Source organism: Chelativorans sp. M5D2P16 (genome assembly GCF_034427935.1).
Classification (GTDB): domain Bacteria; phylum Pseudomonadota; class Alphaproteobacteria; order Rhizobiales; family Rhizobiaceae; genus Chelativorans.
Map to the genome: position 1 here is coordinate 1 of NZ_JAXQNM010000008.1, position 55,716 is coordinate 55,716.

The following is a 55,716-nucleotide window of genomic DNA, read 5'->3' on the forward strand; positions in this document are numbered from 1 at the left end:
GGGGCCGTCTACTGACCGTCCGGTTCTGGCCAAAAACTGAGCAAGCCGCCGTTCGGCTGACGACCCCGTTGCAGACGTTCGCGCTTCGCCGCCCGAATGACGGCTTCGAAAGCTTTATAGCGGTCGCACAGGCGCCACGCAAACGACAGTCAACCTGCTTCTATGGTTTACAGTTGGCGGTGGCAGCAGTTCATCGTGGACCCCATAATAAGATAGCGCTAAAGAGCATCTGACCCGCACCAAACAGGAGCCTAGCCATGCTGATCTGGAGTCTTAAACGTGGGCTACGCTCCGGCACGATAGAGACGTGGATTGCAAGCCTTGTCGCTCTCATGGCTGTCACTTCGAGCGCGGCGGCCAAGATTGATGGCTTAGATTGTCACTTCACAAAAGTCTGCGTTGGAGAGACTTGTGAGGCTCTCGATAACGCGCCAATGCGCCTTCGTTTGATTGGCTTGGGTGACGACTCGGACCCCATAGCGGTCACCCTTGCCGACGCCCGTCTCCTTCGGGGGGCCTCCTATTGACGAAGGTGAGGACGTGTCGACTTTGTTCGGTGATTATGAACCGGGGTCGTACTCTACCGTTCAGGAAATGGGAACATGGATCAACTATGATGATAATCCCCGTCGTGAGATTATCATCACCTTTAGTGAGGCAGTTCATCTCGCTGTCACTCCGGGCGATGTAGACAATGCAGTACTGACAAAAGAAGGACGAGGGCTAATGGCCTTTCTTGGTACGTCCAGAACCATAGGCACGTGCGAGGGGGTGAACCTCGGCCGATGACGCCCTATTACGCGGGTGTAGCTATCGGATCTGCAACTGTCCGCTTGACCGCCATTCCCGATCGATCATGAGAACGTCCGCAATCCACCCCACATTGCCGTTTATGGCCAATTCAGGTTCGGGGCCGGTAGCGGTCTGTCCGATTCTGGCTGAATTTCGGGGAAAGCAGCCACTCTGCTTCTGACCCACTCGGTCGTAGCAGACTGAAAGGCACGTCCCTTAGCCGGACCAATGTGAGCAGCGCTTCCGATACTTGTACCTGCGGGGAGCGGGAGGGGAAACGGCGTCACAGTCGCAGAAGCAGCTATTGGAACACCGTCCTCAACTTATCGCGGCGACATGGGCAGCTGTCCTAGGTGCTGTTTCTTGAACCAGTTTGGCTATTTACTCGCGCATTCGCTTGCGCCCTGCAGCATCGACAACAGCGATGCTCTCGGCACAGCCGTAGCGATGCAACCCCTCGCTGATAGCGCTAGTTGTGGCATCATGATACTTTCTTGCTTGGAGTGCCGGCCACCGCAGCGATGTTTGACATTTCATCAAGGAGGCTTGCCGATGCCACCCAGTTACATCTCGTCGTGCGCCCTTCCGATACTTCTCGCCGCCACGATCCCGCTCCCCGCTCTCGCCGATACCTCCGCAGGGACGAAGTTTGGCGAACTTCGCCTTCAGTTCCTTTACGACGGGAAGGAAGTGCCCGGCAGCCTCATCGTGTCGGACGGCAAATTCCGCAAGGAATGGCGTAACGCGCCCCGCATAACGGCGCAGGTACCCACGCGCGCGACCTATATCATCGACTTGAAGCCACCCGGGGACACGGCGCCACAGCGCGTGACCTTCCGCGACGTGGTTCCGGAATTCGACGTGCCGGCCGGCGGCGTGCGCGACGTGATCGTCCATGTTCCGAAGCCTGGTGGACCGGATGCCTTTGATCCATTCATCTTCGTCGAGGATCGGCAGGCGAAGGCCACGATCGTGAGCCGGCTCGAAGTGAGCGGCGAAAACCGCGAGCGCGTGCGGATCATTTCCAACGTGCGCCAGGCTCCGGGCACCCGGGTCCTGATCGATGGGATTTACATGAAAGACGCCGATCGCCCCGAGGACGCGAGGGACTACACTTGCGGTGCGAACTGCCCCCACATGTTCAACGAGATCGATTGTTCAGTACATTGCTACACGTGCACGAGCACAGCAGTCTACGACGGCTACTGGAAGGGCAACTACAACATGTGCGAGGGGTTGACGTCTGAGCCTCCGCCAGGGTCCGATTTCGACGTCCTGCCCGAAGGGATCGGCGGCGTGCATCTCGCCGCGGCGACCCGGAACGACGGTATCGTGTTTCCGCTGCGCTCCAGCCTTCGCTCCGGTGAGACGGCGCAGGATCTCACCCCGCCGTTAAACGTTCGCAGCTTCCCGGATTTCACGGCGCCCGCGGGATATCATCTCTATTCCGTTACCCTGCCCGGCGGGGACGGCGGCGCTCCAGAGACCCTGAACCTCCCAGTTAACGTTGCGGACGGGCGAATCACGCAGCTCTATATTAAGCTTCCAGCCGCCGCCCCCGAGGCCGTGGTGCCTATGCTGATTGGAGACGACCGGCTCGGAATCCCGGAGCGGTCGCTTCGACACGAAGCAACAGGCAAGCGGGTGACGATCTACGTTAAGACTGACGATCCCGATCCCGGCCACGCCTGGGTCCTTGTGCCCGTGCCTGAAAGAAGCAAGGTGCGTGTGACAGATCCCTTTACGGGCAAGGCGTTGAGCGAGCATCGAGATTACGCCGTCACCCCTCTCGGTGTCGTTGTTCTCACAGCCGGATCCATGGCTGCGGTCACCGTCGCATTCTGACGCATCAATACTCGATAGCCAACTAGGTGCCGATTTCACGCCGTCCCGGCTATGAAAGCCCACACGAAAGTGGCGCTTGGTTGGTCGGCGAAGCAGCGCCCGCCAATGGTGCATCTCCGACCTCTAGCCAGCAGCATGATCCCGACGATGTCCGCTTCCGGCTGGAGGTGAGTTGCGCTTTATCGTCCGACTTGGGGCGCAGAGCTGCCGCTCAGCCACTTCCGGACGGACTCCGGACGTCTGCACGCGCGGTTTCGTTACCCGTGATGCGGCTCGCGTAGGATACGCTTGCTTTTCAGATTTCCCTCGACGACTACCACGCGAGGGTGGGAGTGCCTTCGCAGCGGTGATGCGGTCGCTGTTAAAACTTGGAGAGTTGCATCGCTAGGCACGAAAACGGCACAGCCTGCAGCGAAGTAACTGATTTTCGGGAGATCTCTCAACCCTTAGCAGGGGAGCGCCTTCGACCACTCGGCCACCTCTCCAAGACGGGCTGATAAAGAAAAGCGGCGGCACAATTAACACGCCATCTGCACCATCCGAAACAAGACGGGCGAATCGCGGACCGCGGTTCGGCGAGCGGCGCACCGGTGAACACCGCTCGGCTCCAGCCCGGCCTGAATCGACAGATGGGATGCCGGGCGATTCCCCGCAAGCCGGTGCATGATTCGCCCGGCCAGAGCGGCCGGCCGGGCCGAAGAGTGTGCGATCTCCGGCCGTATTTGCTTCAAAACCATACGGTATTGTTAACGGTTGGCTAACGCGGCGGCCGCAATCGTGGCTTTTGTGCAACAGGTCTGGTCGATAGCGCGGAACCGGCGGCTTTGGCGCGCCGAACGCGGTTGATCCCCATCGAACGGTGAGTAATGTCGGCTGCGGAGAAGGGGCGCTGCTGGCGCAACTTTTTCAACCAGTGGGGATGGGGCAGGGAACGCTGTCCTTCAGCAATTATACCCAGACCCGTTTTTTAGAACTTTGACTGGAGGTCAGAAAATGAAAATCAAGAGCCTTCTTATTGGCTCCGCGGCTGCCACGGTCGCCGCGACCGGCGCCGCCCAGGCGGCCGACGCCATCTTCGTTCCGGAGCCGGAGCCGATGGAGTATGTGCGCGTCTGTGACGTCTACGGCGCGGGCTTCTTCTACATCCCCGGCACCGAGACCTGCCTGCGCATCAGCGGCATGGTTCGTTACCAGATCGGCTTCTCCGACGGCGATCTCGGCGACAACGACGGCTGGCGCAAGTATGCGCGTGCCGAGGTGAACTTCGACGCGCGTTCGGAGACCGAGTACGGCACCCTCGGCGCCTACATCCGCTTCCGTGGCCAGTCCAGCCCCGGCGCCGGCGATCCTCGTTTCACCGCCGATGGTGACTCTCTCTTCGGCCTGAATGAAGGCGGTGCCTACTCCCGTAGCATGAACAGCTTCGCACGCCTCCAGCACGCCATCATCTCGCTGGGCGGCCTGTCGATGGGTGTGAAGGACTCGATCTGGGATACCGGCCTTTCCGGCGAGCAGGATGTCGGCTTCTTCCCGTATGACCGCGTCCACTTCATGCAGTACGACTTCGCGGGCGCCAATGGCTTCAACGCCTCGATCGTGCTCGAGGAGGCTGACGACGATTACGACTACACGCCGAACGTTGTCGGTAAGGTCGGCGTCACCCAGGGCTGGGGCAGCTTCGACCTGTACGGTGCCTATGACGCCACGGCCGAAGAGTTTGCCGTCAAGGGTATCCTGCAGGCCAACCTGACCGAGCGTCTGTTCGCCGGCCTGATGGGTCAGTACGAGAGCGGCATCAGCTACTACTCGGTCAACCCGTTCGACGGCATCGCCAGCACCGGTCTGCCGTTCCACCTCGGTGCCGAGTGGTCCGCCGCGGCCGAGATCGGCTACCACTTCACGCCGAAGCTGTCCGCTTCGCTCGGTGGCAGCTACTACAGCGAACTCGGCCATGGTATCGCCGCCACCGATGTCGACGCCTACAACATCGGCACGACGATCGACTACGAGATCGTTCAGGACTTCAACGCGAAGCTGTCGGTCAACTACGCCTCGTTCGACACGCCGACTGGCGACTTCGACCAGTGGCACGGCTTCCTGCGCTTCCAGCGCAACTTCTAATCTCGGTTAGAAGAGAGCTATCGGAACCCCGGCGGGCCTTGCCCGCCGGGTTTTCTTTTGAGTGAGGGACGGTTGGGTCGGTCCGGATGGCCGACAGCCATCCGCCTGTTTCCAGATGGGTTTCGGGCGGAAACACCATCTATCGCCCCGGAATTGTTTAAGCGGAACGCGCTCACATTCTCTCGCGATGCGCTTCATCTTTCCATCTTTGCCGAGTGCGTGACGGCAGTCGATACCAAGGCCTTCACCTTTGACCGTCGGTGCCGCGCCGGCGTTCAGGCATGGGTCCTCGGGTCAAGCCCGAGGATGACGACGGCAGGGGCGTTTGCGTCAGTCGCCAATGTCGGGGATTTGCGGAGACCTCTCCACTTCGTCATCCTCGGGCTTGACCCGAGGACCCATGCCGGAACTGTGCCATGGGCAAAACGGTCGGATCCAAGCAACCTCGGCACGATGCCGCTTGTCCGCAAAAAATGCTACCGTACGCCCCGACGCTCCGCCCGGGCGATGAAACCGGCGATGCGCCGGGGCAGGTCCGCGGTTTCCAGAAGCGGTGCGTGCCCCTGGCCGTCGACCTCGATCGCTTCCAGCGCGGGGTGCCGGCGCGCCATCTCCGCGAACGTCTCGCGCGACAGGAGCCCGGAATTGGCGCCGCGGATCGCCAGGAGGGGAATGCGCGCAAGCCCTACGAATTGCGGCCAGGCGGTCGCCATCGGGCGGCTGAAGTCGATCTTCTGCAGCGTCTTGACGAGCCGGCGGTCATAGTCAGGAACCGGCCTGCCGTTCTCGATGCGGTAAAGCGTGTGCGTGTGCCGCTCCCAGTCGGCATCCGTGAGTGCGGGAAAGGCCTGCCCATGGACGGATTTTTGCAACCGCACCGCCTCTTCGAAGCTCTCCGGGCGGGGCGCGTTTACGAGATAGCTGCGGATATGCGCGAGTCCCGCGCCCTCGATAACCGGACCGATATCGTTGAGCACCGCGGCCCTGAGTGCGGCTGGCCGCGACGCGGCGAGCGCCATGATGATCAGCCCGCCTCGCGAGGTGCCGATGAAGGCGGCGTGCGCAATGCCGAGCACGGTGAGCCCGGCGGCGATATCCTCCGCCTCGACCGTGACCGTGTAGTTGCGCCAGTCCGGATCGCGCTCCGACCGGCCCCGCCCGCGGTAATCGAAGGCCACCACCTTGCGCGGCCGTTTGGCATCCTGCGAGAGCGCGAGCGCTAGCTCGTGGAACTCCCGTGCGTTGCGCGAAAGGCCCGGCAGGCACACGACGGGCAGGGTATCCTCGTTCAGATCCCGGCCGTAAATGCGCGCGTGCAGCCTCAGCCCGTTGCCGGAGGTATAGAAGAAGTCCCTGAAGTCGTCCCCCACCGTTTCTCCCTCAGCGCCCGCGCGTCAGATCCTTCTCGATCTCCATATTGCCGGTGAGCCGCATTTTATAGAATTGATAGTTCTCCATCACCCGCTGGACATAATGGCGGGTCTCGGTGAAGGGAATGCGCTCGATCCAGTCCACAACCTCTTCGATCGGACGGTCGCGCGGATCGCCATAGCGCGCGACCCACTGTCGCGCGCGGCTCGGGCCGGCATTGTAGCCGATGAATGTGAGGATGTAGGAGCCGTCGAACCGGGCGAGTTGCTCGCCGAGATAGGCCGCGCCGAGCGTTGCGTTGTAGGCGGCGTCCGAGGTCAGCCGCGGGGCGGAGTAGGGCAGGCCGCTCTTCTTCGCCATCTCGCGGGCCGTTGCCGGCATGAGCTGCAGAAGGCCCCGCGCGCCGGCGCCGGAGACGGCACCGACGTTGAACTCGCTCTCCTGCCGGGCGATCGCGTAGGCAAGCGCCTTGCCGGCCGCCGAGATGGTGGCGGTGGCGGGAATCGCGCCCACCGGATGTGCCAGCGTTCCGATCTCCAGCCCGCGTGCGGCGGCGATCTTGCCGACGCGCAGGGCCATGTAGTGGTTGCCGCGGCGTTCCGCCATCGCCGCCAGGAGGGTGAGCTCGCCCGTGCTAGGAAGGGCCTCCGCCAGATCGCGATAAAGGATGTGGGCGCGCCATTCGTGGCCGGCCTGCTCCAGACGCCTGATCGCCTGCACCGCCTCGCGCGAGGCGAAGCGGGCGCGTTCCCTGAAGGAGGGCTCGGACTGGTCGGTGGCGATGGTCCTGCTGCCGAGCTTCGCCGCCGCAAGCTGGCCGTAGAAGGCCGTTCCGTGGGCCGCGGCGCGCTCATAATGGTCCCCCGCCTCGCCTGGCCCGCCCGCTTCCGCCGCCCGGCCGAGCCAGTAAAAGGCCCTGGCGCGCGAGATCGGCCCCTCGGCCACCTCGGCGATGTCGGCAAAATGCGCGGCCGCCCGCGCGGGATCGTCGAGACCGCGCAGGGCGTACCAGCCGGCGTGGAAGGCCGCGTCCGCCCGGCTGACCGGGCTTCCGCCGGCATGGCTTGCGGCAATGCGATAGGCGGTTTCGGGCTCGCCCACGTCCAGAAGCTCGCGCGACAGCACGCGGCGCTCGAACCACCACTCGTCCGGGTCGATCAGCGTTTCCGGATCCTCCGGCGCTGAAAGCATCGCCTCGGCGGCTTCCTGAAACTTGCCGCTACGCCGGAGAAAGCGCGCCTTTGCGAAGAGATAGCCCGCGCTGCGCTGGTCTTCCGGCACGGCATCGAGCAGCTTGCCGGCGTCGGACTCATTGCGGATCACGGCCGCCCAGGCCTTGGTGAGCGCCGCGCCGCCGGCAAGGCCGGCCACGCGCTCGGCCGAGCGCACCCGGTCCTCATAGAGCATGCGCTCCATGCGGTGGCGATGCACGGAGGCAGGCAGCAGGTGTCCGAATTCCTTCAGGAACGTCGACTCGTTCCTCGCTTCCAGCTTCTCCGTACGCCAGAACGGGGAGAGGAGATCGCGCGCGGCCTCCACCTCGCCACGCGCGACATGCGCCCGGGCAAGCGCCACCGTGCCCTCGAAGGTGGTGGGATCGGCCTCGCTGAAGGCAGCCAGTACGTCGCCCGGCGGTGGTTTTTCCCGATAGAGCGCGCGTTCGCTGTTGGCGCGCAGCCGTGCCATTCCGGGCCAGCCGGCAAGCATGTGTGTCGTCTTGGCGATTTCCGCACTGCCGACGGCAGCGCTGCCCGACAGCGCGATTGCCCAGGCCATGATGTGGCGGTCGAGCGAGCCGTCCTCGAGCGCATCGCGTGCCCGCAGCGCGGCGTCGATGTCGCCGTTCGAAACCGCATCCAGCCCTGATTTGAGAAGCGCCAGGCTGCCCGCCTCCCTCAGAACGCCGGCCGAAAAGGGGAAGGTGGCGGCCATGGCCGCCTTGTCCAAGGGCGCAAAGGGGCGTGGCTCAGGGACGGGCGCCTCGCCGGGCAGGCTGATCGTCTCCGCTCCCGCCCCGGGAGCGAACGTCGCCATGGCCAAGGTCGCCACCGCTGTCACTGTCTTCAAGAAACCGGTCATTCCCCAGCCATTATCGGATTGCGCAAACGCCTTCTTCCCCTCTTATTGAAAGGGAAGCGTCGCCGTCCGCTTGTACCAATACGCATCCGCCAAGCGGTTCTTGCGGCACCAGCATGGCAACACTATGGTGCCGCGCCTTATCTTCGGGTAGAAGCACCCGCTGGCGGTCGCCGCAAGGCGTCCAAAAAAGGAAAGCCGAGGAGTTCAATCATGTTCAGGGGTTCCATCACCGCGCTCGTAACGCCGTTCGCACCGGATGGAGGACTGGACAAAAAGGCTTTCCGCGCGTTTGTCGAATGGCAGATCGAGGAAGGCACCGCCGGTTTCGTGCCGGTCGGCACCACCGGCGAGTCGCCGACGCTCACCCACGAGGAGCATCGCGAGGTGGTCCGGCTCTGCGTCGAGGCGGCCGATGGCCGCGTGCCCGTCATCGCCGGCGCCGGGTCGAACTCGACGCGCGAGGCGATCGGCTTCGTCGAGCATGCCGAGAAGGTCGGGGCGAACGCCGTCCTCGTCGTCACCCCCTATTACAACAAGCCCAACCAGCGCGGGCTCTACGCGCATTTCGCCGCCGTGGCGCGCGCCACGAGCCTGCCCATCATCATCTACAACATCCCGCCACGCTCGGTCATCGACATGCTGCCGGAGACCATGGGCCGGCTTGCCGCCGACTTCTCCAACATCGTCGGCGTCAAGGACGCCACGGCCAGGGTCGATCGAGTCTCGGAGCAGCGGGCGGCCTGCGGGCCGGACTTCATCCAGCTTTCCGGCGAGGACGCCTCTGCATTGGGCTTCAACGCCCATGGCGGGGTAGGCTGCATTTCGGTCACGGCGAACGTGGCGCCGCGGCTCTGCGCCGAGTTTCAGGCTGCCTCGCTCAACGGCGACCGCGAGCGCGCCATCGTCCTTCAGGACCGCCTGATGCCGCTGCACAAGGCACTCTTCATCGAGCCAAACCCCGCCGGCGCCAAATACGCGCTTTCACGCCTCGGCCGTATGGAGAACACGTTGCGCACCCCGCTGGTGACGGTGGAGGCGGCGACCGCCGAGCACATCGACGCGGCGATGCAGCACGCCGGCCTGTTGAACTGACGGCCGGTCGGACGCATCTCTATTCGCATGGCAAAGGAAAAGAATCCGAACATCAGGACCATCGCCGACAACCGCAAGGCACGGTTTGCTTACGAGGTGATGGACAGTCTCGAGGCCGGCCTTGTGCTTACCGGGACGGAGGTGAAGTCGCTGCGCGAGGGCCACGCCAACATCCAGGAGTCCTACGCCTCGGTGGAGCACGGCGAGATCTGGCTGATCAACGCGCACATCCCCGAGTATTCGGCCGGCAACCGCTTCAACCACGAGCCGCGCCGCCGCCGCAAGCTCCTCTTGTCCAAGAGGGAGATGGCCCGGCTGGCGCAGGCGGTCGAGCGCGAGGGCATGACCATGGTGCCGCTCAAGCTCTACTTCAACGACCGCGGCATCGCCAAGCTGCAACTCGCCACCGCACGCGGCAAGAAGCTGCACGACAAGCGCGAGACGATGAAGCGGCGCGACTGGGATCGCGAGAAGGCCCGGCTGCTGAAGGAGAAGGGGTAGAGCAATTCCAGGAAAGTGGAAGCCGGTCTTCCGTCCGGAATTGCGTGGAATCAAAGGGTTAGAGCAGTTCGCCGTTTCGATGAAACGGCGAACTGCTCTAGAAAGAGGAGAGTAGGGACCTACTCACCTAAGAAATCCCTTGCCGCCCGGAATACTTCTACGAACATCGCCTCGGTCAGCACGCCCGTGTTCGTGTTGTAGCGCGAGCAATGATAGCTCGAGAAGACGCGGATGCTGTCGGCGTCCTGTGCCGCGCCGTGGGCGAAAGGCACATCCTTCAGCTTCTGCCCCAGGGCTCGGACGGTGGAATCGTGGGCGATGCGGCCGAGGGTGACGACGGCGCGCAGATTGGAAAAACGCGCGAGCGTCGGCACCAGGAAGGTTTCGCGGCAGGTCCTGATCTCCTGACCGACCGGCTTGTTTTCCGGCGGCACGCAGCGCACGGCGTTGGTGACGGCCGCGTCCACCAGTTCCAGTCCGTCGTCGGGACGCGCATCGAAGGTGCCCCGCGCGAAGCCGAAGCGGATCAGCGTCTCGTAGAGCAGCGTTCCGGCGAAATCCCCGGTGAAGGGTCTGCCGGTCCTGTTTGCGCCACGCAGGCCGGGAGCCAGTCCGACAACGAGCAGTCGGACGGCCTCCTCGCCGCTGGCGGGGATGAACGTCGGCACCGGGCCGTTGAACCAGTCCGGTTCGCGCGCCCGCCAATCGGCGATGAAGCCGTTCAGACGAGGACAGTGGGCGCAGTCTTTCGGGGGTTCGGCGGTCAGGCTCATTCCGGCTCGGCTGGATTGAATTCAGCCGGGTCGGTGCGGCGCACCGGGCGCTCCGAGGGATCACGTCCGACTTCTTCCTGAAGCGAGGCGAGGTCGATGAACGTATCGGCCTGGCGGCGCAGCTCGTCCGAGATCATGGGCGGCTGCGACTGGATCGTCGAGACGATGCTCACCTTGCGCCCCTTGCGCTGCAGCGCTTCGACCAGCGTACGGAAATCGCCGTCGCCGGAAAACAACACGTAGTGATCGACCACGTCTGTGAGTTCCAGGGCATCGATGGCCAGTTCGATGTCCATATTGCCCTTGATCTTTCGGCGGCCGGCCGAATCGGTGAACTCCTTGGCCGGCTTGGTCACCACCTTGTAGCCGTTGTAATCCAGCCAGTCGATGAGCGGGCGGATGGAGGAGTATTCTTGGTCCTCCACCAGCGCGGTGTAGTAGTAGGCGCGCAGCAGATAGGCGCGCTTATGGAAGCTCGCCAACAGCTTGCGGTAGTCGATGTCGAAACCGAGGGCGCGTGAGGTAGCGTAAAGATTTGCGCCATCGATAAACATGGCGATCTTTTCGCGAGGGTCGAACATGGTACAAATATCCTTCGTGGCAATCAGCCGGGCGGAAAATGTCAGTGGTGAAGACGCTCAGCTTTGCCGAAACGTGCCTTGAATCGTGACATAGTGCGCTATTGTTTTTATGCCAATGCTTATTAAGTTCTAACCAACAAAAACGTTCCGTTGTGCCGCGTCAAGCATCCGTGCACGCCGCGAGGGTCGAGGGGCAGGCCACGTGTCGCGCGCGGCCTTGTCTTTCGCGGCCGGAAAAGCTATGGACGCGGCAGGTTTCCCGCACGATTTATGCATGAAAGGGGCAAGCAATGGCCCGTGTCACCGTTGAAGACTGCATCGACAAGGTCGAAAACCGCTTCGATCTCGTGCTTCTCGCCAGTCATCGCGCCCGCCAGATCTCCCAGGGCGAGCAGATCACCATCGACCGCGACAACGACAAGAATCCGGTCGTGGCGCTGCGCGAGATCGCCGATGAAACTTTGTCTCCGGGCGATTTGAAGGAAGCGCTCATCCACTCGCTGCAGAAGCATGTGGAGGTGGACGAGCCCGAGGCGGATGTGCCGGCGATCCCCGAGCAGCCCGCCGCCCAGGAGGCCGTCGACGTCCAGCCACCGGAGGAGGAGGCCACATCCTTCGACCGCATGAGCGAGGAAGAACTGCTTGCCGGCATCGAGGGACTCGTTCCGCCGGAGAAGAGCGACGATTTCTGATCGGCTGAAGCTGCGCTCTTCCGTCGCGGCACGCTCCCGCTTATCTTTTCGCTGCACTGTCCGAAACGCGCCGCTTGGGGTGGCGCGTTCATGCGCGTAGGGAGAAGCCGCACATGATGCGTCAGTACGAGCTTGTGGAGCGCGTCCAGCGCTACAAGCCGGACGTCAATGAAGCGCTTCTCAACAAGGCCTATGTCTATGCCATGCAGAAGCATGGCCATCAGAAGCGGGCCTCCGGCGACCCGTATTTCTCCCATCCGCTCGAAGTCGCCGCCATCCTCACCGAACTGCATCTCGATGAGTCGACCATCGCGGTGGCTCTCCTGCACGACACCATCGAGGACACCACAGCAACTCGCGCCGAGATTGACGAGCTTTTCGGCCCGGACATCGGTAACCTGGTGGAAGGCCTCACAAAGCTGAAAAGGCTCGATCTGGTTTCCACCAAGGCCGCCCAGGCGGAGAACCTGCGCAAGCTCCTGCTCGCCATTTCCCAGGATGTCCGGGTTCTTCTCGTCAAATTGGCCGACCGCCTGCACAACATGCGCACGCTCGACCACGTACCCGTGCACAAGCGGCTGAGGATCGCCGAGGAGACGATGGAGATCTACGCGCCGCTGGCTGGCCGCATGGGCATGCAGGACATGCGCGAGGAGTTGGAGGAACTCGCCTTCCGCTACATCAATCCGGAGGCCTTCCACACCGTCACCGAGCGGCTTGCCGAGCTTCTGGAGCGCAACCGCGGCGTCATTGTCGAAATCGAACAGGCGCTCCAGCACCTGTTCGAGAAGAACGCCATCAGCGCGACAGTCAAGAGCCGCCAGAAGAAGCCCTGGTCCGTCTTCCGCAAGATGGAGACGAAGGCGCTGTCCTTCGAACAGCTTTCAGACATTTTCGGCTTCCGGGTGATCGTCGGCACGGTGGAGGACTGCTATCGCGCGCTGGGCGCGATCCATTCCGCCTGGTCGATGGTGCCCGGGCGCTTCAAGGACTACATCTCGACTCCGAAGCAGAACGACTACCGTTCGATCCACACCACCATCGTCGGCCCGTCGCGGCAGCGCGTGGAATTGCAGATCCGCACGCAGGAAATGGACAGCATCGCCGAATACGGCGTGGCCGCGCACTCGCTTTACAAGGATTTCGGCTCCAAGCCCAACGGATCGGGCAATCGGATCTCCAAGGACACCAACGCCTATGCCTGGCTGAGGCGCACCATCGAGGCGCTGTCGGAGGGCGACAATCCCGAGGATTTTCTGGAAAACACCAAGCTGGAGCTTTTCCAGGACCAGGTTTTCTGCTTCACGCCGAAGGGCCGGCTGATCGCGCTGCCGCGTGGCGCAACGCCGATCGATTTCGCCTATGCCGTCCATACCGAGGTGGGGGACACCTGCGTGGGCGCCAAGGTCAACGGCCGCATCATGCCCCTGATGACCGAGCTCAAGAACGGCGACGAGGTGGAGATCATCCGCTCCAAGGCGCAGGTGCCGCCCGCCGCCTGGGAGTCGGTCGTCGTGACCGGCAAGGCGCGCTCGGCAATCAGGCGGGCGACCAAGAACGCCATCCGCAAGCAGTACTCCGGACTTGGGAGCCGTATCCTCGAACGGGCCTTCGAGCGCGCCGGCAAGACCTATTCCAAGGACGCGCTGAAGCCGGTGCTCCATCGGCTGGCGCGCAAGGACGTGGAGGACGTTCTGGCGGCCGTCGGGCGCGGTGAGCTGTCCTCTCAGGATGTCGTGCATGCCGTCTTCCCCGACTACAAGGACGAACGCGTGACCCAGAGCCCCAAGCCGCGTGAGGAGGGCTGGTTCAATCTGCGCAACGCGGCCGGCATGCTGTTCCAGATTCCCGGGCGCTCGGCGCGCCGCAACCGCAAGAACAAGGGCGCGCAGGGCGATGGCGAGGCGAACGGCGCGCTGCCCATCCGCGGTGTATCCGGCGACCTGCCGGTGCGTTTTGCCCCGGAGGGCGCCGTGCCCGGCGACCGCATCGTCGGCATCTTGCAGCCCGGATCCGGCATCACGATCTATCCCATCCAGTCGCCGGCGCTCACCGCCTTCGATGATCAGCCCGAGCGCTGGATAGACGTTCGCTGGGATATAGACGAGAACATGAAGGAGCGCTTTCCCGCGCGCCTGTCCATCACGGCCATCAACGAGCCTGGCTCGCTGGCCGAAATCGCCCAGCTCATCGCCTCCAACGACGCCAATATCCACACGCTGTCGATGGCACGCACGGCACCCGATTTCACCGAGATGATCTTCGATCTCGAGGTGTGGGACCTGAAGCATCTCGGCCGTCTGATCTCACAGCTCAAGGAGACGGGCTGTGTGAGCGACGCGCACCGCGTCAATGGGTAGGCAACTCCGGCAAGGGTGGCGCCGGTTTTCCGTCCGGAATTGCGCAAGTTCGACGCATTGGATTATTTCACCGCCTTCGTGAAGCGCTGAAGTGATCCGGCGGCCGGCCGGACGGATCGGCCTCATTTCTGCCCATGTTCGGCCTATCGCGTGGTGTGGAGAAATCGTCGCGCAGAACCGCCTGAATATGCCGTATTTCTTTGCTCCCGACTGCTGGATGATTACATAGGTGGACAAACCCTCTGGATCGTCTGGGCGGAAGAGCTCGTTAAGGGCATGGGGGTATCGTGCGTTTTCGAGGCGCCGGTCGCCGGTGCAAGGTATAGTTCTGTCGAATGCTGTTCAAACGCAGGAAAAGCGCGGATTGGTGGGAGCGTGCGCGGACACTGGTGTGGCCCCGGCGCTCATTCTGGCGCTCGACGCAGTATTTCGCGAAACGCACGCTGAGGCTGCGTGCGACACCGCATGCGATCGCCGCAGGGATAGCCGCGGGTGCCTTCGCTTCCTTGACGCCTTTCCTCGGGTTCCACTTCCTGATTGCCGCCGGCCTTGCCTGGCTCATCGGTGGCAATCTGATCGCCTCGGCCATCGGCACGGCGGTCGGCAATCCGCTAACCTTCCCCTTCATCTGGGGCGCTACATACAAGCTGGGCCAGCTTATCCTCTACGGCCGACATCCGGGCGACGTGGCGCCTATGCATCTCGGACACTTTCTGTGGCACATGGAGTTCACCAAGCTCTGGCAACCGTTTCTCAAGCCCATGGCCATCGGAGCGCTCCCGCTGGGGCTGGTGGTGGCGCTGATCTTTTATGTCCTGACGCGCTGGTCGGTGATTGCCTTCCGAGAGCAGCGCAGAAAGCGCCTTGCGGAGAGGGCGCGCCGTCGCGCCTCGGCGCAATCCGTCAACGCCAACGTCACGGCAGGCTGATGATCATAGGACTGGGCAGCGACCTGATCGACATCAGGCGCATCGAGAAAACCCTTGCCCGCCACGGCGAGCGGTTCACCCTGCGCGTCTTCACCGAGGTCGAGCGCGTCAAGTCGGACCGTCGCCACGCGCGCGCGGCATCCTATGCAAAACGCTTCGCCGCCAAGGAAGCCTGTGCGAAAGCACTGGGCACGGGACTGTCGCGCGGTGTCTTCTGGCGCGATATGGGAGTGGTGAATTTGCCGGGCGGGAAGCCCACCATGGAACTCACCGGTGGCGCGGCCAGGCGGCTGGAGGCTCTCATGCCGCAAGGCTTCAAGGCGCATATCCATGTGACCATCACCGATGATTACCCCCTTGCGCAGGCTTTCGTCATCATCGAGGCGGTAGAGCATCTATGATGAAGCGAGGGGAGACGGCGCAGATCTGCCGCATTGCGACGCTCGGTGTGAGCCGATAAGACGAAGCGCGAGAATGGGTCGCCAACCTGCCGGCCCGCGACACGAACCGAGGACGACATGAGCGTGGCCGATAAATCTCAGAAGAAATCAGGCGGGCTTGGCGAGACGATCAGCGTCATCGTCCAGGCTTTGCTCCTGGCGCTTGTCATTCGCACACTTTTCTTTCAGCCCTTTTCCATTCCCTCGGGTTCGATGCGGCCGACGCTTCTGGAAGGCGACTATCTGTTCGTTACCAAATGGGCCTACGGTTACTCGCGCCACTCGCTGCCCTTCTCACCGCCGATCTTCTCCGGGCGCCTCTGGGGATCCGAGCCGGAGCGGGGCGATGTGGTGGTGTTCAAGTTCCCGCCCAATCCCTCGCTCGACTACATCAAGCGCGTCATCGGCCTACCGGGCGACCGGATTCAGGTGCGCGAGGGCCAGCTCTACATCAACGATGAGCCGGTTACGCGTGAACTCGTGGGCCAGATCGATAACCCCGATGTTACCGAGATGTCGCGGCCCGTCGACGTCTATCGCGAGACGCTTCCGAACGGCGTCTCCTACGATACGCTCGACCTGTCGCCCAATTCCATCGGCGACGACACGCGTGAATTCGTCGTCCCGGAAGGTCATTATTTCATGATGGGCGACAACCGCGACAATTCCACCGACAGCCGCTTCAATGTCGGCTTCGTGCCGGCGGAGAACCTCGTCGGCCGTGCCAACATCATCTTCTTCTCGATTGCCGGCGGCTACAGCCCGCTGGAGATCTGGGAATGGCCGTCGGAGCTGCGCCCGTCACGCTTCTTCACCTGGGTCGATTGACGGCAGCGTCATGGCAGGCAAGCGATTGACGGGAGAGCTACTGGCGCAAGCCGTGCATCAGCGTATCGGCATCGCCTTCGGGGACGTCGCTCTCCTGGAAAGCGCGCTGACCCACTCCAGCGCGCGGGCCGGGGCGGACTATCAGCGGCTCGAGTTTCTCGGCGATCGCGTCCTGGGCCTTGTGATCGCCGATCTGCTCTACGAGACCTTCCCCGAGGCGTCCGAGGGAGAGCTTTCGGTGCGCCTCAACGCACTCGTGAACGCAGAGACACTTGCCGAGATCACCGACGAGCTGGGGTTGTCGGATCTCATCCTCACCGGCAGCGACGTCCGTTCGCTGGCGGCACGGAAACAGGTCAACATGCGCGCCGACGTGATGGAGGCACTCATCGCCGTGGTATATCTCGAAGGCGGCCTCGATGCGGCGCGCGGCTTCATCCGCGCCCATTGGACCGAACGGTCGAAAGCGGCGGGTGCGGCGCGCAGCGATCCCAAGACGGCGCTGCAGGAATGGGCGCACCAGGTCTCCGGCGCGACGCCGGAATATCGGGTGGAGGGCAGGGACGGTCCTGACCACGATCCCGTCTTCACCGTCGCCGTACACATCGGCGGCTTCACGGAAGGCCGCGGGCGCGGACGTTCCAAGCGCGAGGCGGAACAGGCGGCCGCGACCGAGGTTCTGGTGCGCGAAGGCGTTTGGCAACCGCTGAACGAGACATCATCATGAGCAAGGCCGCCGAAGGGCCGGAAAACGGCAATGACCGCACGCATTCCGGCTTCGTCGCGCTGATCGGCGCCACCAACGCGGGTAAGTCGACCCTGCTCAACCGGCTGGTCGGCGCCAAGGTGTCCATCGTCACCCATAAGGTGCAGACCACTCGAGCACTCGTGCGGGGCATCGCCATTCATCGCAACGCGCAGATCGTCTTCGTCGATACGCCCGGCATCTTCCGCCCGCGCCGCCGCCTCGACCGCGCCATGGTGACGACGGCCTGGGGTGGTGCAAGGGATGCCGACATCATCGCCGTCATCATCGACGCCGAACGTGGCATCAAAGGCGATTCGGAGGCCATCCTGGAAGGTCTCGCCGGCGTGCGACAGCCAAAGGTGCTGATCCTGAACAAGATCGACCGCGTGAAGCGCGAGTCGCTTCTGGCCCTGGCCGACGAGGCCAACAAGCGCGCCACCTTCGAGCGCACCTTCATGATCTCCGCGCTGACCGGCTCAGGTTGTGACGATCTCCTCGACCATCTTGCCGGAAGCCTGCCGGAAGGGCCCTGGTACTATCCCGAGGATCAGATCTCCGACCTGCCCATGCGCCAGCTCGCGGCCGAGATCACGCGCGAAAAGCTCTATCTCAGGCTGCATCAGGAGCTTCCCTACTCCACCCATGTCGAGACCGAGAAATGGGAGGAGCGGAAGAACGGCTCGGTGCGCATCGAGCAGGTGATCTATGTCGAGCGCGAAAGCCAGAAGAAGATCGTGCTCGGCCGCAAGGGCGCGGCGATCCGCGCCATCGGCCAGGCGGCACGCGAGGATCTGGCGCAGATTCTTGAGCAGCCGGTGCACCTGTTCCTGTTCGTCAAGGTGCGCGAGAACTGGAGCGACGACCCAGAGCGCTACCGCGAGATGGGGCTTGAATTCCCGCATTGACAGGTCGAAAACCGTTCCATGGAATGGCGTGACGAAGGCATCATCCTCGGCACTCGCCGGCATGGCGAGACGAGCGTCATACTGGAGGTGATGACACGCGCCCACGGCAGACACCTGGGCTTGGTGCGCGGCGGGCGGGCGCGCCGCATGCAGCCGGTTCTCCAGCCCGGCAACCGGGCGGACCTCGTCTGGCGCGCCAGACTGGACGAGCATCTGGGCATGTTCCAGGTCGAGCCGCTCGAACTGAATGCCGCGCGTCTCTTCGCTTCAGGCATCGCCATTTACGGTATCCAGACGCTTGCCGCCCATCTGCGCCTTCTGCCCGAGCGCGATCCGCATCCGGGCCTGTTCGAGATGCTCTCCGTCGTCACTGGCCATCTGGAGGATCCGGCCATGGCCGGCCCGCTGCTGGCTCGCTATGAGCTGGCGGTGCTGGAGGAACTGGGCTTCGGACTCGATCTTGCGCAATGTGCGCTGACGGGAAACCGCCGGGATCTCGCCTATGTCTCGCCGAAGACGGGCAGGGCGGTCACGCGGGAAGCAGGCGAGCCGTGGGCCGACAGGCTTTTGCCCCTGCCGGCCTTTCTCCAACCCGAAGGCGGCGGGGCGGACGACACCGAGGCGCTTGCCCAGGCTTTTGCGCTCACCGGCTTTTTCCTGCACCGCCACGTCTACGAGCCGCGAGGGCTCACCGAGCCCGAGGCGCGGGGCGGGTTCGTTGCCGCGGTGAAGCGCGGCCTTTCCGGCAGGCAGACGCATGCCGGAGAAAGCGCCTGACGAGGACGAGAGACGCGGGGCTGTTGAGCCCCGCGACGAAAGCGCACCGTCGCGCCTCAGGACGTCGCGATCTTGCCGCCGCCCTGCTTGGTCACGACGACGACCGATGGCCGCACCGGGAGGGTTTCGTCGAAGTCCGGCCAGCGCGTGGCGGGATCTTCGAAGGTCGCCGCACCTTCCTCACCCGGATGCTGCACCGCCAGGAACAGCGTCTCGGCGTCCGGCGTGAAGTAGGGGCCGCACATCTCGGCACCGACCGGCACGCGGAAGAACAGCTTGGACGTGCCCCGTGCCTCGCCTTCCGTTTCCATGGCCCAAAGCCCGTCCGTGCGGCCGGTCTTGTCGCGGCTGTTGCCGTCGGTGGAGATCCAGAGCCGTCCATCCGCGTCGACGGCGGCATTGTCGGGCATGCCGAACCAGCCGTTTTCGCTGGTGGCCGGCGAGAATGTCGCGCCCACTTCCGCCACGGAAGGATCGCCGCACTTGACGAGAACCTCCCAACTCGACCTAGTGGAGGCGAAATCGCCGTCGGTCTCGGTGATCTCGATGATATGCCCGAACGCATTCTCCGCCCGCGGATTGGCCGCGCTCACATCGTCTTCCGTGCGCTTGGTGTTGTTGGTCAGCATCACGTAGACCTTGCCCGTCGTCGGATTGGGCTGAACGTCCTCGGGCCGGTCCATCTTGGTAGCGCCGAGAAGGTCGGCGGCGCGCCGGGTCTCGATCAGAACGTCGGCCTGGCTCTCGAACCCGTTTTCCGCCGTCAGCGGCCCCTCGCCATGGACGAGCGGCATCCATTCCACGGTGCCGTCCTCGTCGAAACGGGCCACGTAGAGCGTGCCATCGTCGAGGAGGTCCGCATTGGCTGCGCGGTCGTCCGGATTGAAGGTGCCGGCGGTGACGAATTTGTAGACATAGTCGAAGCGCTCGTCGTCGCCCGAATAGCCCACCACGCGTCCGTCACCGTTGACCACCGTTTCGCAGCCTTCGTGCTTGAAACGGCCGAGCGCGGTGCGCTTTTTCGGCACGGCGTTCGGATCCATCGGGTCGACCTCGACGATCCAGCCGAAGCGGTTGGCCTCGTTCGGCTCCTTGGAGATGTCAAAGCGGTCGTGGAAGGCGGCCCATTCATACCAGCCGCCGGGCACCCCGATGCGCTGATAGTTTTCCGTCTCGCGGTGACCTTCCGGCAATTCACTACCGAAATAGCCGTGGAAGTTCTCCTCCGCCAGCAGATAGGTGCCCCAGGGGGTGAGGCCGCCGGCGCAATTGTTGAGAGTGCCGAACACCTTGGTGCCGGAAGGATCGGCATTGGTCTTCACCCGGTCGTGGCCGGCCACCGGCCCGGAAAGACTGGTCTCCGTCTCGCCGGTGATGCGGCGGTTGTACTGGCTGTCGAGCGCCGGCTGCCACTTGCCGTCCACCTTGCGGATCTCGATGATGGTGCCGCCGTGGGCGGCGATCTCGATGTCGACCAGTTCCTTGGTGTATTCACCGAGTTTCACCTCGCCGTCCTCGACGGTGGCGAAGTTCGGGAACATCAGCTCCGCATTGGTGTACTCGTGATTGACCACAAGAATGCCGCGGTCGTCGGCGCCCTCGATCGGGATGAAGCCGATGTAGTCGTTGTTGTAGCCGAACTGACGAGCCTGTTTTTCCGCCGTCTGGTTCTGAGGATCGAACTCCGGCGAATCGGCGAAGACCTTGTCACCCCAGCGCAGGAGAACGTCCGCGTCGTAGCCTTCCGCGACGTGGTGCGTCTCGTCCACGCCGGCTTCCACCTCGGTGAAATTGAAGCTTGACGGGGTCGCGGCCTCGGCCTCGCGCGCGGCGAGAAGCGCCATCGGGCTGACCGTCGCGCCGATCGCCGCCACGGCGAGAGAACCGCCGAGGAAGCCGCGCCGGGAATAACGGCGGTTGATGATGTCGCCCATGGTTGGGTTGGCGCTGCGGTTGCGCCCGACATCTTCCGATTCTTCGCGGATATGCGCCGGCGATTTGATTCCCTTGGGATCGACGTGGTCGTTCATGCCTGCCTCCTGGTGGGTACTTGTACGAGGCAGGCTAAACCAAATCGCTGTTGCAGTCTGATGACAGAATTGCGGCGCCCGCTATTCCGCCGCCGCAAGGGCGGGTCTGTCCACGGGCTTCTCCTGAATCGGCCAATGGACGATCGCCGCGAAGATGCCGAGGGCCACTCCGAGCCACCATACCGCGTCGTAGGAGCCGAAGCGGTCATAGAGATAACCGCCGAGCCAGACTCCAAGGAACGAGCCGACCTGGTGCGAGAAAAACACGATGCCGCCCAGCATGCCGAGATAGCGGGTGCCGAACATGACGGCCACCAGTGCGTTGGTTGGCGGCACGGTCGACAGCCACAAGAGCCCCATCACGATGGCGAAGACGATCACGCTGGTCGGCGTCTGCGGCAGGAGGAGGAAGGCCGTGACGGCGATCGAACGCCCCACATAGATGAGCGCCAGAAACGTGGCCTTGGGATAGCGCTGTCCGATGAAGCCGGAAGCGAGCGAGCCGATGATGTTGAAGAAGCCGATCAGCGCCAGCGCGATCACCGCGTAGCGCGCGTCGATGCCGATATCGCCGAGATAGGCGGGGAAGTGTGCGGTGATGAAGGCCACCTGAAAGCCGCAGACGAAGAAGCCGGAGACGAGCAGCACGAAGCTGCGGTGGGCGAACGCCTCGCGCAGGGCCCCGCCGAAGGTCTGCTCGAATTCGGCCTGGCGCACCTTGCCGCTCTTGGCGTTGCCGACGAGCGGGATCGCCAGCACCGGCACGATCAGCATGGCGATGCCGAGATAGACCAGCGTGTCCGACCAGCCATAGGCGTCGATCAGCCCCTGGCTGATCGGCGCGAAAAGGAACATGCCGGCAGAACCCGCCGCCGTGCCGATGCCGAAGACGAGGCTGCGGCTTTCCTCCGGTACGTTGCGCGCGAAAGCCGCCAGCACGATCGAGAAGGAGCCCGCCGCCACGCCGAGCCCGACCAGCACGCCGCCGCCGATATGCAGCATCGCCGGGCTGTCGGCTGTAGCCATCAGGATGAGACCCGCCGCGTAGATGAGGCCGGAAAGAGCAAGCACGCGCCAGGTCCCGAACCGGTCGGCAATGGCGCCGAAGACCGGCTGGCCGACCCCCCATAGAAGGTTCTGGATGGCCATCGCCAGGCCGAAGGTCGTGCGGTCCCAGCCCGTTTCCTGCAGCATGGGAAGCTGGAAGAAGCCCATGGCCGAACGGGGGCCGAAGGTCATGGCGGCGATGATGCAGCCGCTGACGACGATGAGCCAGGGAAAGGGTGCGCTGGCGGCGCGGGCGGGCGCAGTTTCGGCCATGGGTATGTCCTCGCGATGATGGGAAGAAAATAGCCGAATCTTTGGATAATTGAAGCGAATTGGAATGCCTGTTTCATTCAATAATTTTGATGATTCAGCTTGGCGCCCTTATCCACTCTGCCTCGGGTAGGGGGCAGGGAAGGGTGTTGCCCTGGCAGGTCGAAGGTCTGCCCGGGTTCATTCGGACGCCACGGATGAAGCGTGGCCTTCATTGGGTTCGCCCGAAATGACGCGTTCGGCGCTGCGAATCCTCATGCCTTGCCGTCCAGGATGGATTTTGCCTGTCAGGACACAATCGTCGGATTGCCGCCGCGTCTTGCCGGCTCGGGCAGATCCGAGGGCAGAAAGTGGATGTCGCGCTGGGGGAAGGGGATGGAGATGCCCTTTGCATCGAACGCCTGCTTCGCAGCCTTGGTGAGATCGAACCGCGTCGGCCAGAAGTCCGTCGTCGCGGTCCAGTAACGCAGCGTCACCACGACGGCGCTGTCGCCGAGCCGCTCGACGAAGGTTTCCACTTCCGGCACCGCAAGGATCCGCTTGTCGTTCGTGGCCAGTTCCATCAGGGTCTGCTGCGCAAGTTCAATGTCGTCGCTGTAGCTGATGCCGATTTCCAGATCGTAGCGGCGGATCGCGTTGCGCGAATAGTTGGTGACCGCCTTGTTCCACAGCTCACTGTTCGGCGCCAGGACGTAAAGTCCGTCGACCGTCTTCATTTCCGTGGCGAAAAGCCCGATTTCCTCGATCGTTCCGGCGATCCCGCCGGCGTCCACATATTCTCCCACCCGGAAGGGCTTGAGGACCAGAAGCATGATGCCGGCCGCGATGTTCTGCAGCGTTCCTTGCAGCGCCAGTCCCACGGCAAGGCCCACCGCGCCGAGGGCGGCGATGATGCTGGCGGTTTGCACCCCGAACTGCGCCAGGACCGTGACACCCACCAGCACCAGGACGACATACCGAACGATCTTCGACAGAAAGCGCCGCAACGTCTCGTCGAAGGAGGGGAACCGGCCCAGTGCGCTGCTGGCCCAGCGCTCCAGTGCCCCGGCCACGATGTAGCCGGCCACGATGAGGATGACGGCACCCAGAATCGAGAAGGCATAGGTGACGGCGAACTGGCTGATTTCAAACAGTATTGCTTCCGCTGTCGTCATCATTTCCGCCGTCGTCGCCATTACCTATTCGCTTGTCAGTTCCATGTCGCGAGCATCTCCCTCGGCCATGGCACCTGCAGCCGAGATAGTCCCGCAGAGGCAGGCCATCAGCCCGCTCCGGCCGATTTCAGGCGGTTTGCATGCGCGTGAACGTCTGACGCCCGTAGGTCGGCCCAGCCCGCAAGCTTAGGTGAGAGAAACGAACAAAGTGTTGATCCCCCGGCGCGAATTTCCGCTGCACGCCGTCCACTGTAATGATATGAAATCGGCATGATATCGGGGTGAACTTTGTCCTCATGAGTGCCGACATTCGTCCGGCCCGCATCACTGATCTGGATGCGCTTTCGTCGATCGAGAACGCCGTTTTCGAGACCGACCGCCTGTCCCGTCGTTCCTTTCGCCGGCTGCTGAAAAGCGGCACGGTTTCGCTGATCGTCGCCACCCGGCAGGATGCGCCCGCCGGCTATGCGCTGGTGCTCTACCGCAAGGGCGGCAGGACGGCGCGCCTCTATTCGCTGGCGATTGCACCGGCGTACAGATCCTTCGGCTATGGCCGCCTGCTTCTCGATGCGGCGGAGAAGGCGGCATCGGCGCGCGGATATCGCGCTCTGCGCCTGGAGGTGCGGGAAGACAATGGGCGTGCGATCGAGCTTTACGATCGCGCCGGATATCGCCGCAGGGAGAGGGTTCCAGATTATTATCAGGACGGAGCGGCGGCGCTGCGTTTCGAAAAAAGCCTGGGAGAGCAGAGCGACACATGAGCTGGGTCATTCTCACCGGAAGGCAGGGCGATCTGGACCAGGCGGCCACCCCGCACAAGGTCATCACCAGCCGCGACTATCTCGCGCACCCGGCGCTGTTTCGCGGGCAGCGGCCGAAGGTCATCAACCTGTCCAACAGCTACGCCTATCAAAGCCGCGGCTATTATGCCTCGCTGCTTGCCAGCTCGCGCGGGCACAAGGTGATCCCGTCCGTGGAGACCATGATCGATCTGTCGGCGCGAAAGCTTTACGAGAATGCGCTTCCCGAACTCGAGCAGGCGCTCAACCGCTGCCGCAAGGAGATCGGCGGCGCATTTCCGCCCGTCGTGTCGATCTTCTTCGGCATCGGCCCGAACAAGGCCTGGGACCGCTTCGCCCGGCTTCTCTTCGACTGGTTCCGCGCGCCGACGCTCGAGGTGGCGATCGCCGAGGGGGAATGGGCGACGATCCGCAGGATCGGCTTCCTGCCGCTCGCCCGGATGAAGGCCGAGGAGAAGAGCCGCTTCATCGCCGGCCTGGAGGCCTATACCAGTCGCCAATGGCGCGACAGGAAGACCCGCGCGCCGGCCCGCTACACCTTCGCCACGCTCATCGATCCGCAGGAGGAGCTGCCGCCCTCCACGGTCGGCTCGCTCAGGCACTGGTCGCGCATTGCGGAGAAAATGGGCGTGGAGGTCGAGCCCATCAGCCGGAAGGACCTGCCCAGACTCGCCAACTACGATGCGCTCTTCATCCGCGAGACGACCTCCATTTCCAACCATACCTACCGCTTCGCACGCCGTGCGGAGCAGGAAGGCATGCCGGTCATCGACGATCCCTTGTCGATGATCCGCTGCACCAACAAGGTCTATCTCAACGAGTTGATGCTCTTTAACCGGGTGCCGGTCCCTCCGACGGTCATGATCACCGGACCCGGCGATCTGGAGCGGGCGGCCGACACGCTGGGCTTTCCGCTGGTTCTGAAGATCCCCGACAGCGCCTTCTCGCGCGGCGTCAAGAAGGCGGAGAACCTCGCCGAGCTCAAGGCACTCGCCACGCGCTGGCTGGAGGGTTCGGATCTCCTGATCGCGCAGAAGTTTCTGCCCACAGAGTTCGACTGGCGCATCGGCGTCCTGGGCGGCGAGCCGCTGTTCGCGGTCCAGTACCTCATGGCCAAGAAGCACTGGCAGATCGTCAATCATGAACGCCGGGGCAAACCCGACGAGGGCGGCTTTCGCGCCTTCACCCTGCAGGAGGCGCCGTTGGAGGTGGTCGACATCGCCGTGCGCGCGGCACGCTGCATCGGTGACGGGCTCTACGGCGTCGACCTCAAGGAAACCGCCGACGGCATCTATGTGATCGAGGTCAACGACAACCCCAATCTCGACCATGGCTGCGAGGATTCGGGTGAAAGGGATGAGGTCTGGCGCCGGCTCACCCGCTGGTTCGTCGATCGCCTGGAGCGCCAGGGGCGGTGAAAACGTATCTGTACCTTTATTACGTGTGAGTCGGCTTGCGCCTATCGCTGCGGCCTTGGGGATGAGGAATAAGTAAAGCGCTCACCCCGCCCTGGCGCGCAGCTTCTCCAGTACATGAAAGCGGGCGAGGAACGCGCGTTGCGCGCGCCGTGCCGGCTGCGGCGCCAGTTCCAGCGCCTCGGGTGGAAAGCCGCGCGGACGGCCGAAGAAGCGCGCGGCCTCGCCGTCCTTGAAACCGGCAAGCCGCGTCGCCTCGAAAAAGGCGGCGATGCGGTCGGCCCGCTTGATCGCCTTGAAGAGCTTCGCCGGCGTTTCGGGCGGCAGGGCGAAGCGCAGGTGAATGGCCCGCTGCAGTCGCTGCTCAACGGATTTGTAGTCATCGCCCAGCGTCGCCTTGAAGGGCGAGATCATGTCGCCGATGACATATTCCGGCGCATCATGCAGCAATGCCGCCATCGACCAATCGGGCCCGGCATCGCCGTTCAGACGCCGGAAGATCTCCTCGACCAGCAGCGAGTGCTGCGCCACGGAGAAGGCATGGTCGCCCTCCGTCTGCCCGTTCCAGCGCGCCACCCGCGCCAGCCCGTGGGCGATATCGGTGATTTCAATGTCGAGCGGAGACGGGTCGAGAAGGTCGAGCCGCCGTCCCGAGAGCATGCGCTGCCAGGCGCGCGCTGCGCCCGCGGGTTCCACCGCCATCAGGCCGGACCCGACTCGTCTGTCCCGTCGAGCGAAAAGCCCGCATAGGCCGGCACCCTGAGCGTCACCGGCACCGTGCCGGCCAGCACCTGCGTCCCTGCCTGCCGCGCCTCCGCCGCGCGGTCGATGCGAACGATGGCGAGCCCGTCGGCGCCCTGCACCGTGCCGAGCTTGCCGAGGGGGCGCCCCTCCGCGGTCAATTCCCCGCCGGGAGCGGGCAGGGGATCCTCGCCGCGCACGATCACCAGCCGCCGCCGTGCCGTGCCGCGGTGGTGCATGCGCGAGACGACCTCCTGGCCGACATAGCATCCCTTGCGCAGCCCCACACCGCCGTTCTGGTCGAGGAGCACGTCATGAGGAAAGGCCTCGCCCAGCGCGTAGTCACTGCCGCTCTCCGCCACGCCGTGGGCAATCCGCAGCCGCTCCCAGTCCTCCAGCGAAGCTTCCGCCTGCATTTCACCCCCCTGGTGGCGACGGACATTCACCGTTTCAGGAAAACGGCAATCGCGGATGCCGCCTGAATCGGTGTGTGAACTGGCTGAATCACTTTCCCAGGAAACAAGGACAGGCTCTTGTTCCTGAAGTGAGACATCCGCCTTGGCGCGAAGCTTGTAAAGCATGAGGCGTTTGAGGAAATCCTGCGCTGTCTCGCTACTGCATTCCAGCAGGAAGCCGTCGCTGCCGGTTCGGGAAATGAGGAAATCAAAGAGGATCTTGCCTTGCGGCGTCAACAGCGCGCCGGGCCGGGCCTCGTCCGTGCCAAGGACGGTGAGATCCGGGGTGAGGATGTTCTGAAGGAAGGACTCCGCCTCCGGTCCGGCGACGCGGATGACGGCACGATCGGCAATCTGAACTGTGGGCATGGGCAGCGGGTTCCGGTCGACTACGCTTGCGGTCCGAGCAAAGACATTACGCTCTAGGTAAGCTGGAGCAGTCCGGCCGGCAACCCCATGTGCGGCGGCGGCCTGCCGGTTCCTTGGGAGCACGAGCCCCTCAGTCCCCGGCGACGAAAAACTGCCAGCGCCCGTCGGGCGTGATGGCCGCGCGATAGAAGATGTAGGCGCCGAAATCCTTCATGTCCTCGTAGTCGCCCGCCGTCACCACCGTGAACAGCTCGACCCGCTGCCGGGAAGTCAGGGAATCAAGCGGCAGGGCGAAGAAATAGGGCCAGACATACAGCTCGTAATCCGTGCCGGCATTGAGCCGCACGAAGCCCGATTCCAGAACCTCAAGCAGAATGGCGAGGATCTCCTGGCCTTCCTCGTCGCCGGAGATCTCGCGCAGAAATTCGATCGGGTCGCCTTCCAGCGGGCCGAGCGACAGGCGCGTGGCCTCCGCGCCGCTGCCCAGATATGGGCGAAGCTGCTCCAGATCGCCGCTGCGGCAGGCCTCGATGATGCGCGCGCGCATGCGCCGCACCGGCTCCGGCAAGCGGTCGAGATCGTAGATAACCTCCGGAAGAGCCTTGTCGAGGCGCGTATCCGGCCGCGCCGCATCGCCGCGCTGCCGCTCGCCCGGCTCGGGCGCTGCCTCGTCGGGTTCGGTGAGGGGGGTGGTCTCCACGGTGGTATCGTAATCTGGCCGGTATTCGGGCAGATCATCGCTGAGCGCGTGTGCTGCGGGCGCGGAAGCCAGAACGCCGGACAGCATCGCCGTGGCGGCACCGGCTGCAAAAAAGCCGGCGCGGGCCGAAAGAACGGATCGCAGACGCGTTTCCATGAGATCCCCTTCGCGTTGGTCGCCGGGCTGGGGCGGCATCAGCCTGCCCGCCCAGTGATAGCAGAGAAGGGGGCGATCTCAATGACAGGTGCGGTGGGCGACGAAGTCTCCCGCCAGAACCCGCTCGCGCATGTGTTCCAGAAGCGACACGAGAGCGTCCTCGCCCCCGTTCTTCCCCAATTCCGTCAGCGCGGTGGCGAGCGCCGCTTCGGCGATGATTTCCGGCTCGATGCCGGCCCACAGTCCTTCCGCCCAGGCGGCACTGTGGCACTCTGCACAGGTCGAACGCTTCTCTTCCTCGATCTGCGCTTCGATGTCGGCGACAGTCATATGCATGTCAACTCCACCCGTTGCCAGCGCCGCTGGTGACATTCGGCGCCAGGTCCCACATTGTCCCCCGCCGACGATGTAACACGGCGAATGGGGCGACGCAGGGGCTCTGCCGTGGGCAGGGTTAACCGGAGGTGAATCGGACCGTTCTAATTGCCGTAACGCATGACGATCTCGCTCGCCAGCGTCTCTCCCTCCTGCATGTAGCGGTCGATCGCCCGCATCGCCGAGTCGGTGCATGTCGTGTAGACGGCCGCAAACGAGCGGTACCCGTGATTGAAGCGCGCCACCAGCCGGGCCCGGCGCTCGGGCGAGGGTTCCTCGGCTTTCAGGAGGGCCTCCATCTGTGCCCGCCAGCCGCCGTTCTCCTCCCCGCACAGCGTGCGCAGGAAATGGACGGACCCCAGCACCTCCGCCAGGCGCAGAAGCTGCGCATCGTAACGCGCCTCGTTTGCGCCGGTCGGGTGAAGGGACGCGGAAAGTACCAGCAGCACGGCACAAAGGAAGCTCGGAAGCGCTCTCATGACTCCTTTGTGGCGGGCAAATCCTTCCTCTGCAAGCCTTCGGCGGCAATCTCCTCGGCGAGCGCGAGGGTGCTTGCGGTGATGGGCAGTTCACGCATTTCCTCTATCGTGTACCAGCCGGCATGGACGGCATCGTCGCCGGCAATAAGCGCGCCGCTCACCTCCGGCACACGGAACACCTTCAGCCGATAGCGCTTGCCGCCATTCCCGCCAAGGCGCATCTCCCGCACCGGCATGATTTGACCTGCGCTCAGGCCGGTTTCTTCCATCAGTTCGCGCCGCGCCGCCTGCTCGTCGTTTTCCCCCGCTTCGACCCGGCCGCCGGGAAAGGCGAAGAGCCCGTCCGCGGGAGCGCGGCCGCGCAGGACCAGAAGGAATCGGCCGCCGCGGACGGCCACCACCGAAACGGCGTGGATATCGTGCTCCGGCATGTTTGCATCCCCTGAACCGGCCTTTACCTTACCGCCTGTTCGCGGCGTGGCAACGCCGTCTCGTCCAACGTGACCGGGGACTGGAAAAGATGTGCGGACGATTTGCGCTGACGGCCCGGCCGGCGGAGGTTGAATCGGCCTTCGGTGTGGCCGAGGTCGAGGATTTTCCGCCGCGCTACAACATCGCGCCCACCCAGGCGATCCTGACGATCACTGGGGGCGTGCCGCGCGCGCCGGGTGCCAACCTGCCGGACCGCAAGGCCATGCTGGTGCGCTGGGGGTTCATCCCCGCCTGGGCGAAGAACCCCGGCGACCTTCCGCTTCTCATCAATGCGCGATCGGAGACGGCGGCGGAAAAAGCCGCCTTCCGCGCCGCCATGCGCCACCGGCGGGCACTGGTGCCGGCTACGGGTTTTTATGAGTGGCGGCGCCAGGGCAGGGCGCGTGCCCAGCCCTTTTGGGTACGCCCGCGCCACGGCGGCGTCATCGCCTTCGCCGGGCTGACGGAGACCTGGTGCGAGCCCGGCGGCAGCGAAATCGATACCGGCGCCATCCTGACCACGGCGGCGAGCCCGGATCTTGCGGACATCCACCACCGCATGCCGGTGGTCATCCAGCCCGAGAACATCGCGCGCTGGCTCGACTGCCTGCACCACGAGCCCCGCATGGTGGCGGATCTATTGGCGCCGCCCGAACCGGGCTTCTTCGAAGCCGTTCCCGTTTCGGAAAAGGTCAACAAGGTCGCCAATGCCGGCCCGGAAATCCAGGAGCCGGCGGATCCCGCAGCCAAACCTGTGGTGGACAATGGGCCGGCGGGGCAACTGCAGCTATTCTGAACCGAAGAGCAGCAATCCGCCCGCGCGCTTCGTCACTGGGCGCCGCGCCGGTTGATCGGTCGGCAATGGTCGGGCTCGGCGGCCTCAGGCGTCCTCGCGTGCCAGGGAGAGGCGCGCGGGCTCGTCCTTCTTCTTCGGCTTCTGGCACAAAAGCGCCGCGTTGATCGCCTTCGGGCCGACTTTGCGGTACTCGTCGACGAGCTGCTTCCGTTCCGGTTGCTGCTCGGGCTTGGCTTCTTCCTGCCTGGCGTTTTCCTGGGCCATGGTTCTTGCCTGCATTTATGCGGTCAGTTCCTTCCGCGCACTTGAGTGGGCGAATCGGACAAATTCATGTCTCAAACGCCTCAAGCCCGTGGCCGTTTCATAAATTTGCAGTAATAGGCTTAAAACTTTCTTCACGCTCGTCGACCGTTGGCCGTCGGCGCGGTTCGGCGCTTGACGGCGCCGTGCCTGAAAGCGATAAGGAGCCCATGAAAACGCTGTGCGCCATTATCGGCATTTGCATTATTGGCTAGCGCCTCCCGCTGGTCCGGTCGTTTTCGCTCTCTACTTCCCGACACGAAAAACGCCCTGGCCAGCAGGCCGGGCGGCATTCGCTGACGTTTCAAAACGACGGGATAGAGCATGTCTGAAGGTTTCGAGGGGTTGAGGATCTATAATACGCTGACGCGTCGGAAGGAGGACTTCGTTCCGCTCGATGCCGATCATGTGCGCATGTATGTCTGCGGCCCCACCGTTTACGACTTCGCCCATATCGGCAATGCGCGCCCGGTGATCGTCTTCGACGTGCTGTTCCGCCTGCTGCGCCATCTCTATGGCGTCGATCACGTCACCTATGTGCGCAACATCACCGACGTGGACGACAAGATCAACGCCCGTGCCCTGCGCGACTACGGCGCCGAGGTCGAGGCCGGCCGGCTCTCGCTCAACGACGCCATCCGCCACGTTACGGAGAAGACGGGCCGGCAGTTCCACGCCGACGTGGCCGCGCTCGGCTGCCTGCCGCCGACGGTGGAGCCGCGCGCGACGGAGTTCGTGCTGCCGCGCGCGGACGGCAAGACCGACATGGTCTCCCTGATTCAACGTCTCATCGACCGCGGCCATGCTTATGAAGCAAAAGGCGAAATCCTGTTCGACACGGCCTCCATGCCAGACTATGGCGGGCTCTCGCGGCGCCGGCTCGAAGACCAGCAGGCCGGTGCCCGTGTCGCCGTCGAGGCGCACAAGAAAAACCCGGCCGATTTTGTCCTCTGGAAGCAATCCTCGGTGGAGGAGCCCGGCTGGGAGGCCACGTTCACCGTTGACGGAAAGCCGCTGACGATTCGCGGCCGCCCCGGCTGGCATATCGAGTGCTCCGCCATGTCGGCCGCCTATCTCGGCGAGGTCTTCGATATCCACGGCGGTGGCATCGACCTGGTCTTCCCGCATCACGAGAACGAAATCGCCCAATCGCGCTGCGCCCACGGCACGCCGACCATGGCCGGCTATTGGATGCACAACGGTTTCGTGCAGGTGGAAGGCCGTAAGATGGCGAAGTCGGAGGGCAACTTCGTCACCATTCACGACCTGCTGGAGACGGAGAATTTCGGCGGCCGCAGGTGGCCGGGCGAGGTGCTGCGGCTTGCCATGCTGATGACCCATTATCGCGATCCGCTCGACTTCTCCCAGCGCAAACTGGAAGAGGCCGAGGCGGTGCTCGACGGCTGGTACCGCGCGGTGGGGGAGGCGGAAGCCGCGGGGGTTACCTGCTCCGACACGCTCTCAGCCCTGCTCGACGATCTGAACACGACCGGAGCCATCATGGCGCTCCACGACCTGCGTGCCGAGGCCTCGAAAGGGGGTGCCGGCGCCAAGGCGGCTTTCAAGGCGAGCGCGCGTCTGCTGGGCCTGCTGGACAAGACCGAGGACGAATGGTTCTCCGCCAAGGCCGCAAGCGCTGCCGTCGACGAAGCCGCGGTCGAAGCCCGCATCGCTTCCCGCCTCGCCTTCATTCGCGAAAAGAATTTCGCCGAGGCCGACCGCATCCGGGCGGAGCTTTCCGCCCAGCGCGTACAGCTGATGGACTATAAGGATTCCGAGACGGGTGAGCGCCGGACGCGGTGGGAGGTGAAGCGGTAGACAGCAAAGAGGAGATGACCCCATGATCGACCACATCGGCATCAAGGTGGCGGATTTCGACCGCGCCAAGGCGTTTTACGACGAGGCGCTGGCGCCGCTCGGCGCCAGGCTTCTGATGATGGTGCCCGTGGAGTACACCGGCGGCGTGAAAGTCGGCGGCTATGGGCGCGACCGGCCGGTCTACTGGCTGCACGAGGAAGGGGGCACGGGCGAACCGAAGCACATCGCCTTTGCCGCCGCCACGCGCGCCGAGGTCGACGCCTTCCACCGGGCGGCCCTTGCCGCCGGCGGCAGGGACAACGGCGCCCCGGGTCTCAGGCCGCATTATCACGCCGACTATTACGGCGCGTTCGTGTTCGATCCCGACGGCAACAATGTTTGAAGCCGTCTGCCATGCCCCGGCATGAGCGCCAGCGAAGGAGGCGACGATGAGTCTTGACAACGAACCGGTCTACACCGGCGGCTGCCAGTGCGGCGCCGTGCGTTTCCGCGTGGAGGGCGCGCTCGGCGACCCGTCCATCTGCCACTGCCGCATGTGCCAGAAGGCGTTCGGCAGCTTCTATGCCCCGCTGGTCTCCGTGCGCAACGCCAAGCTGGAGTGGACCCGCGGCGAGCCGAAACGCTTCCAGTCCTCCAATCACGTCAAGCGCGGCTTCTGCGCCGAATGCGGCACGCCGCTCACCTTCGAGGCGCCGCACGACAGCTTTGACGGCGTGGCGCTCGCCATCGGCGCCTTCGACCATCCGGAGGAGCTTGCACCACGCATCCAGTGGGGGATCGAGGCGAAGCTGCCCTATGTGGACACGCTTCACCAACTCCCGGGGCAGGAGACGATGGAGGATGCGGATTCGACCCCTTACCTGAAGGATGTCGTCTCCTATCAGCACCCTGATCACGACACCGACAAGTGGCCCCCGAAGGAGTGGAAATGAGCGAACTGCGCGGCCTTTATCCGGAGATCGAGCCCTTCGACAGCGGCATGCTGGATGTCGGCGACGGGCATCAAATCTACTGGGAGCGCGCGGGAAAGCGCGGCGGCAAGCCGGCCATCTTTCTCCATGGCGGCCCCGGCGGCGGCTTTTCGCCCAAACACCGGCGGCTGTTCGACCCGGCGAAGTACGATGTCATGCTGTTCGACCAGCGCGGCTGCGGGCGTTCCACCCCTCATGCCGCGCTCAAGGCCAACACCACCTGGCACCTCGTTGCCGATATCGAGCGCCTGCGCGCGATGATGGGGGTGGACAAGTGGCAGGTGTTCGGTGGTTCCTGGGGCTCGACCCTGGCGCTCGCCTATGCCCAGACTCATCCCGAGCGCGTGAGCGAGCTGATCCTGCGCGGAATCTACACGCTCACCCGGGCCGAGCTTCACTGGTACTATCAGTTCGGCGTCTCCGAGATGTTTCCCGACAAGTGGGAGCGCTTCATCTCGGTCATCCCGGAGGCCGAGCGCGGCGACCTGATGGCCGCCTACCGCAAGCGCCTGACCTCTTCCGACAGGGCGGTGCAGCTCGAGGCGGCGAGGGCCTGGAGCCTGTGGGAAGGTGAGACGATCACGCTGCTTCCCGATCCCTCGCTGACGGAACAGCACGGCGAGGACGATTTCGCCATCGCCTTCGCGCGCATCGAGAACCACTATTTCGTGCATGGCGGCTGGCTGGAGGAGGGGCAGCTTCTGCGCGAGGCCGGAAAGCTCAAGGGCATTCCCGGCGTGATCGTCCACGGGCGCTACGACATGCCGTGCCCTGCGCGCACGGCGTGGGAGTTGCATAAGGCCTGGCCCGAGGCGGCGTTCCACCTGGTCGAAGGCGCGGGACACGCCTACTCGGAAGCGGGTATACTCGACCGGCTCATTCGGGCCACCGACCGGTTTGCCGACCAGTGATATTTTAGCAGCTACTGATTGGAGCAGACATGACCGACAAACAACGCCTATATCTTTTCGACACCACACTGCGTGACGGTCAGCAGACGCCGGGTATCGACTTCTCGCTGGAGGACAAGATCGCGATTAGCGAAATGCTCGACCGGTTCGGGATCGACTATGTCGAGGGCGGGTATCCCGGCGCCAATCCCACCGACACGGCGTTCTTTGCGCAAAAGCGCACGACCCGTTCCGCCTTCGTGGCTTTCGGCATGACCAAGCGGGCGGGCGTCTCTGCGTCCAACGATCCGGGTCTTGCCGAACTCCTGCGGTCGCAAAGCGATGCCGTCTGCTTCGTCGCCAAGAGCTGGGACTATCACGTGCGCCTGGCGCTCGGCTGCTCGAACGAGGAGAACCTTGCCGCGATCAGCGCTTCGGTCGAGGCCGCGCGCGAAGCGGGCAAGGGGGCCATGGTCGATTGCGAGCACTTCTTCGACGGCTACAAGGCAAACCCGGATTACGCGCTCGCATGCGCCAGGGCCGCGTACGAAGCGGGCAGCCGCTGGGTGGTGCTCTGCGACACCAATGGCGGCACGCAGCCGGGTGAAATCCGCGACATCGTCGCCGCCGTCGTCGCCTCCGGCATTCCGGGCAGTCATCTCGGCATCCATGCCCATGACGATACGGGCCAGGCGGTGGCCAACTCGCTTGCCGCGGTGGATGCCGGCGTGCGCCAGGTGCAGGGCACGCTGAACGGCATCGGCGAGCGCTGCGGCAACGCCAACCTCGTTACGCTTCTACCCACGCTCATGCTGAAACCCGCCTATGCGGATCGCTTCGAGACAGGGATCTCCGAAGAGACCTTGCAGGATATCTCGCGCCTGTCGCACGCCTTCGACGAACTTTTGAACCGGGCGCCCGAGCCGCAGGCCCCCTATGTCGGCGCCTCCGCCTTTGCCACAAAGGCCGGCATCCACGCCTCGGCGATCCTCAAGGAGCCGCAAACCTACGAGCACGTGCCCCCCGATGCGGTCGGCAACACTCGCCGGGTCATGGTCTCCGATCAGGGCGGAAAATCGAATTTCATCGCCGAACTGAAACGGCGCGGCATCGCCGTGGAGAAGTCGGACCCGCGCCTCGATACGCTGATCGCGCTCGTCAAGGAGCGCGAGGCGCAGGGCTACGCCTATGAAGGGGCGGATGCGAGCTTCGAGCTTCTCGCCCGCCGCACACTCGGCCGTGTACCCGAATTCTTCAAGGTCGAGAGCTTCCGCTGCATGGTTGAGCGCCGGTTCGACGCCATGGGCAATCTCAAGACGGTGTCGGAGGCCGTGGTGCGCGTGACCGTCGACGGCGAGGTTCGCCTTTCGGTGGCCGAGGGGCACGGGCCGGTCCATGCGCTCGACATTGCACTCAGGAAGGATCTCGGAAAATACCAGGACGAGATTGCCGACCTGGCGCTGGCGGACTACAAGGTGCGCATCCTCAACGGCGGTACCGAGGCGATCACCCGCGTGCTCATAGAATCGCATGATTCGAGGGGTGCGCGCTGGTGGACCGTTGGCGTTTCCGACAACATCATAGACGCCTCCTTCCAGGCGTTGATGGACTCCATCGTTTTTAAACTGGTCATGAACCGCGAGGAGGGCGGCCGGGCGGCTGCCGAATAGGACTTCTTATGACGGAAACGGCCACCGTACCGCCCGCCGCCGGCGAGGAGGAGTCCCTGCGCGGCTTCTTCTTCGCCTTCTCGGCCTATTTTCTGTGGGGGCTGTTGCCGTTCTTCATGAAGGCGGTCGGTCATATCCCGGCGGCGGAGGTGGTCGCCCATCGTGTCGTCTGGTCGGTGCCGATCGCCGGCCTCGTGCTCTTGATCCTGCGCCGCACTGGCGACATCAGGCGCGCGTTCTCAAGCCCGCGCACGCTGCTGATGGCGGCGCTCACGGCGGCGATCATCAGCGCCAATTGGGGTATCTATGTCTGGGCGATCGCCGCCGACCGCGCATTGGAGACCGCGCTCGGCTACTACATCAATCCGCTGGTCTCGATCGCCATGGCGGCGGTTCTCCTGCGCGAAAAGCTGAGCGCGATGCAGGTGGTGGCGGTGGGCCTCGCGGCGGCCGCGGTGCTGCTGCTCACCGTCAATGCCGGCGGGCTGCCCTGGGTGTCGCTTGTGCTCGCCCTCTGCTTCGCGGCCTATGGCTTTCTGCGCAAGACACTGCCCGTGGGGCCGAGCCAGGGCTTCTTTCTCGAAGTGCTGATCCTCAGCGTGCCTGCACTCGCCTATATCGCCTGGCTGGAATGGACCGGGCAGGGGCACTTCCGCTTTTCGGAACCGATGAATATCTGGCTGCTCCTCGGCTGCGGCCCGGTCACCGCGGTACCTTTGCTGTTCTTCGCCTTCGGCGCCAAGCTCCTGCGCTATTCGACCATCGGGATCATGCAGTATATCGCGCCGACGCTGATCTTTCTCATCGCCGTCTTCGTTTTCAAGGAGCCTTTCGGAGGCGTGCGCGCCTTTGCCTTCGCACTCATCTGGTCGGCTTTGGTGATCTATACGTGGCCGATGCTGCGCGCACGCCGCCGTCTCAAAGCCGATCGATGATGGCCGCTTCGCCTTCCGAGCGGGAGCCGGCTTTCGTCAGTGCCGGGACGATGTCTTCGACGCGGTCGATGACAAGCGGCCGCACCCGGTTCTGCGAATGCACGAAGCCTTCGGCCTTCATGTGTTCCAGAAGCAAGAGCATGGGCGTCCAGAAGCCGTCGAGGTTGGCAAGCACGATCGGCTTTTCGTGACGGCCGAGCTGCGCCCACGTCATGATCTCGACGATTTCCTCGAGCGTTCCGATGCCGCCCGGCAACGCCACGAAGGCATCCGAACGGTCGAACATGAGATGCTTGCGCTGGTGCATGTCGTCGGTGACGATAAGGTCGTCCAGGCGTTCGAGCGCGGTTTCCGTCGCTTCCTTGTTCATCAGGAAACGCGGAATGATACCCGTCACGGCACCCTCTTCCTCCAGGCATCCGGCAGCGACCGCGCCCATGATTCCCTTCGTGCCGCCGCCATAGACGAGCCTGATGCCGGCTCGCGCCAGATGATTGCCGAGCGTTCGCCCGGCCTCGACAAAGCTGCCGTTGCGGCCCGTCGACGAACCGCAATAGACACAAACAGAAGTAATCGCGCTCTTCATGACGATATTGGTGATCGCAGGTGTGAGTCCGGTCAAGTGTGCGGATGAATTTCCATCGGCCGGTGGAGGTTCCGCGATCGAGAGCGGAGCCGGAAACCAAGTCGCCCGAATCCACCTTAGATCCCCGATTTTTAGGGCTTTTTCTTGTCGCTTTTACGAAAACAGGATAGACCCTTCAAATTGGGCTTAGGGACCGTTTATCGATGGCGAGTACTCCGCTTAAAGTGCTGCTCTTCATAGCCGGGGCGTTGATCGCCGGCAGCGGCGCGGCCTATTTCGCCGGCGCGTTCGATCCCGTCGCGAACGGTGGGCAGGAAATGGCCGGTCCATCCGATCCCGCCGGGCCGGCGCGTCCCTCTGCCGACGAAGGCTCCACGCCCGAGACCGGTGCGCGTTTGACAGACGGAGAGGATACCGCCGGAGAACGGAGCGAGGCGGCGAAGGACGATGTGATCGTCCCGGCCTTCGACATCGTTCGGGTGGAACCGGACGGCTCGCTGGTCGTCGCCGGCCGGGCCGCACCGGGTTCGGAAGTGGAGATCGTCAGCGGCTCTTCCGTTCTCGCCACCGCCAGGGCCGGCCCTTCGGGCGACTTCGCCGCCGTGCTGGATGAGGAACTCAAGCCTGGCGAGCACAACATCGTTCTGCGCTCCACCTCGTCGGACCATGTCGCGGCAACGTCGAGGGAGACTGCCGTCGTCTCCGTGCCCAACGCCGAAAGCGGGGAGGTCGTGGCCCTCGTGCAGGAGCCTGGTGAGCCGAGCCGACTGATTTCCGTGCCGCAGGGTGGCGAGGGTTCCGGAAACCGGCAAGGATCCGGCGCGGACGAGAAAGTCGCTTCCGGCAATGCGGCCGATCCCATCTCCGAAGAGGAAGGGGAAACCGGCGTGGAAGGCGCAGGCGGCCGGCCTTCCGCCACGGATGATGCAACCGGCACGGCGCAAGCCGACGGCGACGCCGGAGCCGAGGGCGCGCGGCAAACCGCCGATATCCGCGAAGATGCCGGCGAGGCCGGGCGCTCCGGGGCCTCCGATCAGACCGGCGCCGAGGCGGCGGGCGAACACGGGCAGGATGCGGTAGCGGCTGAACGGGGCGATGGCGAGGCCGCCGAAGGCGGCCCGACCGATCCTGCCTCCGGCGACGGGTCGCAGCCGCATGCGCCCTTTATCGAGGCGGTGGAGATCGACGGCCGCGATGTGTTCGTCGCCGGCAGAGCCAAACCCGGCCACCAGGTGCGGGTCTATTTCAACGATCTCCTGATCGGGCAGACGCGGGCGACGCCCGCCGGGCGCTTCCTTGTCCAGGCCGAACGCGAACTTCCCGTCGGCGACTACATCGTGCGCGCCGACGTCCTCGACGAGGATGGTGCGACCGTGATCGCGCGCGCGGCGGTACCTTTCGAGCGGCAGACCGGTGACAACGTCGCGGCGGTGGCTCCGGGGGCGACACAGGTTGAAGGTGGCAGGCCTGGAGCAGGCGTGGACGGTGACAGCCAAGGCGGCGAGGGGGCGGCCGGCGACGGAGAGGCGGACGGAACGCCCGGAACCGCCGCTGGTGGTGAAGAGCAGACAGCCGACCTGGCGCCGCGTCTGGAACCGGCCGATGGCTCCGTCATCATCCGCCGGGGTGACACGCTTTGGGAGATTTCCCGCCGCGTCTATGGACGCGGTGTCCGCTACACAACGATCTATCTCGCCAATCAGGATCAGATCGAGGACCCGGACCTCATCTGGCCGGGGCAGATCTTCAACCTGCCCGAGGAAACGGAGGAAGGCGAGGCCGCTGACCTGAGCGCCATCGGCGAACAGGCCGTCCAGCCTTCCGAACCGGTTCGAGAATCCTCCCGCTGACGAACGACATAGCGAGGAGGCTATGCCCTGGCCTTTATCGGGGTCGCGGACGAACCGGTTGATCTAGGCCGAAGGATGCTGGCGGCTTTATAGTCGCGATTGCACCCCCTACGCGCTGGACGTCATCGACGAAAATGGTCAGTTCCGGGACATTGGAGCCGGAGAAGATGGTGGAGAGTTTTGCCGACTTCCCCGGCGATGACGAAAGCGTTCACGACGCGAAGTTTGTGAAATCCCCTTCTTCCTGCCAGGAAGAGTAGGGCCGCTTGCCGCCGTCCAAGAAGCCAACCAGAAAAGGCCGGTCTCAGTTTGGCGGGCATCCGGGTCAGACTCCAAGCCGATCCGCAACTGCCGCCGCCTGCTGTCCGGTGCACCGGCATACAGTTGCAAATCCATCATTCATCGTCTATCGTCGATGTACGATGAATGATGGCACGCAAACGACTATGCCTCCCTCTCACGGTGCGTCCTGTTGCACTCCGGATGCGCTTTCGCGCGGGCTCGCGGCCCTGGCGCATCCCGTCCGGATCGAGATCCTGTGCCACCTTTCGGGCGCCGGCGCCTGCTGCTGCAAGGACGTTGTCGATCGGCTGCACATGGCGCAGCTTCATCTCGCCCAATCCACCGTCTCCCAGCATCTGAAGGTGCTGATTGATGCAGGGCTGGTGCGCATGAGGCCGGAACGCCAGCGTTCCCGCTATACGGTCAACCGGGAGGCGCTGTTGGCGCTTTCGCACGCTTTCGGCGGTCTGGTGGAGACCTGCATGGTGCAGGCGGAACACCACGAAACAAATTAAGGCAGCATCAGAAGTGGCAGAGAAAACGGTTTCCGCCGAGTCCGGCTCGACGCTGCGCACGCTCATAAACCTCTGGCCCTACATGTGGCCGGCGGACCGGCGCGATTTGAAGATGCGGGTGCTGGTGGCGACGGCCTTCCTGGTCCTTGCTAAGGTTGTGCTGGTCCTGGTGCCCTACTTCTACAAATGGGCAACCGATGTCCTGTCCGGGGAGGGGAGCGCTCCCGCCTTTGTTCCCGCTCTACTGGCCGGGCCGCTGATGCTCGTGATCGCGTATAACGTGATGCGGATCGTGCAGCTCGGCTTCAACCAGCTTCGCGATGCACTCTTTGCCCGCGTGGGCCAGCATGCGGTGCGCCAGCTTGCCCACCGCACCTTTGTCCATATGCACGCGCTGTCGCTGCGTTTCCACCTCGAGCGGCGCACCGGCGGCCTGTCGCGCATCATCGAGCGCGGCACCAAGGGCATCGACGCGATCGTCCGCTTCACCATCCTGAACACGATCCCCACGCTACTCGAATTCGCGCTGTCGGCGGTCATCTTCGCCGTCGCCTACGGGTGGATCTACGTGGCGATCATCGCCGTCACGGTGTTGCTCTATGTCTGGTTCACGGTGCGGGCGAGCGATTGGCGCATCAATATCCGCCGCGAGATGAACGAGTCCGATACCGACGCCAATACCAAGGCGATCGATTCGCTGCTCAATTTCGAAACGGTCAAATATTTCAACAACGAGGCGATGGAGGCGCGCCGGTTCGACCAGTCCATGGCGCGCTACGAGGAGGCCGCGACGAAGACCTGGACCTCGCTCGGCTGGCTGAACTTCGGCCAGGGGGTCATCTTCGGTCTGGGCATGGCAACGGCCATGGGCTTTTCTGCGTGGGAGGTCATGCGCGGCACACAGACGATCGGCGATTTCGTCTTCATCAACGCGATGCTGATGCAGCTATCCATCCCGCTCAACTTCATCGGCTTCGTCTATCGCGAGATTCGCCAGGGCCTCGCCGATATCGAGCACATGTTCGACCTGCTCGATGTCCCCGAGGAGGTGCAGGATCGGCCGGACGCCCGACCGCTGAAGGTGAGCGACGGCGACGTCCGCTTCGAGAACGTCTCCTTCGCCTATGACCAGAGCCGCCCCATCCTCAAGGGCATTTCGTTCAATATTCCCCCCGGCAGAACCGTGGCCGTGGTGGGCCCCTCGGGTGCGGGCAAGTCGACCATCTCGCGCCTGATGTTCCGCTTCTACGATATCCAGAAGGGCGCCATACGCATCGACGGGCAGGACGTGCGCGACGTCACGCAGGAAAGCCTGCGCGCGGCCATCGGCATGGTGCCGCAGGATACGGTGCTCTTCAACGACACGATCCGCTACAACATCCGCTACGGCCGTCCGGACGCGTCTGAAGCGGAGGTGCGCCGCGCCGCCGAGCTCGCCCAGATCGCATCCTTCATCGACAGCCTGCCGCACGGCTACGATACCATGGTGGGCGAGCGTGGGCTGAAGCTTTCCGGTGGTGAAAAGCAGCGCGTGGCGATCGCCCGCACCATCCTCAAGGCGCCGCCCATCCTCATCCTCGACGAGGCGACCTCGGCGCTCGACACCCATACCGAGCAGGAAATCCAGGCTGCACTGGACATGGTCAGCCGCGGCCGCACCACGCTGGTCATCGCCCATCGGCTTTCCACGGTGATCGGCGCCGACGAGATCATCGTCTTGAAGGGGGGCCATATCGCCGAGCGCGGCACCCATCATGCTCTTCTCGCAGCCGGCGGTCTTTACGCCGAGATGTGGAACCGCCAGCGCGAGGCGAGCGAAGCGGAAGAGCGCCTGCGCCGCGCCCGCGAAGAGGATGCAATGGGCATTATCGAGCGCAAAGTGCCGAGCTACTGAAGCAGAACGGGTTGGAGAGGGCCGCTGGTGGTTATCCTCTCGGCCACGCCAGCCCCGCCATCCCGGCGCTCCCTCCAGCCGGGATGACGTTCTGGCGCATAGCGCAAATTCGTATGCCTGCCCTCACACCATGGCGGCGATCCGGCCGACCTCGGCGATGACCGCGTTCCGCGCCTCGCCCGAGATCGACGGCATCTTGCAATAGGCGGTGACGATCGCGGGGCCGCGGTCCGGCGGCCATGCCACGGCGATGTCGTTGCTGTTGCCGCTTCTCTGGCTGTTGGTCCCGGTCTTGTCGCCGACGAGCCACGTCTCGGGCAGGCCCGCCCGCAGCCGCTCGTCGCCCGTCTTGTTGGTGATCAGCCACGCGGCCAGTTGCGCGCGCGAGGATGGCGAAAGTGCATTGTCGAAAAGGAGCTTGCGCAGGCTTTCCAGCATCGCCGCCGGCGTCGTGGTGTCGCGGATGTCATCCGGCCCGTCGTGCTCGTTGAGGCCGGGTTCGGTGCGGTCGAGCCGCGTGACAGGATCGCCGAGGGACCGGGCGAAGGCCGTCAGCGCCTCCGGCCCGCCGAAACTGGAAAGAATGAGGTTCGCCGCCGTGTTGTCGCTGAGGGTCACGGCCGCTGCGCAAAGCTCCCCCACAGTCATGCCGTCTCCGCCGACGCGGGATTCGGTGCCGGGCGACCAGGAGACGAGATCCGCACGGGAAAAGACGATACGCCGGTCGAGCTGTTCCTCGCCCTTGTCGACCCGGGCGAGTACCAGGGCGGCCGCCAGTGCCTTGAAGGTGCTCAGCATTAAAAAGCGCTCGTCGGCGCGATGCCCGATGCGCTTGCCGGTCTGAAGATTGAGTACGGCGACCCCGAGCCGGCCGCCCCTGGCTTCTTCCAGTTTTGCAAGGCGGCCTTCTGCACCCATGGTTTCCTGCGCCGCTCCGGTGTTGGCCTGCAGAAGCGCAAGTGCCGGGGCCGCAAGCAGGGCACCGGCGAGAGTCTGGCGGCGTGTCATTCCACTTGTCATTTGCATCTCCGATCCTGGTCCCTTCCATTGGCACGGGAGGAACCGTTTTTCCGATATCCCGCCCGCAGCCCGAATACGCGCAGAAGGAGACCGTAGCCAAACGATGAATTCTCGGCTCTGATATGAGAAAAACTTGGCCTTGTTCGCCGGAGAGAAATGCCCATGGACGTTTCGCAACTGCCGCTCAATGCCCTTCGAGCCTTCGAAGCATCGGCCCGGCTCGGAAGCTTCACGCGTGCGGGCATGGAACTGCATGTCACGCAGACAGCCGTCAGCCACCAGGTCAAGGCGCTGGAGGCAGTGCTCGGGACCTCTCTGTTCGAGCGATTGCCGCGAGGGCTCGCCCTGACCGAGGAGGGGCACGCGCTGCTGCCGGTGCTCACCGACGCCTTCCGCCGCGTGAGCGCCACGCTCAGCCAGTTCGAGGAAGGCAACTTCCGGGAAATTCTCACGGTCGGCGTGGTCGGCACGTTCGCCACCGGTTGGCTCCTGCCACGGCTTGGGCGCTTCAAGGCGGGACATCCGCATGTGGACCTGCGTCTCAAGACCAACAACAATCGTGCCGATATCCTGGTCGACGGGCTCGATTTCTTCATCCGGTTCGGCGATGGCGCGTGGCATGGGACGGAATCGCTGCCGCTGATGGACGCGCCCCTTGCACCGGTCTGCGCCCCGGCGCTCGCTGCTCGCCTGGCCAGGCCGCAGGACCTGACAGGAGAGGAGTTGCTGCGCTCCTATCGCAGGGACGAGTGGGCCCTCTGGTTCAAGGCCGCAGGGCTTGAGCCGCCGAGCCTGCGCGGCTGGATGTTCGATTCGTCGCTGACTCTCGTCGAGGCGGCCGCACGCGGGGTCGGTGTGGCGCTGGTTCCCGTCGCCATGTTCACTCGCGAGCTTGAAGAGGGGCGCATCGTGCAGCCCTTCGAAACCACGGTGTCGACGGGAAGATATTGGCTGACGCGCCTGAAATCGCGAACGGAATCGGCCGCCATGAAAGCCTTCGGGCAATGGATCCTAGCCGAGATGACGACGGACGTGCAGGAGAATGCAAAAGATCAAAGCCCGCGTCCGGCACGTGACGGGCCGGACGCTGGCCGCGTTGCAGCCAGCCCGCCTTTCAGTTAGGAAACCGGCAACGGAACTTTGTGGGGACGCCGAGCGATGAGTCTAGCCGACACGATCAGGAATACGCTCGTTCCCATCCACCGCGAGGGCTATCCCTTCATCGCGGGCTTCGCCGTCGCTTCGATCCTCCTCGGCCTGCTCTGGGAGCCGCTGTTCTGGATCGGCGTCGTGCTGACGGCTTGGTGCACCTATTTCTTCCGGGATCCGCCGCGCGTCACGCCCGTCGACGACACACTTGTCATCGCGCCCGCCGACGGCATCGTTTCGTCCGTCGGGCCAGCCCTGCCGCCCGCCGAACTCGGCATCGGCAACAACGAGATGACGCGCATTTCGGTATTCATGAATGTCTTCTCCTGCCACATCAACCGCGCGCCGGTGCGCGGGCGCATCTCGCTCATCGAGCATCGGCCGGGGCGCTTTCTGAACGCCGATCTCGACAAGGCAAGCGATGAGAACGAGCGCAACAGCCTTGTCATCGAAAGCCCGCACGGTCCCGTGCCGGTGGTGCAGATCGCCGGTCTTGTCGCCCGCCGCATCGTCTGCTGGGCGGAAGCGCCGGGCGAGATCGCCGTCGGCGAGCGCTTCGGCCTGATCCGCTTCGGCTCGCGCGTCGACGTCTATCTGCCGGCCGAGGCCCGGCCGCGCGTGGCGGTGGGCCAGACGGCGGTCGGCGGCGAGACGGTGATTGCCGAATTCGGCAGCGAATCGCCGGCCCCGCTGGTGCGCGTGTCCTGATGGTGGGGCCGTTTCCCCCTTTCGAGCCCCATGGCGGAGGCGGCCCGCGCATCCGCGAAATCCCGCTGCGGCTCATCGTGCCCAATCTCATCACAGTGCTTGCCATCTGCGCGGGCCTGTCGGGAATCCGGCTGGCCTTCGAGGGGCGGGTCGAGACCGCCGTGGTCATGGTGCTTCTGGCGGCCTTCCTGGATGCGGTCGACGGGCGGGTCGCGCGCATGCTCAAGGCCTCCTCGCGGTTCGGTGCGCAGATGGATTCGCTCGCCGACATCGTCAATTTCGGAGTCGCCCCGGTGCTGGTCCTCTATGCCTATCTGCTCGACCAGGCAGGAGCCATCGGCTGGATCGCCGCCCTTCTCTTCACCATCGCCTGCGCGCTGCGTCTCGCCCGTTTCAATGTCATGCTGGATGATAACGACCGTCCAGCCTGGCAAACCGACTATTTCGTCGGCGTCCCCGCACCGGCGGGTGCGGCACTGGTCATGCTGCCCGTCTATCTGGGCTTCCTCGGGATCTCTCCCGAAGGGCCGGTCGCTATCGCCGCTTGTATCTACACGCTCGGCATCGCCTTTTTGCTGATCAGCCGTCTGCCGGTCTATTCCGGCAAGAGCTCGGGCAGCCGTGTGCGCCGCGAGTTCGTCATGCCGCTGATGCTGGTGGTCGTGCTCTATGCGCTGCTGCTGGCCAGCTTCACCTGGGAGACGATGGCGGTTTCGGCCATTCTCTATCTCGTCTTCCTGGTATTCAGCATGCGGGCCTACCAGCGCAGGGCCGCGCGCGAAGAAGCCGAGGACGACGTCGAATAGCGGCACGCCAGCTGCTTCAGGCGGCCTCGGGCTCTTCCTGCTTTTCGGGGAGGGGACGGCGAACGGCCATCAAGCGGTCGAACATTGCATTGGCGGCCATCGGCTTTTCCGCTTCCGCCGCTTGCGCCACCATCTCGCCGATGGTGAGCGGTTCGAGGGTGCAGATGTTCAAGTGGGGCAGAAATTGCCGTTTTTCCTGCGGTGCGAGCGCAAAGAAGCTGCGGCCGGCGCCTTGCACATGAATCGGCACGACGCGCGCCTCGGCATTGGCCGCGATCCGGGCGATGGCGCGAAACAGGCGAAAGGCCTTGGGGTCCGGTGTCTCGTCGTCCGGCAGATAGACCGCAAGCCGGCCCTTCCCCCTGAGGCGGCGCACGAGCCGCCGGCTGACGAAGACGTGATGCGCGTTGAAGACGATCGTGCGCGCCAGCGCCCGCCAGGGGTCGAGCCACCAGGCCCGGGCCGAATCCTCGTCGAGGATATGCAGCGTGTCGCTGGGCAGCAGCGCCAGCATCAGCGCCGGCTCCAGACGCGAACGGTGCCAGATCGCATAGATGACGGGCGGTTCGGCGGTGCGCGCGGTGCCGATCGCCCCGTCCTCGATGCGGAAAAGAACTTTCAAAGGCGCGTAGAGAAGAGCCTGGTGCAGGTTGATCTCCAAGCGCAACTGACAGTACAGAGCGGCGGCGAGCCAAAAGGCCAGGACCGCGCTCACAAGCGCTATGGCCATCGTCATTCCGCACCTCCCGCCAGCGGGCCTGTCTCCGCTGCATGATCCGTTCTTGGCGACAACAAGCCGGAGCGATTGACACCCTTAAGGCACGTCACTCCACCCGCGCTGCGGCTTCTCACGGCCGACGTCGCGCAGGGTAGCGGAAGATGAAGCGAGGTCAATCGCGATTTCAGGGTGTCATTCCGGCATTCGGTAGTGCACGAATCGGTCCTTGCGCACGTCGAAGATGAGCCCGGTCTCGGTAAGAGCGGGACTGGCGAGCGGCATGATCTTCTCAGCCACCTCGGAAGGGTGCGGCAGGGTTTGCGGGTCTTCACCGGGCATCGCCTGCGCCCGCATCGCCGTGCGCGTGGCGCCCGGATTGACCGCGTTGACCCTCAGCGGCATGTTTTCCGTTTCGTGCGCCCAGGAGCGTACCAACGCTTCGATCGCCGCCTTGGACGCCGCGTAGGGCGCCCAGAAGGCTCGTGCCGAGTGTGCCGCGCCGGAAGACATGACGATGGCCCGCCCGGCATCGGACGCCCTTAGGAGGGGGTCGACGGCACGAATCAAGCGCCAGGTCGCGGTGACGTTGATCTCCATCACCTTCTCGAAGGTTTTCGCCTCCACATGTCCGATCGGCGAGATGACGCCCAGGATGCCGGCGTTCGCCACCAGGATGTCGAGCTTGCCCCAGCGTTCGTGGATTGCGCCCCCCATGCGGTCGATGCCGCTCATGTCCGTCAAGTCCAGGGGCACCAGGGTGGCCTCGCCGCCCGCCGCTTTGATCTCGTCGTCCAGTTCTTCCAGTCCGCCGATGGTCCGCGCCACGGCAATCACATGCGCCCCCGCCGCGGCGAGGTCCTTGGCCAGAAAGTAGCCGATGCCGCGCGAGGCCCCGGTGACGAGGGCGGTGCGGCCGGAGAGATCGATCGAGTGGGGCATGCATGGATTCCTGCAGCTTCAACGGTCCGCCCGGTGATATTACGAATCGTGTTTCAGAGAAACCCGGCACGGCCATATTGCAGCGGACGGCAACGGGGTCTACATGCGCGCCGAGCGGGGACGACCCCACTCATTCCCTAAAACGGATGAGGACGACCTCATCGCCATTCGATGATGGAGATGAGAATGGCTTGGCTTGTCCTTTTTGCCGCCGGCCTGCTGGAGATCGGCTGGGCCGTCGGCTTGAAATACACCGAGGGCTTCACCCGGCTGTGGCCGACGCTGGCCACGAGCGCCGGGATCATTGCCAGCTTCGCGCTGCTCGGGGTTGCATTGCGCGTCCTGCCGCTCGGAACTGCCTATGCGGTGTGGACGGGGATCGGTGCGGTCGGCACCGTCCTTTTCGGAATTCTTCTGTTCGGCGAATCGGCGGACGCACCGCGCCTCATCTGCGTCGGGCTGATCGTGGTGGGCGTCGTCGGGCTGAAGCTGGTCACGCCCTGATCACTGCCCGCCCGCCGCCAGCAGCGAGAGCTGGCGCACGTTGTCCGTGCCGTCCTGGTCGGTCAGCCGCGTCGGATAGTCCTTGGTGAAGCAGGCATCGCAGAACTGCGGGGCCTCGTTGTTGCGGGCGGCCTCGCCGACGGCCCGGTAGAGCCCGTCGATGGACAGGAAACCGAGGGAATCGACGCGGATGAACTCGGCCATCTCCTCGACAGACATGCGCGAGGCCAGAAGCTTCGCCGTCGTCGGCGTATCGACGCCGTAGAAGCAGGAGGCGCGCGTCGGCGGGGAGGCGATCCGCATATGGACCTCCCTGGCGCCGGCGTCGCGCACCATCTGCACGATCTTCTGGCTGGTCGTGCCGCGCACGATGGAATCGTCCACGAGCACCACCCGCTTGCCCTCGATCGACTTGCGATTGGCGTTGTGCTTCAGCTTCACGCCCATGTGGCGGATGGAATCGGTCGGTTGGATGAAAGTCCTCCCAACGTAGTGATTGCGGATGATGCCGAGCTCGAAGGGAATTCCTGCCTCCTGCGCAAAGCCAATCGCCGCCGGCGTGCCCGAATCGGGCACCGGCACCACGATATCGGCCTCGACCGGATTCTCGCGCGCCAGTTCCGCGCCGATCTCCTTGCGCACGTCATAGACGTTGCGTCCCTCCACCGAGGAGTCGGGGCGTGCGAAATAGACATATTCGAAGATGCAGAAGCGCTGCTTGGCCGGCTGGAAGGGGAAGAAGCTTTCAATTCCCTGCTCGGTGGCCACCACCATCTCGCCAGGCTGGAGGTCGCGCACGAAGTGCGCCCCCATGATGTCGAGCGCGCAGGTCTCCGAGGCCAGGATATAAGCGCCCTCGAGCTCGCCGAGGACAAGCGGGCGAATGCCTAGCGGATCGCGACAGCCGATCATCTTTTTCGAGGTGAGCGCCACCAGGGAAAAGGCCCCTTCGAGCTGGCTCACCGCATCGATGAAGCGGGCATTGGTGTGGCGCTCCCTGCTGGTCGCCACCAGATGCATGATCGTTTCGGTATCGGAGGTGGAGGAGAAGATCGACCCCTGCTTCTGCAGCCGGCGCTGAACGGTCATGGCATTGGTGATGTTGCCGTTGTGCGCGACCGCCAGCCCGCCGTCGGCAAGCTCGGCAAAGAAAGGCTGCACGTTGCGCAGGCCCGACCCGCCCGTCGTGGCGTAGCGCGTGTGGCCGATGGCGCGCGACCCTTTCAGCCGCTCCAGAACGGCGGGTTTGGTGAAAGTGTCGCCGATGAGCCCGATGTGTCGCTCGACATGGAACTGGCTGCCGTCGAAAGAGACGATGCCTGCCGCCTCCTGGCCGCGATGCTGCAGGGCGTGGAGCCCCAACGTCACGATGGCTGCCGCGTCCTGGCGTCCGAAAATGCCGAAGACGCCGCATTCATCATGGAAATGGTCGTCGGCTTCGCCCGGGAAAGGCAAATCAGTGTTGTCCGCCATTGCTGGCCGCCTCATGCGTTGTTGCTTGCGCTCTGGCGGCCGTTTCGGCCGTCAGTTTTCGTTTGTCTCCGTTCCGGCCGCCGCGTCTGTTTCGGACGACATGCGGTCGAGGATGGACAGTTCCGGATCTTCGGGCATCAGACCCTGCAGCCATTGCCCCATGCCATCCAGAAGCGGGCGCGACTTGGCTTCGGCCACCCATGTCGGAGGGTTCGAGCCCAAAAGCCAGTTCAGGAACAGAAGCGCCACCGCCACCACCAGTATGCCGCGCGCCGCGCCGTAGAGAAAGCCCAGCGTCCGGTCGAGCGCGCCGATTCGCGAATCGATGATGAAGTCGGCGACCTTCATCGTGATCACCGTCGCGATGATCAGCGTCACGAAGAAAACCGCTGCGGCCGCCACCACCAGCGCGATGATCGCACTTCCTATATAGGGAGTCACATAGGGCAGCACCAAGGGGTAGAGCAAATAGGCGGCCACCGCCGCGATCGCCCACGAGGCGATCGACAGGACTTCGCGGGAAAACCCCCGCACCATGGCCAGCATCGCCGAGACCAGCGTGAAACCGACGAGGATTCCGTCAAGCAGCGTAATTGGCATTGTCACCCCAACTCCATATCAGGCGGCATGCCCCCGCACCGATATCCTGCTCATCTTCCGGCCTGCCAGCCGCCATTTCTTTTTCTTCCGTTACGGTGCTCGGGACGCCGCTATCCGGGCGACAAGGTCCGCAAGCGCCTCCGGCCGTTGCACGTTTGCCGAGATGCCGCCCGCCGGCTCCTCGTTTCCCGGTGGCATCACGGCCTGGGCGAAGCCCAGCTTCTCGGCTTCCTTGAGCCGGGTTGCCGCATGGGCCACCGACCGCACCGCGCCCGAAAGGCTGATTTCGCCGAAATAGACGCAATCGGCGGGCAGAGCAAGCCCGGTAAGCGAGGAGACGAGCGCCGCGGCTACGGCAAGGTCCGCCGCAGGCTCCGAGATGCGGTAGCCACCGGCCACGTTCAGATAGACATCATGGGTGGCGAACCGCACGCCGCAATGGGCCTCCAGCACGGCGAGCACCATGGAAAGCCGCGCCGTGTCCCAGCCCACCACCGCCCGCCGCGGCGTGCCGAGGGGGGAGGGGGCGACCAGCGCCTGGATTTCCACAAGGACGGGCCGCGTGCCCTCCATGCCGGCGAAGACCGCCGCTCCGGGAGCGGCGGCAGTGCGCTCGCCCAGGAAAAGCTCGGAGGGGTTCGGCACCTCGGCAAGGCCCCTGTCGCCCATGGCGAAGACGCCGATCTCGTCGGTCGGGCCGAAACGGTTCTTCACGGTGCGCAGGATGCGGTAGTGGTGGCCGCCTTCGCCCTCGAAATAGAGCACGCCGTCCACCATGTGCTCGACCACGCGCGGGCCGGCGATCTGGCCTTCCTTGGTAACATGGCCGACGAGCACGATGGCCGCTCCCGTGGATTTCGCATAGCGGATCATGGCCTGCGCTGCCGCGCGAACCTGCGTGACCGTCCCCGGCGCGGATTCGGCGAGATCCGTCCACAGCGTCTGGATGGAATCGAGGATGACGAGATCCGGCCGCGGCCCGTCGCCGATGGTGGCCAGGATGTTTTCCACATTGGTCTCTGCGGCAAGCTCCACCGGCGTTTCCGCCACGCCCAGCCGCTGCGCCCTGAGACGGATCTGTGCCACCGCCTCTTCGCCCGAGACATAGACGATGCGCAGGCCCTTGGAGGCGAGTGCAGCGGCAGCCTGGGTGAGCAGCGTCGACTTGCCGATGCCGGGGTCGCCGCCCACGAGAAGGGCCGAACCGCGCACGAAACCGCCGCCCGTGGCACGGTCGAGTTCGCCGATGCCTGTGACGATCCTCGGCGCGTCCTCGATGTCGCCCGAAAGCGTCGTCAGCGCGACCGGCCGGCCTGCGCGCGCCTTTCGCAGAGCCTGCGGCCCGCCGCCGATACCGGTCGACGTGCCTTCCTCGACGAGCGTGTTCCACTCGCCGCACCCGTCGCACTTGCCCGCCCAGCGGGCGTGCACGGTGCCGCAATTCTGGCAGACGAACTGGATGCGGGGTTTGGCCATCAGGAGACGGTCCTGTCGACGATTGTGGCCGCGTGTACGCGCGTCATCCCGGAAGCCGGAGCAGAGCGGAGGCTATCCGGAATCCATTCCGGACCACCGAAGAGTCGCGGAATGGATCCCGGCTCGCGGTCGCAAAGCTCCCTTGGCCGGGACGACGGCTGACGGAGTTGCTCGCGGCAAATCAGCATCCCGTCACGCCTCGCCCCCAACATATTCGCGATGATACCGCTGCCCCAGCGACGTCAGCAGTTCGTAGGCGATGGTGCCGGCCGCCGCGGCGACGCTGTCGATGGGCATGTTCGGCCCGAAAAGCTCGATGTGGTCACCCACCGCGACGTCATCGGCGCCGAGGTCGGTGACGTCGAAGAGCGTGAGGTCCATTGTCACGCGGCCCAGCACCGGCACGGCCTGTCCGTGGAAGAACCCGCTCGCGCCGCCGTCTACCGCGCGCAGAGGCACGCCGCCGCCGGAGGCGGCGCGGTGATAGCCGTCGGCATAGCCGGTCGAGGCGACGGCGATAATCGTGTCTCGGGCAAGCGGCGTGGCGCCGTAGCTCACCGTCTCGCCGGCCTTGGCGCGCCTGACCTGCGCGATGCGCGCCTCGGCGGTGACCACCTGGCGCATGGGATTGGGCTTGGTCCCGTTCGGCGCGCCGCCGTAAAGGGCGATGCCCGGCCGGGTGACGTCACACAGGAAATCGCCGCCCAAAAAGATGCCGGCGGAATTGGCAAGACTTGATTCGATTTCTGGAAAAAGCGCCCGAAGCACCTGAAAAGATTCGCATTGTCGCCGATTCATCGGATGATCCGGCGCATCCGCACAGGCCAGATGGCTCATCACCAGGATGGGCGTGAGCGCGCGCGTCAGGGTGTTCTCCTCGGCGAGCGTGCGCGCGCGTTCGGCCGTCAGGCCGAGCCGGTTCATGCCCGTTTCCAGGTGGATCGCGCAGGGACGGGAGCCTTCCCCGTTCCAGCCATGGGCTTCCCAGGTCGACAGGTCGCTTTGCGAATTGAGAACGGGCACGAGTCGCGCCTCGCGATAGACGGCGGCGGCCTCCGTCCCGAACAGCCCGTTGAAGACAAAGATCTGCGCCTCGGGCAGGACGGCGCGCAAGGCCAGCCCTTCGTGCGGCAGCGCCACGAAAAAGCGCCGGCAGCCCGCGGCCCAAAGCGTGCGGGCGACCGGCGCCAACCCGAGGCCGTAGGCGTCCGCCTTCACCACCGCGCTCGCCTCGGCGGGCACGGAGCGCTTTGCCAGCAGGCGGTAATTGTCGGCCAGCGCGTCGAGGTCGATCGTCAGCCGTCCCCCCGCCAGATGCGGCGCCGGGCCGCTGCCGCTCATATGGGGCGCCTGTTCCACGTCTATTCGAAGCGCTCCGGCAGGTGCGATTCTTCTGCCAAATCCGAGAAGCGCGTGAACTCACCCTGAAAGCCGAGATTGACCGCTCCGGTAGGTCCGTGGCGCTGTTTGGCGATGATGACTTCGGCCTTGCCGCGCGCCTCGTTCATCTCCGCCTCCCACTTCAGATGCTCTTCCGAGCCCGGTTTCGGCTCGCGATTGTTCAGATAATACTCCTCGCGATAGACGAAGAGAACCACGTCGGCGTCCTGTTCGATGGAGCCCGATTCGCGCAGGTCCGAAAGCTGCGGTCGCTTGTCGTCGCGGCTTTCCACCTGACGCGAAAGCTGCGACAGCGCGATGATGGGCACGCCGAGTTCCTTGGCCAGCGCCTTCAGGCCGGTGGTGATCTCGGTGATTTCCTGCACGCGGTTCTGGGCCGCCCGGGCGGAGGTGCCCTGCATCAGCTGCACATAGTCGATGACGATGACGTCGAGCCCGCGCTGGCGTTTCAGCCGGCGCGCCCGCGCGGCGAGCTGGGCGATGGAGATGCCGCCCGTCTGGTCGATGAAGAGCGGGATCTTCTGCATCATCTGCGCACAGCCGACCAGCTTCTCGAAGTCCGCCTCGGTGATCTCGCCGCGGCGGATCTTGGAGGAGGGGATCTCCGTCTGCTCGGAGATGATGCGGGTGGCGAGCTGCTCCGACGACATCTCCAGGGAAAAGAAGCCGACGACGCCGCCATTGGCTGCCTTGAAGGAGCCGTCCGCCTGCTGTGCCGGCTCGTAGACCGAGGCGATGTTGTAGGCGATGTTGGTGGCAAGCGATGTCTTGCCCATGCCGGGGCGGCCGGCGAGGATGACGAGGTCGGAGGGCTGCAGCCCGCCCATGCGCCGGTCGAGGTCGCGCAGGCCGGTGGCGATGCCCGAGAGGTGCCCGTCGCGCATGAAGGCGGCGTTCGCCAGGTCGATGGCGGTCTTGGTGGCATCGCCGAAGCTCTCGAAGCCGCCGTCGTAACGTCCGGTTTCCGCCAGTTCGAACAGCCGCCGCTCGGCGTCCTCGATCTGCTCGGCCGGCGCCATGTCGACCGGCGCGTCATATGCGATGTTGACCATGTCCTCGCCGACGGTGATCAATGCCCGGCGTACGGCGAGGTCATAGATGGCGCGGCCGTAATCGGCGGCGTTGATGACGGTCACGGCCTCGGCTGCGAGCCGCGCCAGATATTGCTGGACCGTGAGTTCCCCGACCTTTTCGTTGGCGGGGAGGAAGGTCTTGAGCGTCACCGGGTTGGCCATCTTGCCCATGCGGACGAGCTCGCCCGCCACCTCGTAGATCTTGCGGTGCAGCGGCTCGTAGAAATGCGTGGGCTTCAGGAAATCGGAGACCCGGTAGAACGCGTCGTTGTTGACCAGGATCGCCCCGAGCAATGCCTGCTCGGCCTCAATATTGTTGGGCGCCTCGCGATAAAGAGGCGCCTCCGCTGTGTTGAGCTTGCGGACTGCGTCGGCCATCGGTTCTTCCGTTTTGTCGGTTGCCGGCACAACGACACGATCCGGCACCCCCCAATCAGATGTACTCTCCTAGACCCTCGGGTCGCCGGGTGTAAGCCGTTCCGATGCGTGGCGCGCCGAAGCACCCGATATCCACATGCCGGCTTGCCGGCTGCGGCGGAAAGTACTGTCCCGCTTGACAGGCGAATCACTTCGTCACGGTGGAGAATATTCCTATTCCGCCGCGTCGGTAAACGTCTTTGCCCTTGCAGGTGCGGCCAACCGCTTCTCCGTCTCGCCCATATAGTCGCGCGTGAGCGGCAGCGTGTCGCGTTTCTTGGCGATCTGGATCTGGAAGTTCACCATGTCCTGCCAACGGAAGGAAGCCTCAGAGCCCGCCAGGTAGAACTCCCACATGCGCGCGAATCGCTCATCGTAGATCTCCACCGCCTTGTCGCGATTGGCCATGAAACGCTCGCGCCAGTTCTTCAGCGTTTCGGCATAGTGGAGCCGCAACACCTCGACATCGGTGACGATGAGACCGGATTTCTCGATCGCTGGCAGGATTTCCGACAGCGAGGGGATGTAGCCGCCGGGAAAGATGTACTTGCGGATGAAGGCGTTGGTGACCGACGGTCCGGAGGTGCGGCCGATCGTGTGCAGAAGCATCACGCCGTCGTCGCTCATGAGCTGCGCGCACTTGTCGAAGAACGTACGGTAGTGGTTGATACCCACATGCTCGAACATGCCGACGGAGACGATTCGGTTGAAGGGACCGGAGAGCGCCCGGTAATCGGCGATCTCGAAACGTGCTTTCCCCGCAAGCGCCTCCTTCCGTGCGCGCTCCTGGGAAACCGTGTGCTGCTCTTGCGAAAGCGTCACACCCAGCACGTCGACATCGAACTGGCGCGCCAGGTAAAGCCCCATGCCGCCCCAGCCCGAGCCGATGTCGAGCACCCTCTGGCCCGGCCCGAGTGCGAGCTTGGCGGCGATGTGGCGCTTCTTGGCGCGCTGGGCCTCTTCAAGGGAAATGTCGAGCGTGGGAAAATAGGCGCAGGAATACTGCATGTCCTCGTCGAGGAAGAGGCGGTAGAGCTCGCCCGAAAGGTCGTAGTGGCGCTGCACGTTGCGCCTGGAACGCCTCGCCGGGTTGAACTGGTGCAGGCGACGGAAGAGGAAGCGCAAGCCTTCGCCGAGCTTCATCGCCAGCACCTCGCCCCCGCCGGCCTCAATGTTCTCGTAGGTCAGCTTCACCAGCGCCAGCGGATCGCCTTTTTCGAAGTCCAGCGCGCCGTCCATATAGGCTTCCGGCACAGCCAGCATGGGGTCGAAGGCGATCGCCCGTTCCGCCCGTCTGGAATGGATGACGACATGCACCGGTTCCCCCGACCCGTCGCCGAAATTGTGCACGGCGCCGTCTGCATCGGTGATGGTCAGATTTCCGGTCCGCACCAGGCGCGCAGCCAAATTTGCAAGCAACCGATTCATCACTTACCCCCAAAGCTCTGGGACAATATCATTATGTATCAGATAGCTAGTACTTGAAAAGGCTGGCTGCTTCCGCCGCCGGCAGGGATGGCCGCAGCTGTCGGGATGGTCCGGTGCGCGAAATCCCTTATTCGCTGGGTTTGGTAAGGCTGGGATGCAATTGGTTCAAATCTGCTGAACCGTTGGCTCAGAAAAAGTAAA

Annotated in this window: 52 protein-coding genes and 1 pseudogene; 29 read left to right on the top strand and 24 right to left on the bottom strand. The window is 64.4% G+C overall.

The features are described from left to right. The 3 genes from SIN08_RS02960 to SIN08_RS02970 all read left to right on the top strand — a co-directional run. On the top strand, window positions 1-233 hold a 233-nt coding region (locus SIN08_RS02960; protein ID WP_322450015.1), incomplete at its 5' end, for a hypothetical protein. Between the two features lie 1,111 nt (window positions 234-1,344). Further along, a complete protein-coding gene (locus tag SIN08_RS02965; protein WP_322450023.1) occupies window positions 1,345-2,637 on the top strand; it encodes a hypothetical protein in 1,293 nt (430 codons plus the stop codon). Between the two features lie 993 nt (window positions 2,638-3,630). Continuing rightward, window positions 3,631-4,758 carry a porin gene (locus SIN08_RS02970; protein ID WP_322450024.1) on the top strand — a complete coding sequence of 376 codons (1,128 nt, stop codon included), beginning with the start codon at window positions 3,631-3,633 and terminating at the stop codon, window positions 4,756-4,758. Between the two features lie 476 nt (window positions 4,759-5,234). Here SIN08_RS02970 and SIN08_RS02975 read toward each other — a convergent pair whose 3' ends face one another. Both SIN08_RS02975 and SIN08_RS02980 read right to left on the bottom strand, forming a co-directional pair. Beyond that, window positions 5,235-6,128, bottom strand: coding sequence for an alpha/beta hydrolase (locus SIN08_RS02975; protein ID WP_322450025.1), 894 nt, complete (start codon window positions 6,126-6,128; stop codon window positions 5,235-5,237). Between the two features lie 10 nt (window positions 6,129-6,138). Then, window positions 6,139-8,208, bottom strand: a complete 2,070-nt coding sequence (locus SIN08_RS02980) for a lytic transglycosylase domain-containing protein (protein ID WP_416208007.1) — start codon at window positions 8,206-8,208, stop codon at window positions 6,139-6,141. Window positions 8,209-8,418: 210 nt separating this feature from the next. Between SIN08_RS02980 and dapA the strand changes: the two genes are divergently transcribed. Beyond that, complete coding sequence (gene dapA / locus SIN08_RS02985) at window positions 8,419-9,300, top strand: 4-hydroxy-tetrahydrodipicolinate synthase (protein ID WP_322450027.1); 882 nt, start codon at window positions 8,419-8,421, stop codon at window positions 9,298-9,300. A 27-nt stretch (window positions 9,301-9,327) separates the two neighbouring features. Further along, on the top strand, window positions 9,328-9,801 hold the full coding sequence (smpB, locus tag SIN08_RS02990) for an SsrA-binding protein SmpB (protein WP_322450028.1): 474 nt from the start codon (window positions 9,328-9,330) through the stop codon (window positions 9,799-9,801). A gap of 119 nt (window positions 9,802-9,920) precedes the next feature. Here smpB and SIN08_RS02995 read toward each other — a convergent pair whose 3' ends face one another. Continuing rightward, window positions 9,921-10,574 (bottom strand): uracil-DNA glycosylase, encoded by a 654-nt coding sequence (locus tag SIN08_RS02995; protein ID WP_322450029.1) that lies wholly within the window; start codon window positions 10,572-10,574, stop codon window positions 9,921-9,923. Further along, window positions 10,571-11,155, bottom strand: coding sequence for an NYN domain-containing protein (locus tag SIN08_RS03000; RefSeq protein ID WP_322450030.1), 585 nt, complete (start codon window positions 11,153-11,155; stop codon window positions 10,571-10,573). The genes SIN08_RS02995 and SIN08_RS03000 overlap by 4 nt, the downstream gene beginning before the upstream one ends. 290 nt (window positions 11,156-11,445) lie before the next feature. On the opposite strand from SIN08_RS03000, the gene rpoZ reads away from it, so the two are divergent. The 8 genes from rpoZ (at window position 11,446) to recO (ending at window position 18,834) form a co-directional block, all read left to right on the top strand. Continuing rightward, window positions 11,446-11,847, top strand: a complete 402-nt coding sequence (gene rpoZ, locus SIN08_RS03005; RefSeq protein ID WP_322450031.1) for a DNA-directed RNA polymerase subunit omega — start codon at window positions 11,446-11,448, stop codon at window positions 11,845-11,847. 113 nt (window positions 11,848-11,960) lie between these two features. Then, window positions 11,961-14,207, top strand: a complete 2,247-nt coding sequence (locus SIN08_RS03010) for a bifunctional (p)ppGpp synthetase/guanosine-3',5'-bis(diphosphate) 3'-pyrophosphohydrolase (RefSeq protein WP_322450032.1) — start codon at window positions 11,961-11,963, stop codon at window positions 14,205-14,207. 335 nt (window positions 14,208-14,542) lie between these two features. After that, complete coding sequence (locus SIN08_RS03015) at window positions 14,543-15,136, top strand: DUF2062 domain-containing protein (protein ID WP_322450033.1); 594 nt, start codon at window positions 14,543-14,545, stop codon at window positions 15,134-15,136. Next, window positions 15,136-15,537 (top strand): holo-ACP synthase, encoded by a 402-nt coding sequence (gene acpS / locus SIN08_RS03020; RefSeq protein WP_322450034.1) that lies wholly within the window; start codon window positions 15,136-15,138, stop codon window positions 15,535-15,537. The genes SIN08_RS03015 and acpS overlap by 1 nt, the downstream gene beginning before the upstream one ends. 117 nt (window positions 15,538-15,654) lie before the next feature. Then, entirely contained in the window at window positions 15,655-16,404 is a 750-nt protein-coding gene (gene lepB, locus SIN08_RS03025) for a signal peptidase I (protein ID WP_322450035.1), read from the top strand. Between the two features lie 10 nt (window positions 16,405-16,414). Then, on the top strand, window positions 16,415-17,131 hold the full coding sequence (gene rnc / locus SIN08_RS03030; RefSeq protein ID WP_322450036.1) for a ribonuclease III: 717 nt from the start codon (window positions 16,415-16,417) through the stop codon (window positions 17,129-17,131). Next, on the top strand, window positions 17,128-18,057 hold the full coding sequence (gene era, locus SIN08_RS03035) for a GTPase Era (RefSeq protein ID WP_322450037.1): 930 nt from the start codon (window positions 17,128-17,130) through the stop codon (window positions 18,055-18,057). The genes rnc and era overlap by 4 nt, the downstream gene beginning before the upstream one ends. Window positions 18,058-18,075: 18 nt before the next feature. Then, window positions 18,076-18,834: a DNA repair protein RecO gene (gene recO, locus SIN08_RS03040; protein WP_322450038.1), complete on the top strand. Its 759-nt coding sequence runs from the start codon at window positions 18,076-18,078 to the stop codon at window positions 18,832-18,834. Window positions 18,835-18,890: 56 nt separating this feature from the next. Here the strand turns inward: recO and SIN08_RS03045 are convergent, their stop codons facing one another. From SIN08_RS03045 to SIN08_RS03055, 3 genes are all read right to left on the bottom strand, one after another. Then, window positions 18,891-20,864: a PhoX family phosphatase gene (locus SIN08_RS03045; protein WP_322450039.1), complete on the bottom strand. Its 1,974-nt coding sequence runs from the start codon at window positions 20,862-20,864 to the stop codon at window positions 18,891-18,893. A gap of 81 nt (window positions 20,865-20,945) precedes the next feature. Next, the gene (locus SIN08_RS03050) at window positions 20,946-22,184 is read right to left on the bottom strand and encodes an MFS transporter (protein WP_322450040.1); all 1,239 of its coding nucleotides are present in this window, start codon (window positions 22,182-22,184) and stop codon (window positions 20,946-20,948) included. Between the two features lie 284 nt (window positions 22,185-22,468). Then, window positions 22,469-23,356 carry a mechanosensitive ion channel family protein gene (locus SIN08_RS03055; RefSeq protein ID WP_322450041.1) on the bottom strand — a complete coding sequence of 296 codons (888 nt, stop codon included), beginning with the start codon at window positions 23,354-23,356 and terminating at the stop codon, window positions 22,469-22,471. A gap of 275 nt (window positions 23,357-23,631) precedes the next feature. Between SIN08_RS03055 and SIN08_RS03060 the strand changes: the two genes are divergently transcribed. Both SIN08_RS03060 and SIN08_RS03065 read left to right on the top strand, forming a co-directional pair. Next, window positions 23,632-24,096, top strand: coding sequence for an N-acetyltransferase (locus tag SIN08_RS03060; protein WP_322450043.1), 465 nt, complete (start codon window positions 23,632-23,634; stop codon window positions 24,094-24,096). Beyond that, window positions 24,093-25,553, top strand: coding sequence for a RimK family protein (locus SIN08_RS03065; RefSeq protein ID WP_322450044.1), 1,461 nt, complete (start codon window positions 24,093-24,095; stop codon window positions 25,551-25,553). Before SIN08_RS03060 ends, SIN08_RS03065 begins: the two co-directional genes overlap by 4 nt. 81 nt (window positions 25,554-25,634) lie before the next feature. Here SIN08_RS03065 and SIN08_RS03070 read toward each other — a convergent pair whose 3' ends face one another. The 6 genes from SIN08_RS03070 to SIN08_RS03095 all read right to left on the bottom strand — a co-directional run bounded on the left by SIN08_RS03070 (window position 25,635) and on the right by SIN08_RS03095 (window position 29,256). Beyond that, window positions 25,635-26,252 carry an HD family hydrolase gene (locus SIN08_RS03070; protein ID WP_322450045.1) on the bottom strand — a complete coding sequence of 206 codons (618 nt, stop codon included), beginning with the start codon at window positions 26,250-26,252 and terminating at the stop codon, window positions 25,635-25,637. Continuing rightward, entirely contained in the window at window positions 26,252-27,115 is an 864-nt protein-coding gene (locus tag SIN08_RS03075) for a folate-binding protein YgfZ (protein ID WP_322450046.1), read from the bottom strand. The genes SIN08_RS03070 and SIN08_RS03075 overlap by 1 nt, the downstream gene beginning before the upstream one ends. A gap of 130 nt (window positions 27,116-27,245) precedes the next feature. After that, the gene (locus SIN08_RS03080) at window positions 27,246-27,971 is read right to left on the bottom strand and encodes a cytoplasmic protein (RefSeq protein ID WP_322450047.1); all 726 of its coding nucleotides are present in this window, start codon (window positions 27,969-27,971) and stop codon (window positions 27,246-27,248) included. Between the two features lie 78 nt (window positions 27,972-28,049). After that, window positions 28,050-28,307 (bottom strand): hypothetical protein, encoded by a 258-nt coding sequence (locus SIN08_RS03085; protein ID WP_322450048.1) that lies wholly within the window; start codon window positions 28,305-28,307, stop codon window positions 28,050-28,052. A gap of 143 nt (window positions 28,308-28,450) precedes the next feature. Next, a complete protein-coding gene (locus tag SIN08_RS03090) occupies window positions 28,451-28,825 on the bottom strand; it encodes a TIGR02301 family protein (RefSeq protein ID WP_322450049.1) in 375 nt (124 codons plus the stop codon). Beyond that, window positions 28,822-29,256, bottom strand: a complete 435-nt coding sequence (locus SIN08_RS03095; protein ID WP_322450050.1) for an NUDIX hydrolase — start codon at window positions 29,254-29,256, stop codon at window positions 28,822-28,824. Before SIN08_RS03095 ends, SIN08_RS03090 begins: the two co-directional genes overlap by 4 nt. 89 nt (window positions 29,257-29,345) lie before the next feature. Here SIN08_RS03095 and SIN08_RS03100 point away from each other — a divergent pair, with 89 nt between their 5' ends. Then, on the top strand, window positions 29,346-30,092 hold the full coding sequence (locus SIN08_RS03100) for an SOS response-associated peptidase (protein WP_322450051.1): 747 nt from the start codon (window positions 29,346-29,348) through the stop codon (window positions 30,090-30,092). A gap of 84 nt (window positions 30,093-30,176) precedes the next feature. Here SIN08_RS03100 and SIN08_RS03105 read toward each other — a convergent pair whose 3' ends face one another. Further along, on the bottom strand, window positions 30,177-30,371 hold the full coding sequence (locus SIN08_RS03105) for a hypothetical protein (RefSeq protein ID WP_322450052.1): 195 nt from the start codon (window positions 30,369-30,371) through the stop codon (window positions 30,177-30,179). A 345-nt stretch (window positions 30,372-30,716) separates the two neighbouring features. On the opposite strand from SIN08_RS03105, the gene cysS reads away from it, so the two are divergent. From cysS to rarD, 6 genes and pseudogenes are all read left to right on the top strand, one after another. Continuing rightward, complete coding sequence (gene cysS / locus SIN08_RS03110) at window positions 30,717-32,210, top strand: cysteine--tRNA ligase (protein WP_322450053.1); 1,494 nt, start codon at window positions 30,717-30,719, stop codon at window positions 32,208-32,210. Between the two features lie 22 nt (window positions 32,211-32,232). Beyond that, window positions 32,233-32,617 (top strand): annotated as a pseudogene (locus tag SIN08_RS03115) (VOC family protein). 21 nt (window positions 32,618-32,638) lie between these two features. Then, window positions 32,639-33,142: a GFA family protein gene (locus tag SIN08_RS03120; protein WP_322450054.1), complete on the top strand. Its 504-nt coding sequence runs from the start codon at window positions 32,639-32,641 to the stop codon at window positions 33,140-33,142. Next, entirely contained in the window at window positions 33,139-34,092 is a 954-nt protein-coding gene (pip, locus tag SIN08_RS03125) for a prolyl aminopeptidase (protein ID WP_322450055.1), read from the top strand. The genes SIN08_RS03120 and pip overlap by 4 nt, the downstream gene beginning before the upstream one ends. Window positions 34,093-34,121: 29 nt before the next feature. After that, window positions 34,122-35,741: a citramalate synthase gene (gene cimA / locus SIN08_RS03130; RefSeq protein WP_322450056.1), complete on the top strand. Its 1,620-nt coding sequence runs from the start codon at window positions 34,122-34,124 to the stop codon at window positions 35,739-35,741. Window positions 35,742-35,749: 8 nt separating this feature from the next. Continuing rightward, window positions 35,750-36,676, top strand: coding sequence for an EamA family transporter RarD (gene rarD, locus SIN08_RS03135; protein WP_322450057.1), 927 nt, complete (start codon window positions 35,750-35,752; stop codon window positions 36,674-36,676). Here rarD and SIN08_RS03140 read toward each other — a convergent pair. After that, complete coding sequence (locus SIN08_RS03140) at window positions 36,660-37,262, bottom strand: TIGR00730 family Rossman fold protein (protein WP_322450514.1); 603 nt, start codon at window positions 37,260-37,262, stop codon at window positions 36,660-36,662. The two genes, rarD and SIN08_RS03140, sit on opposite strands and share 17 nt — an antisense overlap. A 203-nt stretch (window positions 37,263-37,465) precedes the next feature. Here SIN08_RS03140 and SIN08_RS03145 point away from each other — a divergent pair, with 203 nt between their 5' ends. The 3 genes from SIN08_RS03145 (at window position 37,466) to SIN08_RS03155 (ending at window position 41,803) form a co-directional block, all read left to right on the top strand. After that, window positions 37,466-39,112 (top strand): LysM peptidoglycan-binding domain-containing protein, encoded by a 1,647-nt coding sequence (locus SIN08_RS03145; protein ID WP_322450058.1) that lies wholly within the window; start codon window positions 37,466-37,468, stop codon window positions 39,110-39,112. 446 nt (window positions 39,113-39,558) lie between these two features. Then, on the top strand, window positions 39,559-39,909 hold the full coding sequence (locus SIN08_RS03150; RefSeq protein ID WP_322450059.1) for a metalloregulator ArsR/SmtB family transcription factor: 351 nt from the start codon (window positions 39,559-39,561) through the stop codon (window positions 39,907-39,909). A gap of 13 nt (window positions 39,910-39,922) precedes the next feature. Next, window positions 39,923-41,803: an ABC transporter ATP-binding protein/permease gene (locus SIN08_RS03155; protein WP_322450060.1), complete on the top strand. Its 1,881-nt coding sequence runs from the start codon at window positions 39,923-39,925 to the stop codon at window positions 41,801-41,803. A 123-nt stretch (window positions 41,804-41,926) separates the two neighbouring features. On the opposite strand, the gene bla is transcribed toward SIN08_RS03155, so the two are convergent. Further along, on the bottom strand, window positions 41,927-42,823 hold the full coding sequence (bla, locus tag SIN08_RS03160) for a class A beta-lactamase (RefSeq protein ID WP_322450061.1): 897 nt from the start codon (window positions 42,821-42,823) through the stop codon (window positions 41,927-41,929). A 162-nt stretch (window positions 42,824-42,985) separates the two neighbouring features. On the opposite strand from bla, the gene SIN08_RS03165 reads away from it, so the two are divergent. Genes SIN08_RS03165 through SIN08_RS03175 form a run of 3 tightly spaced genes read left to right on the top strand, consistent with a single transcriptional unit; the run spans window position 42,986 to window position 45,486 of the window. Continuing rightward, window positions 42,986-43,945, top strand: coding sequence for a LysR family transcriptional regulator (locus SIN08_RS03165; protein WP_322450062.1), 960 nt, complete (start codon window positions 42,986-42,988; stop codon window positions 43,943-43,945). A 36-nt stretch (window positions 43,946-43,981) separates the two neighbouring features. Next, window positions 43,982-44,680 (top strand): phosphatidylserine decarboxylase, encoded by a 699-nt coding sequence (locus SIN08_RS03170; protein WP_322450064.1) that lies wholly within the window; start codon window positions 43,982-43,984, stop codon window positions 44,678-44,680. Further along, window positions 44,680-45,486, top strand: coding sequence for a phosphatidylcholine/phosphatidylserine synthase (locus tag SIN08_RS03175; protein ID WP_322450065.1), 807 nt, complete (start codon window positions 44,680-44,682; stop codon window positions 45,484-45,486). Before SIN08_RS03170 ends, SIN08_RS03175 begins: the two co-directional genes overlap by 1 nt. A gap of 16 nt (window positions 45,487-45,502) precedes the next feature. Here the strand turns inward: SIN08_RS03175 and SIN08_RS03180 are convergent, their stop codons facing one another. Both SIN08_RS03180 and SIN08_RS03185 read right to left on the bottom strand, forming a co-directional pair. Continuing rightward, window positions 45,503-46,222, bottom strand: coding sequence for a 2-acyl-glycerophospho-ethanolamine acyltransferase (locus tag SIN08_RS03180; protein WP_322450067.1), 720 nt, complete (start codon window positions 46,220-46,222; stop codon window positions 45,503-45,505). A gap of 174 nt (window positions 46,223-46,396) precedes the next feature. Continuing rightward, window positions 46,397-47,143 (bottom strand): SDR family NAD(P)-dependent oxidoreductase, encoded by a 747-nt coding sequence (locus SIN08_RS03185; protein WP_322450068.1) that lies wholly within the window; start codon window positions 47,141-47,143, stop codon window positions 46,397-46,399. Window positions 47,144-47,329: 186 nt separating this feature from the next. On the opposite strand from SIN08_RS03185, the gene sugE reads away from it, so the two are divergent. Beyond that, on the top strand, window positions 47,330-47,647 hold the full coding sequence (gene sugE / locus SIN08_RS03190) for a quaternary ammonium compound efflux SMR transporter SugE (protein WP_322450069.1): 318 nt from the start codon (window positions 47,330-47,332) through the stop codon (window positions 47,645-47,647). Here the strand turns inward: sugE and purF are convergent, their stop codons facing one another. The 6 genes from purF to SIN08_RS03220 all read right to left on the bottom strand — a co-directional run bounded on the left by purF (window position 47,648) and on the right by SIN08_RS03220 (window position 55,515). After that, window positions 47,648-49,120 (bottom strand): amidophosphoribosyltransferase, encoded by a 1,473-nt coding sequence (gene purF, locus SIN08_RS03195; RefSeq protein WP_322450070.1) that lies wholly within the window; start codon window positions 49,118-49,120, stop codon window positions 47,648-47,650. Between the two features lie 51 nt (window positions 49,121-49,171). After that, window positions 49,172-49,720 (bottom strand): CvpA family protein, encoded by a 549-nt coding sequence (locus SIN08_RS03200; protein WP_322450515.1) that lies wholly within the window; start codon window positions 49,718-49,720, stop codon window positions 49,172-49,174. A gap of 90 nt (window positions 49,721-49,810) precedes the next feature. After that, window positions 49,811-51,196 (bottom strand): DNA repair protein RadA, encoded by a 1,386-nt coding sequence (gene radA / locus SIN08_RS03205; protein ID WP_322450071.1) that lies wholly within the window; start codon window positions 51,194-51,196, stop codon window positions 49,811-49,813. Window positions 51,197-51,388: 192 nt separating this feature from the next. Continuing rightward, entirely contained in the window at window positions 51,389-52,537 is a 1,149-nt protein-coding gene (gene alr, locus SIN08_RS03210; RefSeq protein ID WP_322450072.1) for an alanine racemase, read from the bottom strand. A 20-nt stretch (window positions 52,538-52,557) separates the two neighbouring features. Further along, window positions 52,558-54,048: a replicative DNA helicase gene (locus SIN08_RS03215; RefSeq protein WP_322450073.1), complete on the bottom strand. Its 1,491-nt coding sequence runs from the start codon at window positions 54,046-54,048 to the stop codon at window positions 52,558-52,560. Window positions 54,049-54,261: 213 nt separating this feature from the next. Beyond that, window positions 54,262-55,515 (bottom strand): cyclopropane-fatty-acyl-phospholipid synthase family protein, encoded by a 1,254-nt coding sequence (locus tag SIN08_RS03220; RefSeq protein WP_322450074.1) that lies wholly within the window; start codon window positions 55,513-55,515, stop codon window positions 54,262-54,264. Between the last annotated feature and the right edge of the window lie 201 nt (window positions 55,516-55,716).

Bases quoted from the DNA above. Each gene is read 5' to 3' on its own strand.
- SIN08_RS03010 (WP_322450032.1), top strand. From the start codon at position 11,961: ATGATGCGTCAGTACGAGCTTGTGGAGCGCGTCCAGCGCTACAAGCCG.
- sugE (WP_322450069.1), top strand. From the start codon at position 47,330: ATGGCTTGGCTTGTCCTTTTTGCCGCCGGCCTGCTGGAGATCGGCTGG.
- SIN08_RS03100 (WP_322450051.1), top strand. From the start codon at position 29,346: ATGTGCGGACGATTTGCGCTGACGGCCCGGCCGGCGGAGGTTGAATCG.
- SIN08_RS03105 (WP_322450052.1), bottom strand. From the start codon at position 30,371: ATGCAGGCAAGAACCATGGCCCAGGAAAACGCCAGGCAGGAAGAAGCC.
- SIN08_RS03085 (WP_322450048.1), bottom strand. From the start codon at position 28,307: ATGCATATGACTGTCGCCGACATCGAAGCGCAGATCGAGGAAGAGAAG.
- SIN08_RS03175 (WP_322450065.1), top strand. From the start codon at position 44,680: ATGGTGGGGCCGTTTCCCCCTTTCGAGCCCCATGGCGGAGGCGGCCCG.
- bla (WP_322450061.1), bottom strand. From the start codon at position 42,823: ATGACAAGTGGAATGACACGCCGCCAGACTCTCGCCGGTGCCCTGCTT.
- SIN08_RS02995 (WP_322450029.1), bottom strand. From the start codon at position 10,574: ATGAGCCTGACCGCCGAACCCCCGAAAGACTGCGCCCACTGTCCTCGT.
- SIN08_RS03065 (WP_322450044.1), top strand. From the start codon at position 24,093: ATGAGCTGGGTCATTCTCACCGGAAGGCAGGGCGATCTGGACCAGGCG.
- SIN08_RS03180 (WP_322450067.1), bottom strand. From the start codon at position 46,222: ATGACGATGGCCATAGCGCTTGTGAGCGCGGTCCTGGCCTTTTGGCTC.
- purF (WP_322450070.1), bottom strand. From the start codon at position 49,120: ATGGCGGACAACACTGATTTGCCTTTCCCGGGCGAAGCCGACGACCAT.
- rarD (WP_322450057.1), top strand. From the start codon at position 35,750: ATGACGGAAACGGCCACCGTACCGCCCGCCGCCGGCGAGGAGGAGTCC.
- SIN08_RS03220 (WP_322450074.1), bottom strand. From the start codon at position 55,515: ATGAATCGGTTGCTTGCAAATTTGGCTGCGCGCCTGGTGCGGACCGGA.
- pip (WP_322450055.1), top strand. From the start codon at position 33,139: ATGAGCGAACTGCGCGGCCTTTATCCGGAGATCGAGCCCTTCGACAGC.
- SIN08_RS02970 (WP_322450024.1), top strand. From the start codon at position 3,631: ATGAAAATCAAGAGCCTTCTTATTGGCTCCGCGGCTGCCACGGTCGCC.
- SIN08_RS03200 (WP_322450515.1), bottom strand. From the start codon at position 49,720: ATGCCAATTACGCTGCTTGACGGAATCCTCGTCGGTTTCACGCTGGTC.
- recO (WP_322450038.1), top strand. From the start codon at position 18,076: ATGGAATGGCGTGACGAAGGCATCATCCTCGGCACTCGCCGGCATGGC.
- SIN08_RS03015 (WP_322450033.1), top strand. From the start codon at position 14,543: ATGCTGTTCAAACGCAGGAAAAGCGCGGATTGGTGGGAGCGTGCGCGG.
- SIN08_RS03080 (WP_322450047.1), bottom strand. From the start codon at position 27,971: ATGGAAACGCGTCTGCGATCCGTTCTTTCGGCCCGCGCCGGCTTTTTT.
- SIN08_RS02980 (WP_416208007.1), bottom strand. From the start codon at position 8,208: ATGACCGGTTTCTTGAAGACAGTGACAGCGGTGGCGACCTTGGCCATG.
- SIN08_RS03165 (WP_322450062.1), top strand. From the start codon at position 42,986: ATGGACGTTTCGCAACTGCCGCTCAATGCCCTTCGAGCCTTCGAAGCA.
- SIN08_RS02965 (WP_322450023.1), top strand. From the start codon at position 1,345: ATGCCACCCAGTTACATCTCGTCGTGCGCCCTTCCGATACTTCTCGCC.
- alr (WP_322450072.1), bottom strand. From the start codon at position 52,537: ATGAGCGGCAGCGGCCCGGCGCCGCATCTGGCGGGGGGACGGCTGACG.
- SIN08_RS03185 (WP_322450068.1), bottom strand. From the start codon at position 47,143: ATGCCCCACTCGATCGATCTCTCCGGCCGCACCGCCCTCGTCACCGGG.
- SIN08_RS03060 (WP_322450043.1), top strand. From the start codon at position 23,632: ATGAGTGCCGACATTCGTCCGGCCCGCATCACTGATCTGGATGCGCTT.
- SIN08_RS03120 (WP_322450054.1), top strand. From the start codon at position 32,639: ATGAGTCTTGACAACGAACCGGTCTACACCGGCGGCTGCCAGTGCGGC.
- SIN08_RS03140 (WP_322450514.1), bottom strand. From the start codon at position 37,262: ATGAAGAGCGCGATTACTTCTGTTTGTGTCTATTGCGGTTCGTCGACG.
- SIN08_RS03000 (WP_322450030.1), bottom strand. From the start codon at position 11,155: ATGTTCGACCCTCGCGAAAAGATCGCCATGTTTATCGATGGCGCAAAT.
- SIN08_RS03090 (WP_322450049.1), bottom strand. From the start codon at position 28,825: ATGAGAGCGCTTCCGAGCTTCCTTTGTGCCGTGCTGCTGGTACTTTCC.
- SIN08_RS03095 (WP_322450050.1), bottom strand. From the start codon at position 29,256: ATGCCGGAGCACGATATCCACGCCGTTTCGGTGGTGGCCGTCCGCGGC.
- rnc (WP_322450036.1), top strand. From the start codon at position 16,415: ATGGCAGGCAAGCGATTGACGGGAGAGCTACTGGCGCAAGCCGTGCAT.
- acpS (WP_322450034.1), top strand. From the start codon at position 15,136: ATGATCATAGGACTGGGCAGCGACCTGATCGACATCAGGCGCATCGAG.
- cysS (WP_322450053.1), top strand. From the start codon at position 30,717: ATGTCTGAAGGTTTCGAGGGGTTGAGGATCTATAATACGCTGACGCGT.
- SIN08_RS03070 (WP_322450045.1), bottom strand. From the start codon at position 26,252: ATGGCGGTGGAACCCGCGGGCGCAGCGCGCGCCTGGCAGCGCATGCTC.
- era (WP_322450037.1), top strand. From the start codon at position 17,128: ATGAGCAAGGCCGCCGAAGGGCCGGAAAACGGCAATGACCGCACGCAT.
- SIN08_RS03045 (WP_322450039.1), bottom strand. From the start codon at position 20,864: ATGAACGACCACGTCGATCCCAAGGGAATCAAATCGCCGGCGCATATC.
- SIN08_RS03215 (WP_322450073.1), bottom strand. From the start codon at position 54,048: ATGGCCGACGCAGTCCGCAAGCTCAACACAGCGGAGGCGCCTCTTTAT.
- lepB (WP_322450035.1), top strand. From the start codon at position 15,655: ATGAGCGTGGCCGATAAATCTCAGAAGAAATCAGGCGGGCTTGGCGAG.
- smpB (WP_322450028.1), top strand. From the start codon at position 9,328: ATGGCAAAGGAAAAGAATCCGAACATCAGGACCATCGCCGACAACCGC.
- SIN08_RS03055 (WP_322450041.1), bottom strand. From the start codon at position 23,356: ATGGCGACGACGGCGGAAATGATGACGACAGCGGAAGCAATACTGTTT.
- SIN08_RS03170 (WP_322450064.1), top strand. From the start codon at position 43,982: ATGAGTCTAGCCGACACGATCAGGAATACGCTCGTTCCCATCCACCGC.
- SIN08_RS03075 (WP_322450046.1), bottom strand. From the start codon at position 27,115: ATGCCCACAGTTCAGATTGCCGATCGTGCCGTCATCCGCGTCGCCGGA.
- SIN08_RS03145 (WP_322450058.1), top strand. From the start codon at position 37,466: ATGGCGAGTACTCCGCTTAAAGTGCTGCTCTTCATAGCCGGGGCGTTG.
- SIN08_RS03050 (WP_322450040.1), bottom strand. From the start codon at position 22,184: ATGGCCGAAACTGCGCCCGCCCGCGCCGCCAGCGCACCCTTTCCCTGG.
- cimA (WP_322450056.1), top strand. From the start codon at position 34,122: ATGACCGACAAACAACGCCTATATCTTTTCGACACCACACTGCGTGAC.
- dapA (WP_322450027.1), top strand. From the start codon at position 8,419: ATGTTCAGGGGTTCCATCACCGCGCTCGTAACGCCGTTCGCACCGGAT.
- radA (WP_322450071.1), bottom strand. From the start codon at position 51,196: ATGGCCAAACCCCGCATCCAGTTCGTCTGCCAGAATTGCGGCACCGTG.
- rpoZ (WP_322450031.1), top strand. From the start codon at position 11,446: ATGGCCCGTGTCACCGTTGAAGACTGCATCGACAAGGTCGAAAACCGC.
- SIN08_RS03150 (WP_322450059.1), top strand. From the start codon at position 39,559: ATGCCTCCCTCTCACGGTGCGTCCTGTTGCACTCCGGATGCGCTTTCG.